The sequence below is a fragment of the Spirosoma aureum genome, assembly GCF_011604685.1.
Classification (GTDB): Bacteria; Bacteroidota; Bacteroidia; order Cytophagales; family Spirosomataceae; genus Spirosoma; species Spirosoma aureum.
In genome coordinates this window covers 6,343,358-6,401,028 of the sequence record NZ_CP050063.1, presented here as the reverse complement: position 1 = coordinate 6,401,028, position 57,671 = coordinate 6,343,358, and the positions used below count along the sequence as shown (strand labels likewise).

Genomic DNA, 57,671 nt, shown 5'->3' with positions numbered 1-57,671 from the left:
CAACGACAATGGGTTTTATTACCTCAATACGCCCATCATAACCGCTTCTGACGCAGAAGGCGCGGGCGAAATGTTTCGCGTTACAACGCTTGACGCCACCAAACCGCCCCTAACCGAAGAGGGAAAGGTTGATTACAGTCAGGACTTTTTTGGTCGTGAAACCAACTTAACGGTTTCGGGCCAGCTGGAGGGCGAACTGGGCGCCATGGCGTTGGGTAAGATTTATACGTTCGGTCCGACGTTCCGGGCTGAGAACTCCAACACCACGCGGCACCTGGCCGAATTCTGGATGATTGAGCCGGAGATGGCCTTCTACGAGCTGGAAGACAACATGAATCTGGCCGAAGATTTTGTTAAGACGGTTATTCGGTACGCCCTTCAACACTGCGCCGACGATCTGGCTTTTCTGGACAACCGCCTGAAAGAGGAAGAGAAAACCAAAAAGAAGGAAGAGCAAAGCGAACTGGGATTGCTGGAAAAACTCCAGTTCGTGATCAGCAATGAATTTGTCCGGCTTACCTATACGGAAGCTATTGAGATTCTGGTGAATTCAAAGCCTGCCAAAAAGGGCCAGTTCCAGTATGAAGTTAGCTGGGGTGTCGATCTACAGTCAGAACATGAACGGTATCTGGTGGAGAAGCATTTCAAAAAGCCGGTTATTCTGACGAATTATCCGCGTGAGATCAAGGCATTCTACATGAAGCAGGATGAGGATGGTAAGACGGTTCGGGCTATGGATGTGCTCTTTCCGGGCATTGGCGAAATAATCGGCGGTTCGCAGCGCGAAGATGATTTCGATAAGCTCGTTGCCCGGATGCATGAAGTAGGTATCGAGCCAGAAGCCTTATGGTGGTATCTGGATACGCGCCGGTTCGGTTCGGCACCACACGCGGGCTTTGGCCTTGGTTTCGAACGATTGGTGCTTTTCGTAACAGGCATGGGCAATATCCGTGATGTAATTCCATTTCCACGCGCTCCGAAAACTGCTGAGTTTTAATTAATCCTGAAGCGTGTCGAATAAGCTATTCGCCACGCTTCAGGATTAATTCCTTGACTTTCGCCCAAAGCTGTGCCACGGTTTGATTTATCCCGATAGGTAACCGTGGCACAGCTTTGGGCGAAAGTCATGAATTCTTTAATTCTTTATGCTGGCTCTCCCCATTTTTCTTGCCATAGCGTCCGGCTTTGTAGTTGTCGGCGTATACACAGAGCGGAAAGTATCCGCGTTCATGCAGGACCGTCTTGGCCCCATGGAAACGGGTAAGTGGGGTTTGCTCCAGTTGTTTGCCGATCTGCTGAAACTGCTACAGAAAGAAGATATCGTGCCAACAGCGGCCGATCGTCGGCTTTTTCTGCTGGCCCCGGCGGTCATCTTTGCCTCAGTGTTTGCCGGTTTTGCCGTACTGCCGCTTACGCCCGATTTACAAGGGTCCAATGCGGCCGTTGGAGTGTTTTATCTGATGGCCATCGTTTCGTTCGATGTTGTCGGTATCCTGATGGCTGGCTGGGGTTCCAATAACAAGTACTCGCTCTTTGGGGCCATGCGGTCGGTGGCACAGATTATCTCCTACGAAATTCCGCTGGGGCTAACGATTCTCAGTGTGGTGATGATCTGTCAGACGCTTAACCTACAGGAGATCAGTTTTCAGCAAGGCATATTCACGCACGAAACGAATTATCTCTTTGGTCTGAAATCAACGGGTATCGACGTAACGGGCTGGGGCGGTATTTTTTCCTGGAACATCGTCCGAAACCCGTTTTTACTGGTAGCTTATGTTGTGTTTTTTATCTGCACACTGGCCGAATCCAACCGGGCGCCCTTCGATTTGCCCGAAGGCGAATCAGAGATTGTTGGCGGCTTTCATACCGAATATTCGGGAATGCGTTTTGCGCTGCTCTATCTCTCCGAATATGCCATGATGTTGCTGGTATCATTCCTGGGCGCGGTATTGTTTCTGGGTAGCTGGAACACGCCCTTACCCAACATTGGGCCGGTTCGGCTGGCTGACTGGACAAGCGGTGCCCCCGGTACGGTTTGGGGAAATCTGACCGCTGCTTTCTGGTTGCTTTCTAAAGTATTTCTGGCTGTACTGTTGCAGATGTGGGTTCGCTGGACATTCCCGCGCGTTCGGGTCGATCAGATGATGTTTCTGTGCTGGAAAGTGTTGACGCCGGTTGGATTGTTGTTGCTCTTGATTTCAGGGATTTGGCGACTGCTGATGGTGTAAGGCGATGAACTACACGATGAACTGGCTGCTGGAGAAGTGCGAGCAATCAGCACGGCTTAAATACCTATTTTTCTGGGGGCATCAACCACGTAAAGACGGACGAATAGGAGAGGCCTGCTTTAGCCAGTGGTGGGTCGCTCCGTTTGACGTAAATGGAGTACAGTATCGTTCGGCTGAGCATTACATGATGGCTGAGAAAGCGAGATTATTCGATGATACCGACGTTCTGGAGCAAATTCTAAGCTGTCAGTCGCCAGCTGAGGCCAAAAAATTAGGCCGTCTGGTTCGAAATTTCGACCCGGCCGTTTGGGATTCGACATGCGTGGCAATCGTTGTTGCGGCCAATGAGTATAAATTTTCGCAACACCCAGACCTGAAGGCTTTTTTGTTAAATACGGGGGAGCGGGTTCTGGTCGAAGCCAGCCCTGTTGACCCAATCTGGGGAATTGGCTTAGCCAAAGACCACCCTGATTGCGAAACACCACAGAAATGGCCTGGGAAAAATCAGCTTGGATTTGCGTTAATGGAGGTTCGGGATCGATTAAGAACAGGGCATCTACAAGCTGAATACGTTTGATATAACCACGCAGAGCCGTTGGTCTGATCATCCATTTCACCCGAATGGTAATGGATACAATCCTGATTGAACGGTCCCTAAAAGGCCACTTGATCAGTAAAATACACTCATCCTGCAACTATTACGGCCTGATTCTGGTAGAAAGGAATAAGTAATCAGTTGTTACAGGAAACAAACCAATAGAATCATAGGGCTATTTGTAGATTTGCGCCCTTTTACAGTACTAATGTCGATACTTTCACCTAATCCGACCGGCGACCTGGTCTGGCAAGCGGCCTGGCGATCTTCCGTATTTCGTTGGAAATTTATAATTGGACTGATCTGCACGCTTGCCTTGCTGTTTACATTTCCAGTCTTTTTTCAGACCATCGAGCGGCACACAGGCCCCGTATTAAACGACTGGGTACTCAATCAGCTCCCTCCGCGCGATGTATCGCTGTGGATTTTTTTGATCATCTGGGCTACGGCTTTACTCTTACTCATTCGTGCCCGGTTTAGTCCGGCCGTATTCATGATGTTTGTGTATGGCTATATCGTTGTCAGTCTGTCACGGATGCTAAGCATAAACTTATTTCCGCTTAATCCGCCCATTGGCCTGATTCCGCTTATTGATCCGCTCAGCAATGCGTTTTACGGCAAGACATACATCACCAAAGACCTGTTTTATTCCGGACATACATCGTCCATCTTTCTGATGTTCCTATGCCTTCGTCGCTGGTGGGATCGGCTGTTTGCCTTTGTTGGGTCACTGCTTGTGGGTGCACTGTTATTGGTGCAGCATGTTCATTACACAATCGATGTGCTGGGTGCGTTTGTGTTCACATATCCATTGTATTGGCTGGGCAAACGGATCGCGCTAAGCGGGTGGAATAATGTAAGCGAGCCCGTGGATCAGAAGGCTTCGCCCAATTGAAAATAAAGACCATGAGAAGTGCTTTCGCCAAATCCCCAGCCATAGTCAACGCGTAAATTAAGCCGTTCTTTTCGGTTCAGAGCCACGCGAAGGCCACCTCCATAGGAAAATTTAAGCTCCTGAAAATTCAGATCACGCAGATGGTCGCCCACGTTGCCAAGACCCGCGAAACCGACGGCCCCCAGTCGCCAGATGATCGGTACGCGATATTCGGCCTGTAAAACAAGCTGGTTTTTACTCCGAAAGCGACCGTCATAAAAACCACGCATACTGTTGGAGCCGCCAAAACTGGCCAGACTGCGAAGCGGTACATCGCCCGCATTAAATTGCGCATAAGCCTGCACGGCCAGCACCTGATCGCGGTATAGGCGCATAAATCGACGCAGGTCGATGACATAGGCGGTATACCGGAAACTGGAGCCTAGCCAGGGTGTAAAATGATTGAAAAATACCTGCATCAGCGATCCCTGGTCGGGCGCGAAGGCATTGTTGCGCGTGTCGTAAGTGAGGCTAAGTCCGGCACCGGAAATATGATACGGATCACGCCCGGCTACGTGCTGCTGGTCGAACAGGCCACCGGCTATATGATCGACAGCCAGGAGCCGCTGGTATTCATAAAGAAAGCCACCAAAAAAACGTTCTTTTAGCTTGCGTTGTAAGTGCAGATACACATAATATTGCCGGAACGTGTACGGTTCTTCATTGTGATCAGGAGCGATTTTTCCCAGTCCCCAGAACTTATCGGGGAAGTAACTGTACGACAGCTGGTGATTTAAGATATAGCGTTCTCCCGGAAAATAAGTCGTTCCGTTTATGGCTGTAATAAATTGTTGACGAAGTGAGTATAAAACCAGCGCTTGTGTGTTAGAGGTTCGAGTGACCGTATCGAATCGATTGAATCGGAAGGTGAATGAACCAGCTACACCCACCGACCAATCTGTCTCGATTGATCGAGCGACTAATGGTAAAATTAGGGTATGGCGCGTTTTGGGGTCTTTTGATTTGAGAGCCTGAACCGGTAAAGTAAGGCTGTCTGATTGAGCCCAAACTTCACCTGAAAGGGTGGATAACGTGCTGATTAACAAAAGGATCAGGAGCCTGAAACAGAGTAAAGACACAAGGATTGAATGAACCGTTAATTAAAGCCTGATTAATTAAATGTCAGCAAAGTAATCTGAAAATTGTAAATTTAGTAGATTTGGGGCTTAATAAACCATTATGGTTATTCCTGATTGACAAGGCGTAGCCACCGGTTGGCACCTAAAGCGGAGACCCCGAATTGTAAACCACCGATATGAGCAAAATCGATTTACCGCCCTTTACGCTGGGCGAAACTATTACCCCAGAACAACGTCAGTTTTTCAATAAACACGGCGTTATCGTTTTTCGTAATTTTATTAATCCCGAAACGGTCAAAGTATTCATTAGTGAAGTTGAACGAATCGAGAAGGAGTGGCTTGCCGAAGGCCGTGACAAAGTAAACGGAGTGCCGTTGAAGTTTGGTCAGGACGAAGCCGGTAATCCGATGATTCAGCGGATGTGCTTTCTCTCTCAGCACAGCACGGCCTTACATGAGTTTTTGCAGGATCCTCGCCTGCAGGCCGCTGTTGATTTACTCCAGCCCTACGAAGGACGAATTGCTGAAATTGAAAAAGACGGACTTATTCTTAATCACTACATTCGGAACCCGAATAGTAAATTCTCGCAAATGGGCTGGCACACCGATAGCCCCCGCGATATTTTCCTCGGCCAGCGTATCATGCCGATGTTGAATGTAGGCATCCACCTGAATCCGACCCCCTACGAAAATGGTGGATTGCGCGTTATTCCCGGTACGCACAAGCAGGGCTTATTTAAAATGCTGTTCCGTAAGCGGTACTTTGTTGATAACGACCCCGATAAACATGAAATCGGATTCGATATCAATGCCGGTGACCTCAGCGTTCATGATGGTCGGCTTTGGCACCGGGCACAGCAGTCGCCCTTTACAGGTGAGGCTAGCCGCCGTCGTGTTATGTACGTGCCAGTCGTAACGGGCAAGTATATGCCCAAACACGAAAACAGCAAGACACCGTTCTACCACCGGTTTATTTCAAAAGTTAATATTTAAGTTTTCAGTCTCCAGTTTTCCGTGTAGCTCAGCTTGATGTAAAATCACCCGACACACCGAAAACTGGAGACTGAAAACCACAACCCATTTATGGCTTACGCGCTTATTACGGGAGCCAGCAAAGGCATCGGATTGGCGATTGCTGAAGAGCTGGCTCGCCGGAAGTTCGACCTGCTGCTGGTCGCTCGTTCGAAAGCATTGTTGCAGGAGGTATCTCAGCGATTGGCCGCGACTCACGGAGTCAAAACTGATTTTCTGGCTGCCGATCTGGCAGAAACTGGAGCTGCCCAACGGGTAGTTGACTGGTGTCAGACAAAGAATTACGCCATTCAGTTTCTGATCAATAATGCAGGATATGGCCTAAGCGGTCCGTTTGAAAAGCACTCGCTGGCCGAACATACCGATATGATGCGGGTCAACATGACCACCCTTGTTGAACTGACCTACCTGTTTTTACCACAGCTTCGCCAGCTATCCAAAGCTTATATTCTGAATATTGGCAGCTCCGCAGCCTATCAGGCAATACCGGGGCTGAGTTTATATTCTGCGTCTAAAGTATTCGTGCTTCAGTTTAGCAGGGGTCTGCGTCTGGAATTGAAACGGTCGTCGGTTTCGGTTACCTGTGTTTGCCCCGGTGCTACCGACACGGCCTTCGTTGATCGGGCGCAGATTGGCGAGAAAGGGCGTAAAGCCGCCGAGCGTGTTAATATGACGCCTACCGAAGTTGCCCGTCAGGCGGTTGAGGCAACACTGGCCGGAAAGGCCGAGGTTGTTACGGGCGTACTGAATAAACTCGGTAAACTGATGGCCTGGTTGTTGCCAAAAGGTATTGTCGAGACAGCCGCCGGGAGCATCTATGAATAAACACTACATCTTTTGTAGGCTAATCTTGGCGGCTCTCATCGAGTAGCCAAACATATCACCAACAGCAGAAAAGCGCAATCCATAACCGTTAAGCTTATGGGTTGCGCTTTTCTGCTGTTTGGTGATAATGGCACTTTATTTGCCTTATTGCAGTTGTACAACTAAATAACTTCAATTTAGACGTTGGCCGTTGGAAGCGGGACTATAAGTTTAGGCACCCTTGCTTACCGTCAAAAACATCCGGCATTCGACGTCCAGCCAACACATGCAATTTACCGATTTATTATTAATTGATCCGATCCTGAAGGCACTTGCCGAAGAAGGATACACTACCCCGACACCCATTCAGCAGCAAGCCATACCCATTTTGTTGAGCCGCCGGGATTTGCTGGGATGCGCCCAGACTGGTACCGGTAAAACGGCTGCTTTTGCGATTCCAATTCTGCAATTGCTTAACGAAGAGCGTAGCAAAAATCCAGCTGCCCCCCGTCGTATTAAAACACTGGTATTGACACCAACCCGCGAATTAGCCATTCAGATAGACGAGAGCTTTGCTGCCTATGGCCGCCATCTGAACCTTCGTCATACGGTTATTTTCGGCGGTGTTTCCCAACATTCGCAGGTAAATACCCTGAAAAGCGGTATCGATATTCTGATCGCTACGCCTGGTCGTTTGCTCGACCTGATGAGTCAGGGTATCATTTCGCTCCGTGATGTGCAGTTTTTTGTCCTTGATGAGGCCGACCGGATGCTCGATATGGGTTTCATCCATGACGTTAAAAAGATTATCGCCCGTTTACCTGAACGTCGTCAGTCGCTGTTTTTCTCGGCAACAATGCCGCCCGATGTGGCTAAACTGGCAGACACAATCCTGAACAAACCGGCTAAAGTTGAGGTCACACCCGTATCGTCTACGGCCGATACGATCCAGCAGGCCGTTTATTTTGTTGGGCGGGAAGACAAGCGGAAACTGCTTGTTCATGTGCTCAACGATAAGCAGATTGCATCAGCTCTGGTCTTTGCCCGCACCAAGCACGGAGCCGATAAAGTAGCCAAAGACTTGCTGAAAGCCGGAATTCAGGCCGAAGCCATTCACGGTAACAAATCGCAGAATGCCCGTCAGAGGGCTTTGTCAAATTTCAAAAGCCGCCAGACGAGAGTGTTGGTCGCTACGGATATTGCTGCTCGTGGTATCGACGTTGATGAGCTCTCTCACGTGATCAACTATGAACTGCCGAATATTCCTGAAACCTACGTTCACCGAATCGGTCGGACAGGTCGGGCTGGTAATGATGGTATCGCGTTGTCGTTCTGCGATCAGGAAGAAACTGATTTTCTGAAGGATATTCATAAGCTGATCGGTAAACGCGTTCCGGTTATTGAAGACCATCCGTATGTTCTTGATATATCGGTCTCTACTGTAACGCCCGCGCAACCCCGGCAGGGGCAAGGCCGGAATGGTGGCGGTAATCGCGGTGGTCAGGGTCGCGGTAATGGCTCATCGAATAACAATTCTTTCCGGCGCGGTACGAGCAGTGCTGATAGCACGAACAGTCGCAGTGGAAGCAATAACAACAGGCGGTTTGGTAACTCAGGTCGGAGTTAGGCCAATTGTTCGTGCAGATTGATCCGCAGACATTCATAAATACACTGGAATAACGCAAAAAGGGGCTCAAGAGCCCCTTTTTGCGTTATTCCAGTGATGAGTGCTATGCTAGTTACAGATAAGGTCTTCCTGGCCACCTGGTATTTCATTGGGCGTTACACTATGAAATGGACACTTATCAATGGGGGTGGGTAGGCAGGTTCCCCTGTTCGTCCGTAGGTATCAAATTGCTTTATTACGTGTTGCATCATGGCTTGATACCCAATCGAGAGACGAAATAGCTGCGGCCAGCGATAGCTCTCCGGCAGCGATGACCCCAGCTACAATTTCAGCAAACTTATTGACCTTTCCGGTTCCATAACAGCCCATCAGTTCCAGGCATTCACGCTGGGTGGGCAGTCCGGTTCCGCCCCCAACTGTCCCGACAACGAGCGAGGGTAAGGTGATCGAACCGTAAAGATCCCCTTCCGGGGTGATTTCGGAGTATGTAATCGCGGCAGACGATTCTGCCAGACAGGCTACATCCTGACCGGTAGCGATAAAGAGCGCAGCCAGCCCGTTGGCCGAATGAAGCCCGTTGTTATTCGTTCCGGCCAAACGGGCGCCAACGTCGCCGATGCGTGCATGATGGACCAATTGTTCGGGTTCTACCTGCAATTCCCGAATCAGTAATGCCCTTGGAATGCGAACTTCAGCCGTTACGCGCTTGCCTCGAGTACGCAGAATGTTCAGTTGGGAGGGTTTCTTGTCTGTAGCCATGTTCGACTCCAGAAAGAAATGTTCAATGCTACCTGGTGACAGAAGTCCGTATTCCTGTAAAATGTAATTACAGGCGGCCAGCGTGGCTTTACTCACCATGTTTTGCCCGGCAGCATCGCCGGTTTCGTAGCCAAATCGAAGAAAAGCCAGCTTACCGTTCAGGTAAGTGTCCACATAGCGAAGTTTGGCAAAGCACGAAGTCGCTTCGGCTTCAGCGGCCAATTCGCGTTGCTGACCTTCCAGCCAGTGTACAAAAGTACGGGCCTGCCGAGCGTCGGCAAACTCAAATACAGGCGCCCGTTGCATCGCGCCATCCTGAACAGTGCAGAGGACACCACCGCTTAGGTTGATGAGTTTTATTCCCCGATTATAGCTTGCTACCAGCGTTCCTTCCGTAGTGGCCAGTGGTATCAGGAAGTCGCCCTGGGCCTGTTCGCCATTTACGCGTAACGGGCCAGCTATACCAATAGGAACCTGTGCTACTCCCACAAAACTTTCGCAATTCTGCTGGACACGAGCCGGATCGAACGAGTTCTGAATGAGATGTTCAGGAAGCGTTTGAGAGAATTCAGTCAGGAACTGGCGTCGTTGGCTGATCGCATCTGTTGAATAATCATTGACCCGGTCACGCGGAATAGCGGGTTGCGACTGGTTGCCAGTGGTCGGTTCGTCGGGTTGTAATTCGTCCTCGACAAGCAGTGTAATGGTTCCAAACGGTTGTGTATGGAGCGTGATTTCGAGTGTATGTTTGCCGGGTTCCAGCGGTTGGGTAATCGCCCGAACCTGCACGGATTGCCGTAGCGGGAAAGCGAATGGGTTCTGTGCAGAAATACTAGTGAGTGCCACGGGTAGGGCACCATCAGGCTTTAACGTAAACGCTTCGGCTGGGTACTCGCGTCCGTCGATACGTGCTCGTTGCAGACCCGTAAATTGCTCATCAGCTAGACGATTTTTAAGCGAAAACGTAAAACCATCAGGGGTATTGCGGAGGCTATTACGGGTAAATAACTGTTTTAGAAGAATAGTAGGAATAAACCGGAACACGATAGGGAAGGATAGGGGATGAATGATAGATAGATGATTGATATTTCTTATGCCAATCGATAAACTGTATTGCTCAGGATTGGTTTAGTAAGCCTATGCCCAATGTCTCCATCATCATTCCAACCCTTAATGAAGAAAAGACGCTACCACGCACCTTGCGGCTGTTGCAGCGATTGTGTCCGGAGCCGCTCGAAATCATTGTCGTTGATGGAGGCAGTACGGATCGAACCCGCCAATTAGCGGAAGCCACGCGCCCCTGCTTCCGGGCGTTGCGTGTGCTCCAGAGTACGCAGGTAGGGCGGGCTCATCAGATGAATATCGGTGCTGCCAAAGCATCCGGCGATATCCTATGCTTCCTCCATGCCGATACAACCTTACCCGACGATGCGTTGCGAGTCATTCTGCATACACTAGCAGACCCAAAAACGGCTGCGGGTGGTTTTATTTCCATCATGCGTGGTCCGACGACAACCCGTTGGCTGACCTCGTTTCATAACTACATCAAGACTTACTACGCCCCGTTATTATTCCGCCCCTACCTCTTCTTTTTCAAGGGAGGACGGTTGCTTTTTGGCGATCAGGTTATTTTTTGCCGCCGTGAACAGTTTGCCACTGTAGGAGGCTATTCCGACACAATGCCCATTATGGAAGAAGCTGATCTGTTACTGAAACTGGTGCAGTTTGGGCGCGTTCGTCAGGTGAATCGAATCGTGGAATCGTCGGATCGGCGTGTAGCTAAATGGGGCTTCTGGAAGGCAAACAGTATTTTTCTGGCTATTGGGTTCCTATGGGGAATCGGGTATTCGCCTGACAGGCTTAAACGATGGTTTGATGACATTCGATAAGTTTACGTTTTGATGTAGCTTTGCTGAACTACTCCTGCTCCTACATGAAACGACTGCTTTTACCTCTTGGTGCACTGGCTGCACTTGCGTTTGGCTGGTCCCATTTTAAGCCGAACCTGACTGACGATAAGCCCAACGATAATACAAACTGGAGCGAATACCTTGGCGGACCTGATCGAAATCATTTCTCGGCTCTCAGCCAAATTACCCCCGACAACGTTTCTAAGCTGAAAGTAGCCTGGACCTATGCAGCCAGAGATAGTGGTCAGATTCAGACCAATCCGATTATTGTTGATGGGGTTTTATATGGCGTTACGCCTACTGTTCAGGTTTTTGCGCTTGATGCGGCAACCGGCAAAGAAATATGGAAAGCTGGTGACCCCCTCAAAACCTGGTATAGCACCTGTCGGGGGGTTACGTACTGGCAGTCGGGTGATGAGAAACGCATACTATATACGGTCGGACCGTTGTTGTATGCACTCGACGCCCGAACTGGAAAGATCATTCCGAGCTTTGGCGAGAATGGTCATGCCGACCTCCACGAAGGCCTGGGAGAAGCTGCCAAAGATAAGTTCGTGATCTCAAATACACCCGGTACACTTTTTGGCGATTTAATTGTGATGCCGGTTCGGGTTGCCGAAGAGGTTGGCGGTGCACCAGGTTATATTCGGGCCTTTAACGTTCGGACCGGCAAACTAACCTGGACGTTCCGCACCATTCCGTATCCTGGCGAATATGGCTACAATACGTGGCCTAAGGAAGCCTATAGAAACCCTGATATTGGTGCTGCAAACAACTGGTCGGGGATGGCCGTTGACCGTCGCCGGGGAATCCTGTACGTGCCAACCGGATCGGCTTCCTATGATTTTTATGGCGGAAACCGACTGGGCCAGAATCTGTTTGCCAACTGTTTGCTGGCACTTGACGCCAAAACAGGTAAACGACTCTGGCATTTCCAGGCCGTTCATCATGATGTTTGGGATCGCGATTTTCCGGCTCCGCCCAACTTGATTACGGTAACTCAGAATGGCAGGAAAATAGACGCTGTTGCACAGGTCACCAAGGCCGGTTTTGTTTACGTTTTTGACCGGGTTACGGGTAAGCCACTGTTTCCGATTAAGGAAGTTCCTGTACCTAAATCGGATATTCCCGGCGAAATGACCTGGCCAACCCAGCCCGTTCCGCAAAAGCCAGCCCCGTTTGCGCGGCAGACTATGACCGAAGCAGATATAAATCCGCATTCGGGCGACCGCGATTCGCTGTTGACCGTTTTTCGTTCGGTAGGTAAGCGCTTTTTTGAGCCGATTAGTAAACGAGGCAGTCTGATGTTTCCGGGCACCGATGGCGGTGCCGAATGGGGTGGGGCAGCCGCTGATCCGGATGGTATTCTGTACGTCAATGCCAACGACGTTCCGTGGATTTTTAAGATGATTGACGCGCCTAAGAACGATGAACTGGCGCACCTTAGTCCCGGCCAGCGGGTATATTCCCAGAACTGCATCAGTTGTCACGGTCCCGAACGGAAAGGCAACGCCCGTAGCGGCTATCCGTCGCTGATTGATATTGGCCAGCGACGCGACCGGCCTTATGTGACCCAGATTGTGAGCAATGGCAAAGGGATGATGCCTGGGTTTACGGCACTATCGGCGGAGGAAAAGCAGGCATTACTGGCGTTTTTGTTCGGTGATGAAAAGCAGGAGGTGGGTAGTTCGGCTGCTATGCTGAAAGTAAAGCAACCTTACCTGCCGTATAAAATCACAGGGTATAACAAGTTTCAGGATAGCAAGGGATATCCGGCTATTGCACCACCCTGGGGCACGCTTAATGCAATCAATCTTAATTCAGGAGAATACTTGTGGAAAATTCCGCTGGGGGAAGACAAAGACTTAAAAGCCAAAGGGATTCGCAATTCGGGTACGGAGAACTATGGGGGTCCGGTTATAACGGCAAGTGGCCTGTTGTTTATTGCGGCTACAAAAGACGAGAAATTCAGGGCTTTTGATAAGAAAACCGGCAAGCTACTCTGGGAAACTGATCTGCCAGCTGCTGGATTTGCTACGCCCGCTACGTATCAGGTGGCCGGAAAACAATTTGTAGTAATTGCCTGTGGAGGTGCAAAACTTGGGGCAAAAAAAGGAAACCAATATGTAGCGTTCGCTCTGCCATAGTTATAAAATACCTGAATGCATCACCACGGTCGGCCGTTGCCGTGCCACGATTTTATGCACATCATTAGTGACCGTGGCACGGCAACAGCCGACCGTGGCGATGCATTCATTCTGTTTTACTACTCGAGTTATGAAGATGATTTTGGTACTGTCTATTGATTGGGAAAAGATGTTTGTTCCCAGTTTGTCGCTCTGGGAGATCCTGTTGCGGGGCACACTCACATACTGGTTCTGTTTTCTGTACATCCGGTTTTTCAGGCGGGGTGCTGGTCAGCTGGGCATTAGCGATTTACTATTAATCACACTTATTTCAGATGCTGCGCAGAATGCGATGGCGGGGGAGTACAAGTCAGTAACTGAGGGGTTTGTACTGGTCGGTACGCTTGTTTTCTGGGATTATGCCATCAACTGGTTGGGATACAGGTCAATATTCTTCAGCAAGATCGGAGAACCTGATCCTGTTTTATTGATTAAAGATGGGGTTATGTTACGGCAAAACATGAAAAAAGAACTCATCTCAGCTGAAGAGTTAACGGGTATGCTGCGGGAACAGGGCATTGATGAAGTGTCAGCTGTGAAAGCATGTTACATTGAAGGCAGCGGCAATATCAGTGTGATTAAGAAATGACGATTGCTTTAAATACCTTCCATTCTTTATAAGGACCGATCATCATTAATTCTGCACATTTTTTTGTGATTAGATAGTTGGCTAAATAAATAATTAGATATTTGTCTAATTATTTAAGCTCTTGCTGATGAATAACCTCTTTAAAGCCCTAAATGATCCAACCCGCCGACAGATACTGGATCTGCTACGCGAAGGTGATCTTAACGCAGGTGAAATTGCCGAGCGATTCGATATGACTAAGCCAAGCATTTCGCATCACCTCGACTTGTTACGTCAGGCTGGCCTCGTCGAATCCGTAAAGCAGGGGCAGTTTATCACGTATTCGCTGAACACGACCGTACTCGATGATTTATTGGCCTGGCTCATGAGTTTTCAAAAAAATGAATCCCCGGCTTCCGCTACCAATGCAACTGAACAAGCACCTAAACAGATTCGTTAAACTCCCTTATCAATCATGAAACCAAATTCCACAGTAACTGAGCTTATTCTGATTCTATTGTTGATAACACCCTTTATCTATCTGGGCATCATCTGGAATCAATTACCTGCTGAAATAGCCATACATTATGACCTGCTCGGAAAGCCTGACGACTGGTTGCGAAAAGAAATGGCTGCTTTATTAATGGGCGGGATTTCTGTATTGCTATATCTTCTATTACGCTTTCTACCAGCGATCGACCCTAAAAGGCAACTTCAGTCGTCTAACTTTCAAAAAATACGCATTGTCATCACCCTGACAATGGCTGTCATTACGTGTTGGCTGTGGTATATGGCCGGTCACCAGACTAATCAGAAAATGCTGGTGAGTTTATTGCTCGCCCTGATTAGTCTGATGCTGGCTGGCATCGGAAACTACCTGACCACGATCAAACCCAACTGGTTTATTGGTATTCGTACACCCTGGACGCTTGGCAATGAAATTGTCTGGCGAAAAACGCACCAGATGGGTGGACGACTGATGGTTGCTGGTGGCTTGTTGAGTGCCGTGATGGTTATCGTTGTGCCAATGCCCTATACGGCAGGCGTAGTGGTTGGTATTATGATGATTACGCTGCTCATTCCTGTAGTGTATTCCTACATCTACTTTCGGCAGGAAAAGACCCGTCAGCTTAACTAATCAGTCCTACTAATTTCTGAATCCATGAATCGTTTAGTGCTTTCCACCATTTTTCTGATTCTTACGGCCCTGCGTGTACTGGCTCAATCCGAAGAACCCATTCAACTCAAAGCAGATTCATTCACACTTGGAGGTACACTAGCACTTCCGGCTAATCTCAAAATCCCAATACCAGTTGTCTTGATCATTGCTGGTTCGGGGCCAACAGATCGAGACGGTAACAGTCCAATGCCGATCGCCAATCTGGGGACGATAAAAGCAGGAACCTATAAACTGCTTAGTGATAGTCTGGTAAGAAAAGGAATTGCTGTAGCACGATATGATAAGCGTTTTTCGGGCAAGAGTATCCTCTTGACGGCAAAAGAAGAGGATTTGCGCTTTGATACATACATCACCGATGCGGTGGGTTTTCTACAGCAATTGAAGTCGGATAGACGATTCTCCAAAGTAGTCGTGCTGGGACATAGCGAAGGCTCCTTAATTGGTATGGTAGCCGCAAAAAGGGCCAATGCCGATGCGTTTATATCTGTAGCCGGATCAGGTGATAACATTGCATCCAAGCTGAAAACACAGCTTGGTCTGCAATTGGGTGCTGTTGATAAAGAGCAGACGTTTAAGGCACTTGATTCGCTAAAAGCGGGATTCACACTGTCGACGCTGCCAACCAATATTCCCGCAGTGAAGCAAATGTTCCGACCCAGCGTACAACCCTACATGATCGCCTGGATGAAATACGACCCCGTTGAGCAGCTCAAAGCATTGACGATACCCGTTCTGATTATTCAGGGTAAACGCGATATGCAGGTGAAAGTAGACGATGCCGAAAAGTTGAAAGCAGCCCGGCCAACGGATAAACTAGTACTATTTGATCAGATGACCCATACGTTAAAAGACATTTCAGGGAATGACCAGATGGCTAATCTGAAAACCTACACTGATCCCGATTTACCCCTCACTCCGGGTTTGGCTACGGCCATTGCTATGTTTGTGAAGCCGTAAGCTACAGGAGCTACTACAGCTTTAATTGGCCGAATAATGCTGTAAATAAGAAATCAGTCGCTCAAAGTGTAGTTGCTCATAGGGGTTCTGCGTCTGGCGGATGAGCAGATGACGGTAACTGTCAATAAGTCCGTCGAAGTGGGGATTATGATTGAGTTGAGCAGCAATCAGGCCTTTATAGCACCGGTGCGCCTGATTATAAACATAGTGGCAGGGCTGGCTGGGGTGTTCGTTCAGCAACCGATCAAGGGTAGAAAGCGTACAGGCATTGTCCAGAAAATTAAAGCCCTTTGTGGCAAAAAACTGCTCGATCTGATCACAGATGTCGACAAGTTCCTCATCGGAATGGACTTTGTAGCGGAAATACTGAAATCCGTTAAACTTACCAATAGAAACGATGAGCGTATTGGCATCGGGCCGATAGTCGGGCAGGTTATTGAGAAACTGCTGGGCTATCTGTTCAACCTGGTCATTTCGACACCCAAAATTAACCTCCAGCATGGTTTCTTCGCCATAAAACGATGGCGATAAAAGGACGTTCTGAAACCCAATGGCCGTTGTTCGGCGATACTGTTTTTTTTCAGGCAGCAACGCATATGCATGCTCCGCAAAAAACGGGGTCAGATGCTGATAGAGGTTCGTTTCGAAGGGCGTGGTAGTCATTAGAATTTGTACATACGGATAGGAAGAGGAAGTCGGGTAGCGGCATAACTAACTAAAGACGAATTAGTTTAATAAAGTTAGCATAAAAGCTATAGATTATTGTATCGGAGCCAGAACTAAATTGCCCACAGAGTAGTTTAATGATACACGCCCATAGCGGGAGTCATTTGGGGACGACCGGAATTGACAGCTTGCTGAGGTCGCGGGTAAGCATGCCGGGAGTTGTCGATAGTTCCCGACCCAAACAAATCGTCACAAGAATAACTGGCGAATATAACTACGCCATGGCTGCCTAATCCGGAGGATTAAGCAATAGCCATTGTCTCCCCGGCCTACGTGCTGCTGGCTGGATCAGGAGGCATCGACTCGCAGCGCTGGCTCGGTTTATGGTGTTAACGGCCGAGTAAGACACAAGCACCTACGGATGAGGCTTGGTCTGGTACACACCGGGTTGATTCCCGACAATCCTAAGAGTACCTAAGCATGTAGAAAGCACGTTGGTTTCCTTGACTGGACGAGAGTTCGAATCTCTCCGTCTCCACAGAACTAAAGCCCTGATAATCAGTATTTTATCAGGGCTTTTTTTGTGACTTGGTTCAATGTGACAACTATGCGACAGGTTTGTGACAACAAGTACAGAATGAAAATGGGCGTAAAATCAGCATATCCCTACAAGCTGGCCCGGCTGATGGATCACGATGACGACCTGACCAAACGCTGGTGGGTCGATTACTACGCCTGGTCTGAAGCCAAGGAAAAACTCGTCCGCAAGCGGGTCGAGGTAACCGGGCCAACCCTTAAACTTCGTCAGGAAAAGGCAACGGCCATCATCCGGGAAGTCAATCAGAAACTCAAGAAAGGCTTTATCATTAACGATGGTCCGGTTGACGAACCGGTACCGATCGCCAAAGTTGAATCTACAACCCATATCGAAGCCGCCATAGCCCTCTACTTGTCCGTTAAGGGCAATACGTTAAAGAAGAACTCGAGTAAGACCTATAAATCAGCCCTGAACCGGTTTAAGACCTATCTGAAACAGAACAACCTGCTGCGATTGAAGATCGAAAAGTTTACGCCTGCACAGGCCTTCGCTTACATTGATGGATTGACGGTCGAGCTGGCCAATAAAAGCGTTAATAATCACCTGGGCGCTGTCGAATCCCTGTTTAACTTTTATCTAGACCGTCAGCAGATCAAGGCAAACCCATTTATTGCGGTCAAACGCCTGCCCGAACGACCCGGCAAACACATGGCCTTTCGGCCGGAGCAGATCACCCGCATCAAGGAGGCTTGCGAACTGACCCAGGATCATCAGCTCTGGCTGTTTCTCAACTTTATGTACTTCACCCTGGCACGCCCCAATTCAGAGCTACGGTTGCTCAAAGTAGGCGATATCGGGGAGAAGGCCATTCGCATCGATGGCGAAAATGCCAAAGCCAACGGCACCGGCTTTGTGCTGATTGCACCTGGTCTGGAGCAGCTCCTGCAGAAACATAAGATCCGGGAGTATCCAGCCCATTATTATGTATTTGGCTCGGATGGCACACCGGGTGAGAAGGTGGTTTATGAAAAGTATTTTTATAACCAGCACAGGCGTATTCTGACATTACTCAAGCTGCACGATTTGAGCTATGACCTCTACGGTTGGAAGCATACCGGTGTGATCGCCTTATACCGAGCCACCAAAGATGTCAAGCTGATTCAGCGCCAGTGCCGACACAAGAACCTCGACCAAACGGATAAATATTTACGGGATCTGGGGCTGTTCCTGGATGAGAATCCGCTGAACGGATTAGCTGCACTTTAAATAATGATATTAAAAATGGACACACCATCTTTTCAGGAACGATTTGGATTACCTAAAAAGGGATTACAAATAAATTCCATTGATCTAAGGACGAAGACTAGAATATGGAATGAACTTAACCAAATATTATGGGCTGCGATAATACCCGGAGGCGATTATACTTCATTGCCTGAGACGGGTTCTGTTAAAAAATATATCTATTCCTTATGGTCTGATGTTTTAGGCTGGGACTACCGTATTATGCCTAACACTCGTGGTTCTCTAATTGATAGCTTTAAAAGCTATGCGTTATGGGAAAAGTTGAAATGGAGTAGTTTTTTGCTATTTATAGAAAGAGCATTAACAAATTATCTAAATATTCTTGACACGCAAGGTGGATATATAATACAAGGCACTGTATTTGAAGAATATATAGATCGAGTAAATGAAATATTTACTGAGGAGGCTTGTGGATATCGCTTTGTTGGTGTGTATATAACACCCATTATTGACGAAGTTGAGATAAGTGAAATTGAGCAAGCTTTTACTAATACAGAATCGTTAGTCACTGTAAAATTACATCTTAAAAAAGCATTGATATTACTGTCAGATCGAGAGAACCCTGATTATAATAACTCAGTAAAAGAATCGATTAGTGCGATGGAGGCTCTTTGTCGTTTAATCGTTAAGAAGCCTAGTGCAGTAATGTCACAAGCGTTAGATGAGGTGGAAAAGAAGTCTAAAATTCATCCTGTCTTAAAGTCGGGGCTGAAAAACTTATACAATTGGTCAAGTGATGCATCTGGTGTTCGGCATGCCAATAAGGGTGGTACAGGTGAAGATTTCAACAGTGCCAAACTTACCTTAGTACTTTGTAGCGGTCTCGTAAACTATTTAATAGCCAAAAGCGAAGACGAAGGTATTAATCTTCAATCCTAATGAACAAGTGTCTATAGCTGTATTTAACAGAATAAAAGGAAAATTCCCGTGTACAATTTAACAAACAACAAGTAAAAGAATATGAACAAAATATACGCCAACTGCCCTATCCACGGTCTTTTTGAATTTAAAGGATTTCACATTGTTAACAGCCGTGCGACATTTTCTGGAAATACAGTAAGTTGCCCAAAATGTGGTAGCCCTTCGAAAATGTTAGATGGCGAATTTGATTTTGATGGGACTGGAATTCCTGAATTTATTTCGGGTCCAGCTTTTACTCGGGCTGTTTATGATCAATTTAAAGGTTTAGTCGAAACAGCGCAGAAAGAGGAGTTAGATCAAGAAGAGTTTCTAAAAAGAGCAGAAGTTATCTCACCAATATTAGCTCAAGGGGCAAGTCAGATTATTCAGAGGGCTGGCTTAACTCACTCAGAAAGATCAAATTATTTAAGCGTGATTGTGGCTTTCTTAGCGGTGTTACAATCATTTGTACAGACCTTAAAAGAAGACGATAAAAAGCCCTCAGTTCAAATTACAAATAATAATACTTACCAAATGGTTCCTCCGGGAGCAAGGCCAATTCAAGGTTTTACCCCTCCTCACAAAGTAAAAGCTACAGTTCCCGAAAAGAAAGCTACAGTTGAAAAATCAGCCTTACCGAAGGCAAAAAAGAAAAAAAGAACTAAAAAGATAGAGGAGATAGTTGAGGAAACCATTGTTATCCAAACCGACAGTACCAAAAAAATAGTATATAGATTAATTCGAAAGCGATAGAATCTCTTAAATATAAATAGATCATTGGTTAACGGCTTTGTAATATATTTGTATTGTATATACTAAAGTTATATTATAGCGGCAGAATCTTATACGACACGCTATGATAGACACCATTGATCCGATTCCCCCCGGTAATATTTGGCTGGTTGACCCCGAAAAACGGTTGCCCATTCCCTTATATAGCTCCACCGTTCAGGCAGGCTTCCCAAATCCAGCCGAAACGCACATCGAGACGCGCCTGAACCTCCAGGACCTCTGCGTTCAGCATCCCGACGCTACCTATTTCGTGAGAGCTGCCGGAGAATCGATGATCGATGACGATATTTTTCCCGGCTCCATTCTGGTAGTAGACTCCGCCATTCCGATCCGCACCGGCTCCATTGTCGTCGCCTGGGTCAATGGTGACTGCTGCGTGAAGCGATTTGTCAGAGTTGGCAAAATGATTACCCTGTTTCCCAGCAATCCGGCCTTTACGCCCATTTACGTCCACATTGGTGTGGATCAGTTTGATACACTGGGCGTGGTAATTCACGTCGTATCGAAACCCAAAAAGTGGAATCAGGATCAACTTAACACCGCTGTCGAGCATGTTCGCACTCGTAGACGTAAACAGCATGTACGTGAGCTGTGAACGCAGCTTCAACCCTCGCCTGAAAGGTGTCCCTGTCGTTGCTCTTGGCAATAATGATCATTGCGTGATCGCCAGGTCCGACGAGGCTAAAAAATTAGGGATAAAAATGGGAGCCGCCCGCTTTCAGATTCAGGACCTAATTGACCAGCACAACGTACAGCTGTGCTCGTCAAATTTCGCTTTGTATGGTGATATGTCGGCACGATTTCAAAGCCTGATGTACAACTTTGTCGAGGACGTGGAGCCCTATTCGATCGATGAGGTGTTTCTGAAAGTTGATGGCAGTTACGATACGCTGTACCCCAGTTATCAGGGATTGGGGGAGAGTATCCGGAATACGGTGATGCAATGGTTGCGCTTACCGGTGTGCATTGGTTTCGCTCCGACGAAAACCCTTGCCAAAGTTGCCAACCGGATCGCCAAGAAAAACCCTGAATTGGAGGGGATCTGTGTACTAACCAATCAGGCTGAGGTGGATACAGCACTGGAGCAGTTTGAGATTGAGGATCTGTGGGGCGTCGGTTATCGGTACGCCAAATGGCTCAAGAATAATGGCATCACCAATGCACGCCAGCTGCGTAATGCTGAGATCGAATGGATCCGCAAGAAAATGACGGTTCAGGGTGTTCGCCTGGTCTATGAGCTGCGGGGCTATCCGGCCCGGCTCCTGGAGGATAACCCACTACCGAAACGGACTATTTCCGTTGCACCCAGTTTTGGCAAGCTGATTCCAGATCTGACGAACATTACCGATGCCCTGACTACGCACCTGGCTCGATGCTGCGAGAAGTTACGAAAACAAAATTCGATCGCCCGGCACCTGACCATTTATCTGCATACGAATCGCAACCGGAAAACACCGGGCCGACCGGATCTGGCTTCCAAACAGTATTCGGCCTCACGCACAGTCAAGTTGCCTTTTCACAGTAATAACCTGATCGATTTTCTCCCTTATGGTATTTCGGCGCTCCAGTCGATCTATCAGTTCGGCTATCCTTATCAAAAAGTGGGTATCATTCTGAATGATATCGTCCCGGAAGACAATCGCCAGGCAGGAGTCTTCGCCGATGCACCGACTCCGGAACAGTTGGAGCTGGGCCACGTCATCGATGGGCTCAATCGCCGGTTTGGTCGTGACGCGGTTTATGTAGCCTCACAGCGAAAGGACCGGGAGTGGGAGATGGTGCAGGGTCATTTATCTCAGCGCTACACAACTAACTGGAATGAGTTGTTAGTCGCTTACTAGTCGGTATATCAGCCGTGAAACTTAGCCGCTAGGTAAGACTATGGCGCTTCACTTTTGAAAACTTTTGAAAACCTTTGATTCTAAAGAATTCTAATGTGTAATTTGTGGTGTGTAAATTTGATATGCAAAAACTGCATATCAACGTTATTAAAACAAAAACCGGCACCTTTCAGTACCGGCTAATTGTTAGTAATGTAGCAGATTCAGGAGTTTGATCGCCAAATCTAGGGCTCCTTGAATCGCTACCTCTACGCTGATCAGTAGTCCCACTACCTCGGCAGCTCCGCGCAACCAGACTAACCACTGGTTGCGCTTTTGCTTTTGTTTCAGCACAATAGCGAAGTTCTATTGAAATAGACGGAAAAGCAACCCCGAAGGTTCGGGTGTTTTCGCAATTCATTGAAACGTGCAACTCTATCGGACAGGTTAAGAAATTGTTAAGCCGTAATGCTTAGCGACTTAACAATACCCGATAAGAGAGCTATGCTAAAAAAAATAAAAGAGCGATTTTACTGACCGGTTCACGCGTATAATACAATTCTGGCAACTCATTATTTATGAGTTATTTTTGCCTATCATATTGACTTACAAGATGTCGTGATCGCAAACAAGGTTTTGATACTTCTATCAATAGTATAATTGTCTTTTGAGAGTACTTGTATGGTGCACAACATTTATGAACAGTTGCATGTACTTAAACTGACATTAAAGAAAATACCAACCATTTGTGATGGAAATTACGCATGATCTGCTACTAAGTCTGGGATTTGTGAAAGATTCTCCAAATCGCTACCACTATAAAGCATTCGAGGGCACGCACGATGAGCAGGCCGGGGTATTTTTCTTCGATGGGTTTCGGTTCGGTGTCGCCTTCGAGCACGACATGCGGTTTCTGCTTAAACTGATCGACTATTAGTAGTAGGCAAATATGGTCCCTTTCCTGGCAAAAGGCTAACAAACAAGCCCGGATCACTCGATCCGGGCTTGTTCGCTTCTTCCACACCATATAAATATGATTCGTAGTAAAGAAAGTCAATAATTTGAATTGTATGAAAATGCTGCATCTCTTTTCAAACCATTATATCCTGAAATAGACGGCTGTCCATAGTAAATGGATAAAACTCCCGAACAAAAACTCGTCTAATGTCCGAATGTAAAGGGTTGATTAAGATGTTGCGCTCAAATGGATTGACCGCTGAGGGAACGCTAAAGGCAAGTTTATTGCCAGGCTCCAGAAAGGGTGCTAAAAATTGCTGACAACAATCAGATGCGGGTACTTCATTCCAGTCATCTGGTAAATCGGATGGGTAGAATTCATAAATGCACTCTTCAGGAAGTTCGATAACAACCATATTAAGTGGTGGATACTTTGTAGTGGGCAGGATACCAAGATGAACCCGTACCTCCAATATGGCCAGTGACGTTGAAGCAGCAGTGTAAATAAGTGGCGTACCACAGACATTCCACCGACCACCAGACAGTTTGGCACCAGTTCCTAATAGAGTTGTTGAATTATGTTTTGATTTTTGTAGTCGATAGACTTGGATTGTTCCCATGACCTTATGCTAGGGTCTAGGCTCAACTTAGCTGAATACACCGTAGTCAATTCTACCCAAAATGGTTTTAATGCGGGCAATTCCAGTGGCAGTATCCAGTAAGTTAAGCGGTGAATTATTGCTTAATTCTTGCAAAGGGAAACGTAACCACTCGTTGAAATTGCTTTGATCCTCAAAAACCTCTAAACCATATTCTGCCAAATCTTTCAGCATTAATAGTCGTTCGGAAGCAACAGGATTCAATAGCCCCTTCTGTTTTAAGCGGTGATACGTCCGTATTGATATGGTTAAGATTGTTGCCATTTCCTTGTCGGTAAGGTCAAGTACATCGGCTAAATCTTCGGCCATCGATAGCGGAAGCTGGTCACGCTTAATGTGATCGTCGTCAGGGGCTGGCATCTTATTATCCTTAACAAAGTTTGTGGGACTGGGAGGTTGGCAATTAGGTAGACGAAGCTTTACCAATGTGCCCAGCACTTTATTTAAGCCAAGTAATAATTCCTGAGCTGCCAAAATTTCTAATTTAAGGCGAAAGCATTCAGCTTCGGCAGCTGAGTTATGATCATGTGCCTTAATTGAAAAATCAGATAAATGTTTCGCATAGCCAAAAGCATTGCCAATATGGGTCAGTAGCTCATCATATTGATTTGGTTCAGCTGGTTGGCTTAAAGTATTCGGAGTTGATAAAGCAGACCATTTTATACCACTCAAATTGCTAAGCCCAGTTAAGTCAGGAGCCTTGACTGGTGACAAATCGAAATCAAGAATATCAAAATCACAGACTAATCTATGGATTGACCTAACAGATGAATAGGACTTAGCCGTTAAATTGAAACTGCTAAACTTGGTCAAACGACTTTGGCCAATGGTTATACATTTATCAATTTCAAACTTTGGCCACTGATAAATGGCAAAAGATTTATCAAAATCAACTTTTGGCCATTTATCAGGGTAAAGATTTATATTTAAAGCTTGAATTTTGGCTACTTGACTTTGAATTTGAGCCAAAAGTTTCGTATTAAGTACAGCAAGGGACTCAAGAGATTCCTGGATTTCCTTAGTTCTACTATTAAATTTAGACATAGCCTCCATATGTGCAGAAGCAACATCGAAGGGCTTGACGGCTGTTTTATCTAGCACTTGTTTTCCGTCCATTTTCTTACTTATTAGTTCATGACAAAGATAAGTGCCATTTGGCACTTATGCAACTGAATAATATATTTAATTGCGTAGTTAATAAATAGTGCCGATTAATTTGCATGGTATAGTGAAAATTAATTATGCGCTACATGATCGATGCCGGGTTGTGTGTCTAACAAAACGGCCGTTTTACCTGACACATTCTAGCTACGCTTGATTTGCGCTTTATGTGTGAAATCTGTCCAATATACCTGTCTAATATTGCGTGTCTAATTTAAAGCGTTATTTTAGACACTCTTGATCAAGACCCTTGTAAAATGGGTAACTTGGGCAAGGGAAGAGAAATTCGCTTTGCTAATACTATGAAGATCGGCTACGCTCGAGTGTCAACTATCGAACAGAATTTAGATCTCCAGTTGAATGCCCTAACGGCAGCTGGTTGCGAACAGATCTACCAGGACAAAATTAGTGGCAGTGGTACGGATCGTCCCCAGCTACAGCTCATGATCGATCGGCTCCGGGGTGGAGATGAGGTTGTAGTCTGGAAACTTGACCGACTAGGCAGATCGCTTCCACACCTGGTTGAATTGGTCAATGGTTTTTCGGATAAGGGCGTTGGCTTTACCAGCCTGAATGATCAGATCGATACCAGTACACCCTCCGGTAAGTTGATCTTTCATATTTTTTGCAGCCTGGCTGAATACGAACGATCGTTGATTCGGGAGCGGACAACGGCTGGATTAGCAGCTGCTAAGCTAAAAGGAAAAGTTGGTGGCAAACCAAAGGGATTGAGTGACGAAGCAAAGAAAACTGCACGTGTGGCAGAATCTTTATATAAAGAAGGGTATGCCATTAAGTTGATTGCAGATCAGCTGAGTCTATCACGCCAGACCGTCTATACATATCTGAAATTTCGTAGAGTTGACTTAAACAATTAAAAAAAGTTTTATACCTAGTTATAGCAATCTGTATGATTATTAAGACTATAGAACCATCCGCCGCTTTCGATATTCATTTTTCCAACCCTTCCAACAAACGAATATTATTTTCAGGTAAGTTTGGTTCAGGTAAGACTTATTTTTTAAAAGAATACTTCGAGGCAAAAAAAGATCAGTTAAATACATTTTGGCTATCTCCCGTAAAATATTCCGTTGGGCTAAATGAAGACATCTTTGAGTATATAAAATTTGATCTGGCTCTTAAATTAATTGGAATGCCAGAATTCGCGCCAAGTTTGAAAAGTAGGTTTGGCGAGGATTTGTATATGTATCAATTTTTGAGCAATCAGCCACAGGCTGCTATTGATACATTACTACTTCTGATAGAAACAATGGCTAAGGGCACAATTGACGGAGAGTCTATTGAGGCAAAAGGACTATCAATAGTAGCTGGAGCTAAAAGTGTAGCCATTGGTTTGATGGATTATTACCAGAAATACAAAAACTTTAAAAACAGTATAGACAAGGCTTCCGAAACACATTCAGATCTATTTAAAAGATATTTAGAAGATAGCGTATTAAAAAAAGGTTCAATATTTGAAAATGACCTGATTACTCAGACGATAAAGTCAGCAATAGAAATATGTAAACAGCAAGGCAAAAAAGAGAACGTACTGATTATCGATGATTTCGATCGACTTGATCCTGAACATGTCTTCAGAATTTTGAACATTCTGAGCGTTCACAATGATATGTTTGATGAGGATAATAAATTTGGTTTTGATAAGATTATTATTGTCTGCGACTACGACAATATTGCTAAAATCTATGCATATAAGTATGGAAGTGAAACAAGCTTTTCAGGATACATTAGTAAGTTCTTTTCAACGGAAGTATTTCATTTTAATAATAAGCTGGCTATTCAACAATTCTGTCGGCTAGATTTAGGCGGGGTAATTCCAGATAAGGACTCGCAAGATGTACTAGGAATGCTACTGGCCTACTTTGTTGAAAAAAATATATTAACAATGCGTGAAATCATTAAGGTTAAAATACCTACGAATCTCACCTCTTATCAATATGGCCCCTATAATATTTTGGAGAATTTTCCGACGGTATACAAGGACAGCCGACCACACTTTAGAGATAATAAATACTTTATTGGAGAAGGTGTTAAAACTTTTTTCGTAACTTCAGAAGACTACCCATTTATTCATGCTATAAGAGTTTTGTGTTTAATATTTGGAGACTACGATTTGCTAAAAAATAGAATCGAAAAAATTGACCATAGCAAAGATACTGGCTATGATAAAGAATATGTACCTAAATTAATAAAAACCTTAATGCTTTTACTTCATCACGCCTCTAATCAGTCTGAATTGAGTAGACTTTGTTTTACTATAGAATCGGATAATCATCGATATGTAGTGCTTAGCCGACCATCTACTGTTTTTTTACAGAAAAAATTCTTTATTGAAACTGGCTGGAGCGATGGAAACCAATATACTGGAGATGTTAGCTATTATAAAAATGTTAACAAATTTTTAAATCTAAAAGATGATATAGATATTACTGGAACAGCTTATGGTAACTTCAAATCGCTTTTTAATGAGTTAACGATAATACTTAATTTTCTCGACGGATCCGGCACTCTTCAGCATTTTGGTGTTACGAAGTCAAGTATTTGATATTTAACAAAAGAGCCCTACTGAATAGTAGGGCTCTTTTGTTAAGCGGCAGGTTGTTGATCGTGGATCGCTTCAAACATATCCTCCAGCCTGTGCAAATCCTGATAAAGATCGACCAGCGTACCCGGAGGTATTAAAGCCGGGTTGTGCTCTGAGAGATTCAGCGTCCGGATCGTGCGCCGGATTACATCGGTAGCTCCGCTGGCAAATGGGGCATCAGCGGGAGCATCGAAAGTACCAAGCGTGCTGAAAACAGGGGCAACGTCAACTTGAAGGTCAGGTCGTTCTGGGTGAGCAACCCAAATGGACGCGGATGGTGTATTCATTGAAAGAAGCTACTAGAATTAAAAAAAGAAAATGGCTACGAATATAGTAACATGTAGTAACATCTAATTGGAGGTTAAGCAATTTATATACAACAATTTAAATATATCGTTTGATACGTTTACCTATATACGAAACTATAAAAAATAACCTGTTAGTTTGGTGCTAACAGGTAAGTAAGTGTTACTCTATTTTTAAAATTATTCCATCTGTTCCAGTTTTTACTGGCGGGTAGGCTCGATATTCCTCCCCAGTGTTTTCGTCGACCATAATTCGCCCTTCATAAGGTAAAGATTTTAGAATCTCCTCCTGCTGTTTTCGTCGTTCAATAGCGACTAGAACCGTTCGGTTTAACTCCTGCCAGATTCGGTCGCCTGAATAGTCATAGCTTACACCTACTGGTTTAATGGTCATACTAACACCTAGCTTGCTAACACCCTCACGCCCGTAAAGGCTTACTTCGGTCAGGGCAACCTCTTTGGCTTTCTCTTTAATCCGAGCGGCCAACAGCTCCAGCTTGGCAGATTCTGCCAGCAGGCCCAGAACGTCATAGCCTTCTTCATGATAGCCAGCCACCAGTGTATCAGCATAGGCCAATAAACGGGCTTTCCCCGCTTCGGTGAGTGATTGAGTAGGCACGGTAATGGTAGCGGTAATCGTGTTCATAGTTGTTGTTTTCTGTTGTTTGATTACGTAACAAATATACAATCTGTTACGTAATCAAACAAATCTTTTCTCTGATATATTTTAGAAAAAATAATTAAAAATAATTGCCGTAATACTTGTTTGATAATCAAACAGGTATTATTTTTGTTACGTAATCAAACACAAAAAAAAGAACATGGTAGAAGGACACATCAAAAAATGGAAAGCGACCATCGCCCGGCTCGAATCCATCATCGAAAATGAAAACCTGACGGTTGAGCAAGCTAAACAGGTACGAGAGCAATACGAATTAGCCCACTGGATGCTCGACCAGCTAATCGGAAGTAAGGGCGACAAAAAAGAAGAGTAACACGGTGGGGGAAACCCCACCTTAATCCATATCTATATGACGGCACAAGAAGTAATTAAGCTCATTGAATCAGCCCAGACTCCAGAGCAGATCCGGGCTGCCAACCAGACTACGGCTGAGTTTCAAAAAACGGCAAGTCCTGAAGACAGTCAGGCAGTGCGGGATGCCTTCCATCGTTATGTCGACCAGTTGATTGATGACATCGATGTCGACGCTGAGGAGACAATGCGTTTTCTGGCATTAAATGGAAAACAGTACAAGCTGGAGGACTGGTTAACGCCAGCGGAATATGCCCGTAAGTATGAGTTGAAGACCCCCAACATCGTATCTAACTGGATTGTACGGGGTATTATACCGCAGGAGGATGTATTGACAGTACCTGAATTAAACGGGATGCGCCTGGTGCGCAATCGCAATTATAAAGAAACCTCTACCGAGGTGGGCAGCTAAGGCTGCTCAATGTGTTTGATTACAGAAAACCCCGACTGCGCTTGCGGTCGGGGTTTCTTATGTTTAAGAAAAGGAGGTGCTGCTCTGACCCGCTGCTCAGTTTTCCTGCACGAGGGAAACTACCTGAGCCATTACAGCCAAAGCAGGTACGGGGGAACAGCACCGCCTACTCGCTAGACCGAATAGTGCGGCACCGCTCCCTCGTGCATTTAAAGAAAACTGAGCGCCACAAAAATATGAAAAAGCCTGACCAATCTGGTCAGGCTTTTTCGGCTATAATTTATTTTCAATTCGAGCCGCTTGCAGATTATCTCGATATTGCTCAAACAGCCGGTAGTTGAGGGCGACGTTCTGATTATTTTTCGATTGAGTCGATGATCGGTTCAGTCTCAGTTCAGTCAGAATGGCCATACCCAACTCCTGACTCATACCCGTCGCCTCTTTGGTATCACTGCCGATGCCAAAGGCACCGGAACTGTAGTCACCGCCAGATCCTCCCAATTGCGAGTAATTACCCGTCTTCTGGGCGACGTCCATCATGCGCGTAAAATCTGCCACCACTGGGTTCTGGAGCGCACGATTCGAAATGACAAACTCCCGACCGGCTTCGCCAGCGATGTACCGACGTCTGCCCATGGTAAACAGGGTTGGGCTATTGACATAACCCGATGGGCCGTCACCGGATCCGGTGAAACCACCGTCTGCAAAGCCGGGTGTCGCCATGGTGACGCCCAGTACGGCCCCCGTTTGGACAGCAGCCTGACCGACCGCTTTGGCAATACCGATTACTGCAGTACCAATTCCTGAACCCGGAATTACGGAGTTCATGACCGATGAAGCGGTCAGGATCAGTGAAATCTGGCGAGCCAGGTTGATGGCAATTTCCGCAATGGCCCAGGCTTTCTGGGCAACCAGAGCCGCCTTTTGAATTAGCGATGCCTGTTTCCAGTAATCCTTATAACTGGCAATGGTTTGTGACCAGTTGTTGCTCATCAAGGCCAGTGCCTGGTTAGCCAGGTTCACCCGAAATTCTTTCTCTTCCTGCGCATGCTGCTTCTTTTTCTCGGTCAACGCCAGATCATTCTCCAGATCGGCCTGCCGAATATCCCGACGAGCCGTGGCCTGATCGCCTTCGTTTTTGGTTTTGCCCGAATCAATATCAGCCGACTCTTTAGCAGCATCCCGAGCCATATCGGCCATTAAATCTTTGTTGCCGACGGCCGCATTCGCGAGCGCTTCAAAGTGCTGTGAGTACAACAATTCGCGGGCTTTCAGATAGGTGGCCTCAACCTGTAATTCAGCCTGCTTGCCCTGCTCTTTGGTCAGACCACCGGCAGCAACGCGACTTTCAATTTCGGATTTCTTCAGATCACGCGTAACCCGCAGTTCTTCCTCGGCAGCGGCCTTAATATTTTTTAGTCGTTCAGCTTCTTCCTTCTGCCGCTTCTCTTCATATTTTTCATAAATCTTATGTTTCTCAACAGCGAGTGCATCTTCGATACCGGCAATCCATACCTTTTTCTTCTCCGCATTAGCGGCTGAGGTACGTACTTCCTCTTTCTCGCGGTCAGCTTTTAACTGGACTTGGGCCAGATCCCGTTTTTCTTCGTCCTTGATCGCATTGACCTGCATCTCTTCGATCGCCAGATCGGCCCGTTTATTGGCCGTTACCTTCGCGTCGGCCAGCCGCTTAGCTTTCTCCTTTTCTTTCGTTTCTTCTTCACTAGGGCCAGCCGGTTTGCCACCTCCCTTACCATCCGGGCCACCGGTACTAGTAGCTTTGGGTGTTCCGGATGGGGTGATGGTCGGCACTTTCAGGTTTTCGCCCGACAGATCCTTGAGCAGGGCCTTGCGTCCTTTGATCTTTTCCGCTAACTCCGCATTCTGGTTATCCAGCTCCCGGAGCTCATCCTGCGTCGCCTGAATAACGTCCCAGGCTCCTGTCGTTGCCTTTTTGCGGTAAGCCATGTTTTCAGCCAGTTGCTTTTCGTCATCTTTCAGGGCATCGGTTTGCGTGCGGATCGCTTCCTCATTTTTGACCTTCAGCATCGCCTGCTGCACACGAATGAACTCGCGTGCCTTCTCGGTATTGATGCCCAATGCGTTTCCGTATTTATCGAACTCGGTAACGGCAGACGGCACGATGTTGGCGACCTCACCGACGATCTTTTTCAGCTCAGCCTGTTCCTCTTTGGTCAGAATGGTTTTAGCGGTGAGTTGATCATGCCGGGTCAGGAGCGGGCTTAAGCTCTGATTCAACTCCATGACCTTCGTTTTTTGATCCTGAAAGGCCATAGCTGCCGCATCCGATGCGGGCGTAACGGCTGTGTTGAGGACATCGGTGAGGGTAGTTGCCCACTCGACCACTTTGGTAAATGCAGGAATCAGGGACGTGCCCAGCGAAACGGCCAACCCTTCTACTCGAGCCCAGAAAACTTCCAGCTGATGATCGAGCGATTTGTTGTTGGTCGCGGCCTGCGAAAAAGCCTCCTGCGAGCCGGTGACTTTCGTGGTTAACTCCGCGATTTCGTCCCGGTGAGCAATGATGTGCTGAGCGGCCGTGATATTCTCTTTGCCAAACAACTTGGTCATTTCGGCAGTCGAGAGGTTCTTTTTGCCCAGGTTCTCCAGTGCTTTCTCCAGTCCAACAACCCGTGGATTGGTATCATCGGAGCCAGCACCGAGCGTTAACAAGACGTTCCGCAGTTGCGTACCGGCTTCCCCACCTTTCAGGGCGATGGTGGACAGGCTTTGCAGGACCGCATTGGTCTGCTCAAAACTGACGCCCTGGGCAGCGGCTACCGTACCGGTGTTTTTCAACGCCACACCCATGTCGGCGATCTCGGCCGAGCCTTCTTTGGCTCCCGCTGCGATGACATTGATAAACCGATTGGCCTGATCCGCACTGGCCCCGAATTCATTGAGCGATTCAGCCGTCACACTAGTTGCTTCAGCCAGATCAATTTTACCCGCCTGCGCGAGGGTCAGTGCGGCCTGCGTTGTTTGAACGAGTAGCTCTTTTTGAGCCAGCAATTCTGGCTTTGCTGAGGCCATGAGCTTGTAAGCCTCCAGCATCTCAGCGCCCGATTTACCGACAGACGGCCCTGTCCGGGCAGCTTCCTGATTGAGGTAAGCGAGATCCTTGCCCGTGGCACCGGTGACAGCCGATAGCTCCTGACTGGCCGCATTAAATTCCCGGTAGCTGGTAATGGCTTTGCTGATGCCCCCAGTGACCGCTGAAAAAGCGGTGCTGACCAGGTCGCCCCCAATAACACCCGCCATCGTGGAGGCCGCATTGGTTTTAAACCGCGACCAGGCAGTTGAGGTCTCATTAATGCGGCCCGTCATCTCGCGCTGGGCCTTATTGAGCGCCTGATAATCGCGTAATTTTTGCTGGTAAGCAGCCGGATCGTCGGCCTCCTTCATTTTCAGGAGTGCTGATCGAGCACGGGTAGCCTCTAGGGTGACTTCCTTGAGGCTGGCCTTTGATTGTTGACCATTAATGACCAGGTCGATAACGGCGCGGTCGGTCTGTGTTTTTGCCATGGTCGGATTCGGGTTAGGTCTCCGCCAGGCACTGATGTAAGAGAGAGAAGAGGTTGTTAAACGTGAATCGTTACCGATCCATCCAGATAGCTTTCCAGGGCATCCAGGGTTGTGTTGACATAATGCCTGGCCAGCAACTCACGTAGCCGATGGGTTTCATACCCTTTCCGTTTACTGTACCAGCGTTTGGGTCTGCGCACCATGGGTTCCCCGTTTTTGCGCACCCGGTTGTATTTAGCTTCAGCCGCATCGATCCCATTGCCGACGCCCATATCGACAAACCGACCACGGATCAAAAAACTAATCTGTGAGCCGAGCAGGCCACCTTCGGAATCACCATAGACCCGGCTCCGCCAGTCACGCATCAAGGCACCGGTGATCCGACGGCGTTTGGCCCGACGACGGCTGGAGCGGATCGGGGTGGCATACACTTTCTCGGCCAGCTCGCCCTGAAACCGCTCGACGGTAATGCCATTCCAGCCCTGAAGGATGCCCTTCAGGTTAATCTTCTGATTGATATCCAGATCCCGATAGGTCAGCTCCGTATTCGTCATGTCAGTAGGTTATAGCCATCTCCCGGATCGAGCTGGAGCGTTTGGCGGAGCGAGTTCGGTTTGGAGCCTGTATCATTAATGACGGGTCTGACCTGCATAATGATGTAATTGGTTTCCAAAATCTGCGTGGTGCCATTGGCGGTATAGTGGAGCTGTCCTTCATCATACACTTCGCGGAACTGATTGGTCAGCGCATCGTAGCCAATCCATCGTTTCCGACGAATGGTCAGATCCAGATTATTGACGACAGCTGGCGTGGTTTTGGTCTGATCGGCCCAAAATTTGACCGTGTAGGTTTTCACCGTCGTCTCATCGCCAATACTGCCCGTACGCGTTTCAGCGCTGGCGATCCATTCGATCCACACGATTGGATCATCGACGTCCGCTGATTGATCGATGCCGGAGGGCAGACTGAGTACTTCGAGCCGAACCATCGATTTTCCATCCAGACCCGGCGAATCGGCCTGCAGTTTCGATACCAGATAAATTCGGCGGATCTGATCCTCCAGGCAGAGTGCCACAGCCCGGTGCAACTGGAGCTGAGCTAGTACCGCCACGGGCAGCAGGAGCGGTACCGACACTTTCTGGGTGTTATCCCGGAAATAATAATAAGCTCTCAGAAATTGCCGCCAGGCTCCATACCAGCCCGATATCGTCAGCGCCTGCGAACCGGTTATGATCTGTCGGCCGTCACGCACATCATTGGTGGCCAGTGGGTAGGCATGCCCGGCGCTGTCCTGGGTCATACCCCGGTAGGAGAGTAGTTTCAGCCCGATATCGTTTTGCCGTTTGCCCTGATCGTTCAATGAGCGCTCGGATACTTTGTAATTTAAATCGAGTGTATTGCCCGCCTGACGCAAGGTAGGAACCTGCCACTGCGCGGTCTGACCAGTCGGAGCCAGCGGTGATGGATCGATGATCATCTGGCAGGTACCGACTTTCAGACTAATCGGCTGTCCACCTTTACCCGAAACATAAGGAGCGGGCTGGATGAGATTGCCTTTCTGATCTTTATACAGGTCGTCTCCCGAATCGATAAACTCAGCGACCGAAAAACCTTTCAGATCGGGCTCGTCGATGTCGTAATTGCCGGACTGATATTCGGTCAGATCGATAGCCGCTCCCGCCCGGACCATATCCACAAAGCGTTCCATGTAGCAGGTGCGGGTATTGGAATTAAATCCAAACACCAGCCCGAATCGCCCTTTGATGGCTTTTAAAAAATCGCTTACACTCATATCGGGCAGGTGCATACCAGCGGTCACCCGGTGGCCCTGTAGAATCCCAGCCGGATCGGAAAAAATTGGCCCGATTTTACAGTTCATGGCTGTTTGGTTGACGATCACTAACCGCTGCACTTCTTCACTGGCCAGCCAGCTCGATTCGATCCGGTAGCCAGCCAGCGCCATGATACGCTCCAGCACCCACGATAAATAAAATTGGGGTACGACCGTAAAGCCTTTTTCATTCGGAACAAAGCCACCATCCTGATGAAAGCCTGGTTGACCAGTGGGGAGCCGCTGCCAGACATTCACATAGGTTTGTTTAGTGAAGCCAGGCAGCTTGACGTTATCGAGCGTGTCTTCCCAAAAGCCTTCGTTACGAATCGGAAAAAACGTGAGTGGAAACTGCCCCGGAGGCATGGCCGCAATCGCTTTCATCCGATCAGCCAGAATGGGCGTCACGGTATTAACCGCATCGATAATACCCGTTCCTAACCGAATCACGTCGGGCAGGGCTTCGAGCAGCGTAAGCCGCCGGAGTTTGTCATACACCTCGGCACTGTCGATTTTCAGATACCCATTGAGTTTGCCGTTTTGTACTTTGAAGGCAAAGATGCACCGGCGATACAGCACGCCCTCCATCTGTACTGTCACCGGCATGGTCTGGCGAGGCAGAGCCGCATCTACCCGGTAGCCATAGCCCACAAAGCGTTTGTTGGCATCGTTTAACGGCGCATCGATCGGATACGAAATCTCAGCTGGCAGCTCATCATCCGTCAGCCAGGCGACGGCCTGCTCGGTGATCAGATTCTGATCGCCGAACAGCTGAAGTGTTTCGCCCGCTTCGTTAGTGATGGCAATCATTAGAACGATGAATAAAAGGGTGTTGTCTTGATGATGGCGTAAAGTCCTTTTCCGATGAGCGTACTGCCAATGCCCGACGGATGTACGCGGTTGGTAGCGGTGCGATCGGCACTGGAAATATTCACGTCCGCTGTTGCGGTGGCATTCAGGCTATAGGCTGTACTGGCATCATAGTAATAGACTCGGTTGGCTGTCGAGACCAGCGCACTCATGGCCGACCGGTAGCCAGCTACGTTTGAGACATAGGGCGTCTTGTCCGTGACGGGCATTCCAATTAGTATGATCGATGGTTTGGGGACCGTTGGGTCATCGACTAAGCGGATATTCCATTGCCGGTTCCGCCAGCGAATGATCTCGTTGAGCTCATCGGTAAACTGCTGGTTGACCGCCGATGAGCCGGCATTGTTAAAGCCCACAAACACTGTCAGCAAATCAAAGGGAATGTCATCGAGTGTACCGTTCCGGATGGCTTCCACCAAATCGGTGGATGTTCCCGAGTCGAGGTGTCGATTGACCAGGCGGGTTATTTTTCCTTCAGCGATTAAACTGTCCACCCCCACGAACGAATAATGCCAACGGCCCATGTAACGTTTACCACCGGCATCATTACCCATCGCATTCGCCCCCGACATGCTATCGCCGATATTCAACCAAACCTTACGGGCATTCCAAACCTGGTGATTGGTGAATTCGGTGCCATTGACCATGGCCGTGACGGCCGCAGCCTTAATGGAATCACTGACGATACGTGGGGCTAAATATTGGCTGAAAACAGTGATCTGGGCACCTTCATAGAGGTATTTGGGCAGGGTAGCCCGGTATGTATTACCTGGTGCTGCAATGACATTCAGCGGGATCGAAGACCCGCCTACCGTATTGGAAGCCGAATAGTTTCCATGTTTGATGAAGCCCGCAATGGCCAGTGGTTGATCAGATTGGATAATCAGTTCGCCATCGGCCAGTACGCAGCCTGGCGTTACTATAAATGTTGTCGAGGGGCCAGAACTGCCGGGTGTTCGCACTGTACGACTAGCTCCCGTCTGCGTACTGGCAAACGACATATTAGGCAAATGGCCCTCCTTCAAAATGCGGTAGGCCCGATCATCCACAGAACGGATGTGCAGGTCATTATTGGTTACCTTAACCGGAGGCAATACGCCAATATCAACCTGACGGTTTGGAATGGATTGTGCCAGGGCAGTACTGGCCAAAAACAGGAGTGCGAGTATCGTTTTCATCTTAAAAAAGAGGGTATTGCAAGGGTTGATTGTCGCCGTCATAGATGTACTTATTGGTTCGATTGCCGTCTGATTCATCCGTGGTGACTGTAATGATTTTAGGCTGGGGGCCTGCTGCGGCTGCATTGGCCAGGGCTTTTGTAGCGACCGTTACGCGCAGGTAATAGCCCTGTAAAAGCGTAGTAACTTCAGCTTGCGTGTAGGTCTGACTTTTGGTGTACGCATCTGTAATACCATAGCCTGCCAGCGTTCCCGGATGGCTGATCAGATCGGCAAACATCAACTGGACAGCGCCCTGTCGACCGGCCACACTTTGCACCAGGTTGCTGGCTGGATCACCCGTGTCACCCTTGGGGCCAGCCGGACCGACGGGGCCTGTATCGCCCTTCAGGGTGATGTACTGGACCGCCGTTGGCGTTCGGGCAGACGTTGGCGTTTTGCTGGCCTGCAACCAGCCCGCATAGCGAATCAGGGGACCAATTTTTACCTCAACAAATGCCCGGACCAGGTTGCTGGCGGGAAAGGTGATTTTCAGGTTCAATCCGTCCCGACTCAGGACGGGCTGTGGACTCACTTTCCCGGCCTGCAGTAAATCACTCTCCAGCGCTCGAGCCGTGATCACCTGGCTTGTGTCGGAGGGAGCCAGGTTGATGGTTGCCTCAACAGGGTTGCCTAGATAGCCCGAATAGTTCAGCTCCAGTGGGCGGTTTGGAGTCTGGGCCAGTGCCGATACCGACACCAGCCACAGAAACAGCAGTTTTTTCATGGAATCGATTACGGAATTGAAGGGCCACCACTGGCGCGAACCCAGACGATTGCTTTGGTCACATAATTATCCTGACTATCGTAATAGTCATGTTCCCAAACCATTGTGTTTCCACCATTCTGGAAATACACTCTGTAATTTTTATCGACCATACCACGGCCAAAGCTGAAGGGCAACGAATCATCATTGCAATACCATTGCACCTGCTCACCGCTCATGTTGGTCATTGTCTCAAACTCGATTGAGTTAATGGCAGCAGCGGCATTGATAGAGCTGGTCGAAGTCGCTGCACACTGCGTGAGGTTGTTAAACGTCAGGGTGCCATGTCGAAGATCTGGCCACTGTTCGACATAGATCCAAGAGTTTGAAATGGGGCACGAAGGGTGAGCCACATTCCAGAAGTAAATGGAAAAATAGCCAGAACCATCGTTGTAGAAAGCATCCAGTTTCCACTGGCCAGCCATGGCTGCTAATTCACTTGTTGTCATTCTATAGGTAGTTGAAATGGTTGCAGTTAATAGATGTGATGGGCTGGCGTTACCGTGTGCCGGAACGCCTTGACCACCGCGATCAGGATGTCGAGAATGGGCCGCTCTGAATCCTCGGCAAACCGGAGCTCACTCTGATACTGATAGATCAGCAGTTGATCGGTTGTGGCCGAGGGGTTATTCAGCACATAGGACAGCTCCAACGCATAGGGAGGCAGATGGTGTCCCGCGCAGTGCTCCGATATTTCCTTCTGAAAGAAGGGCTCGTGCGGCAGCAGAATGCCGACCGCTGCATAAAACAGTTTAGCCAGGTTGATGTAGTCCGCATGCGTGCGGAACGGCTCTAGATTCGGAGTTGGATTAATTAACATGGCGAGTTGATTTAGTTGCCCAGGTGAGTGCCGAAAGACCAGTAATAGATTTCCCATTTCTCGTTGGTCACGTCCGGATAGGGAGAGCGGTGCGAAATGGCCACGCTGGCCACGTTGCCCGACCAGTTGGGATCACCTGACATGTCGATATCGACCACACCAACCTGACCCGTGATGTTGGGCAGGGTGAATTCTTTATAGAACTCCTGTCCGGTACCGGGGCCAGCTTTGCGGTAGCGGAGCCACATCGTGTTGGTGGTTGATGTGAAGGCTCCCTTGATGTAGATGTGCTTATTGTTGGTCGCATCCACCCACACTTCAGGCGGGCCGATGTTCATATCCTTACCGTTGTTCTCGTTGTTGAACATCGGGGTAATCACCAGCTTGTTTGTGATATTACTTTCCCGCTGATCCTGACAATTGTGATAGAGAAAACCACGACGTGAAGGCGTATTGAACACAAACTGCGGATGACCATCCCAGTGCGGCTGCGCATTCACCCAAGCCCGCGCATCGGATTCATTAGCAAATTCACCCACGGCACTGTCAAAGTCATAAACCCCGTTGGGATCGAGCGAAAGCTGCGGAGTTGCCGAGATGTAGTAGGAAGGAAATTGAACGCTCGTCGATGTCGTAAAGCCTTCGTTGTTGAACTTACCGGCGGTCCACCGGCTGGTGTACATCATCAGCACCAGACACCGACCATTCATTGGGTTTTTGGCCAATAGAAACGGTTCTGATGTCAAAACGGGCTGCTGAATCCCTTCCGAATTAATCGGGTAATTGGTCAGCGGTGCGTTCGTATAAGGCGTGCCGGCACAGTAATAGATATCGCGGTAATCGACTACCTGATAGAGACAGGGAGCCTCCTGCTGGCGGGGTGTTGGGAATTTAGAAGCCCACGGATCATCCCGGAACAGGCTCAAACGCGCATGAATCCGGAAGGCTCGATTGCTCGTCGGATCTTTACTGATCCAGTTTTCGGTGTAAGCCTTGGCGAAAATGCCCACCATGTCCCACTGGAGACCCTGCGATTTAATGTAAATCGTAGACCCATCGTTGTGATGTTTGTGGGTAATACCGTACGTCGGATTCTGACCCGCATCACCACCCATGACCGGGTTATAACCAATTGAACCCGAACCAGGCGGATGCATTTGGGCCGTCGACTGACCATTCTCCTCATAGTGTCCCTCGGTCTGATCCGGGTGAGCCGGATCATAGGCACCAGACGGGTTGGCATACCAGCTCCACATTAACTGGCGACCCGCATCGGTTTTGCCGTTGCCCCAAACCGGTGAGTTAACCAGGTTCTTGCCGGAGCTGGCATCAGGGAACGAGAGTAAGTCAACCACCGAACCCACCTGCGTATTGACCGCAATCTGGGCACCGATGCTGTTGGTTAAAAACGAACGCGGGAACTGATCAGCGGGGTTTGGCCGGGTGGTTTCCGATAGCTCGACATAGTTGGTATTGGCCCCCCAAATATTGCCATAGCCGCCATTGGTGGCAATCTGGCCACCGGTACCGCCACCAGGCTGTGTCGTACTGGTGGTTCCCGTTAATTGAGCCGCAATTCGGGCTGCTATTTCGGCATGACCCGCATCGTTCCAGTGCGACCGAATCCCCGCATCGGAATACGGAACACCTAAAGGGTCGGTCGTTGCCTGATAGGCTGGGTAATCAATGCGATCGCTAAAATTGACAAACTTGTAATTGTGCAGGCTCGCATACTCCTGCAGGGCGGCACTGGAGGTGGTATGACCACCCCAAAAGCTACTGCGTAAAACAACCGTATAGGTTGTCGATTTAGGAACGGTCGAGATAACCTGGTCGAGCCCCGCGAAAAACTCCGTTTTGTTAAACGTTGCTTCGTTAATGTTCTCGCCAATACTTAATACGAGCAGATCAAACTGGGGCGGACTGTTGTTAAAATTGTAATTCAGATTCCCGGTTATATAGTTGCTGTAGGGATACTGATTGCCCAGATACGAGCCTTCGAAAACGCTGCCTCCCGCTGTGACATACGCCGAAAAGTTGGGGTTCGCTGTCTTCAGCGCTGTCTCCAGCACATGGCAGTAATCGTGAGCCAGATCTGAAGCGGCCATACCCCGCTCAGCTGTCCACTGCGAATTGGGAATAACACCAACCCGGTTGAAGCTATTGCCCCAAAAATAGCCGTGCTGAAACGCTAAGAGACCAGTAGTGGAGCCAGGGTTGGTGGACGTGCCTGATCCCGGATTGGTAACGGTGGTCGAGCCCGCCCGACTGACCACGATCTTGTCAGAGGCAAAGTAGCCGTTCGGGGTAATTTTTACACTGTTGGTACCTGCCGTAAAGCCAGGTACCGTCGCTGAAACCGTACTTAAAACGCCCCCCGTGGCGTTCAGAGGAATCGAGGTGGGTGAGCCGTTATTGACACTGACCACCGCCGTGGGGGGCGAGCTGTTCGATTGATAGGTTAAGGTGATGGTATAACTCCCAGGGGCCGGAATGCTGGACACCGAATAGGTCAGCTCACCGTCTTTAATTTGCCCACCTTCAGCACCGGGTTTGTCGTACACCGCTCCGGAGCCGGCAGCCGCTTCGGCCTGAAACGTCTGGTTGTAGGCCACAGAAATAACAGTGGCACAGGTCGGTTTGGTTAAAGGAGCCCGGACGCCGATTGGGATGGGGCAACCATCCTCAGTATAGCGAACGACCAGTCCATTGGAAACGGCCTGACGAAAGGACTCATACCCCTGATCGTTACTCGGATAGGTCGAGACGTCGCGGGTGGCGGAGACCTTATAGAGGTCAATCGTCGAATTCTTTTTTCGGATGATGAAGTACTCAGTTTCCTGAGCAAACCCAGCCAGGGCCAGGCTCAACAGAGCCAATAAGGAGAGTAACTTTTTCATGGAGAAGTACTGTACGGGTTAGGGGCAATCAGGCACTAATTGGTTAGAGCAGCGGGGATGGTCTCGCTATTGCTGGCTGTGAACCGATAATCACCGGTCCAGGTGAAGGTCTCGGGTGTTTGAAGCAGTGGGGTGGTGAAGCGAAAGCGCAGGTGCTGGGGCAGGATGGTCGTCCCGTTCGGCACGTCGGGAATCTGCCAGGCATCGAGATAGGTATTCTGGCCGGTGATGTTAAAATGGGTCGAGCCCGACTTCCAGGTACCCGTATCAACCCAGACATCAACCCGAACCACATCACTGGGATCGAGCATGGGCCAGCAGGCAAAGAGCTGCACGTGATTGCCTGTTTCGGAAAGCCGCCCTCTTATGGCTGGCTCCTTCCATTTATCGGCATTTACATCGATACCCCGGTGGGGCCGGATCCAATACCAATTGCCCCAGGGACGGCCTTCAAATTCACTGTACCGATGCAAGCCCTTGACGATGTATTCGAACTGGCCTAGATTCGTTTTATAGCCGCCATTATTGACGGTTACGCCGGGCAATTGCACGGCCTGAGAGTCAAAATTGGTGGGGCCTCGCTGGAGATATTCCCCATGCCAGAGGAATTCAGCATCATGCATCAAGGCCCTAAAAATGGTGCCTCGCTCCTGAGCCGCCGGATCGATCGGCCGGGGATCGCCCTGGCCCGGCGCGTTAGCTTCCTCGGTGTTGGTCCTATACCAGTCACCGAGCATTACCCCCGTAAAGTCTGAACTCCGATCATTCTTGCGTAGCGCATACGTCCGGCCATTCATCCAGAAACGGTTGGCTTCTTCGCCAGCCATTTCCTCATAGATCCAGTTCGTATGATACTCGTATTCATTCTGATTGAAGTAATTCGGATCAGACCCATACACCGTAAAGGTTTTACCGAAGAGGGTTGTGGTTGAGTTATCCGTGCGCAGAACGCGTCGACCGGCAACCATTACATAGCCACCCTGGGGATCCTTCTTGTAGATGGTGGACATCGCACCAATGGTGGTGCGCCAGTAATGATCACCAGCCGCCACACCACCGCCGTTGGCTCGTAAAGCCACAGCCAGCGGGTTATTGACATCTAAGGGGGCGCTAGTGTTGCCTGTGCTCCACCAGAAATTTGGTCCATAAATGGGGTGCTCGGTGAATAAATACCCACCAATGCTTCGCCCCATGTCGGCATAGCCATTGTAGCCTGGTGCATGGATCGGCTTGGGGCCGTAACTAAACACTTTGCTGGTCGTGCAGACCTCCAGAATCCCCTGGTAGAGATAGCCCACAAATAGGCGAAGTGAGCCTTCGCCACCGGCATCCCAGTAGTGGGCGCTTTCCTCATCGATCGTCACCCATTTTGGGATTTTACCCCCACAGATGGAATTCTTAATCAAATCACCCATCCAGTGGCCCATTAGTTTGGCGGCGGTGGGGTCGGTGACGGGTATCAACGAGTTGATATACTGGCCGATTTTGTCCTTTAAATCACCGGCGGGTAAAGCGTTATACGGATTTTTTAAATAATCCGGCATCTGGCTAGCCGTGCCTGGCATGAGCACATAGCCCATGTAAGCACTGCCTGCATTGTTGAGAATGTCCTGATTATTGACGGCATCATTGCCGGTTCCGGAATAGTTCAGGTTGGGCACTAACTGCCGAAAACCATGCGTCAGAAAATCATCGTCCCACTGGCCGATGTCTCCGCTCCGCTTGACAAAACGTGGGCCCCAGTAGATCCAATCCTTATTAATGGAGAATCTGGGGAACCGCTTCCAGTTGACGACTGCCTTCGCTTCCTGAGGAGCGTAGGTATAGTCGTTGCCGTTTTCGCGCAGGGTCGGTCGGTAGGTCTGAGCCTGAAGGCTACTGCTGATCAGCAACCAGAGTAAAAGCAGCTTTTTCATGTTAGGGTTGTATTTGATCGATCAGGATAACCGGGTTGGAGAACGTGACTTTCGTGTTCAGATCGTCGTGATCATTGGGGTCGCCATTCGGCCAGGCCGAACCATCGGTCGGTAATGGATTATTGGTTCCGTTGCCATGTGGGTGCGCCGGATCGTAGATGGCCTCCGTTTCATTGGGATCGCCACAATCGCGGGTTTTTAACTGAAAGCCAGCGGGCGCATCAGGCACCACGTCCACCAGCACAAAGCCCGGTGGCAGGTTGCCCGATACTACCGCGCAGCCAGCGCCAAAGGCTACCTGGAGAAATTTGCTCATGCCGTTCACCGTGATCGGCACATAGTCGAAGTCAGTTACTGCCATAGTCAGGGTGCGGTATAGATGGTTTGGCGGGCCTGGCTACTGCTTGGCCGGTTGATGGTGAGCTGGAGTTCCACCGATGGATTATCCACTGTGCGCAGGTAGAGCTTGAACTGAGCGGGGGTGTCCCGGATCAGGGCACACACTTTCTGATAGCCTGCCGGATCGTTGTCAAAGTCAGCGCCATTGAGCCAGCCCCCGTTGGCTTTAATCTGAGCCGCATAGGAGCCCTGAGCTGGCCACTCGACCGTATACTGGACTCCAGCGGCTATATCGGTTTTGACATACCAGTGGAAGGTGGCCGATACATCGTGGAAGTAGCGGAAATCGACCGCCATGATTTTACTGGGCTGGGCCGGTGAGGCCACATTAACCAGCTGCACGGTCTTGGTAATGGTGCTATTACCGGGGAAGGTGAATCGCAGGGTAATATTCACATCCCCCGTGATGCTGTTAGCCGGCAGCGTCACGGTTCCGGTACCCGCGGAGCCAGTCGCATAGCTTAGTCCATTCGGATAGGCCGGATCCACCGAGTAAGCACCTCCGCCTGTGTAAAGTCTGGTGCTGTTATCGTCGTAGCGTTCAATAACCTGGTAGTTGCCGGTGACAGTCGCCGTGGCACTTTCATTCAGGGTCAGATCACCTGTTATGTCGTAGCCCGTGAAGCTTGGACCGGTGTCGGCTACATTGACCAGGGCAATCGTTTTTTCGATAAACCCACCGCCGGCCGGGAAGGTGAAGCGCAGCACACTGTTGAGATTCGCGGTGATCGAACCGGCTGGCAGGGTCACCGTGCCGATCGCATTGGCACCCGTAGTGGCCGTCATGCCATCGGGATAGGGAGCAATGATGCCGTAAGCGCCCGCCTGGGTGTATTGCTGGGTAGATCCATCCGACATTTCAGCGGTGATCTTGAAGGTACCAGCGGCTCCGCCCTCGGTGATAGTGGTTGAATCTTCGATCCGATCAATGCGGTAGCTCACGATATAGACCGTAATCGAGGCATCATAGACGTTGACGTCCTTGGTCGCTGACAGACCCAGATAACTGGCCTTCGGCGTCACCGTCCGGGTATCGCCTGCGGTGCTGTTGGTAGCCGCCGTCAACCGGGCCTGATTACCGACCAAGGCAAAACCCACATCCGTGCCGGTGATCGAGAGCGTGGCCAGCGTCGTGACATCTTCGGAATCCCCGTTCGTGTAGAACAAAAAGACCTGGTAGTCTTTGTTGGTCCCCTCGTTCATCCCCGAATCACCAAACAACACCAGCTTTTGGGGCTGACGGTTTTGTGCCGGGCCATCCAACGGTGTGAAGGTGGGAGCCAGCACACGAATTTCACCAAAGCGAACGTAGCCGCATCCGGAGCCGCCTGCCTCCAGAGCATTCCGACTGGTGACTAGTTTGACGTAGCGAACGGTTCGGTAATTGTTCGACAGATCCTTTTCCACCGGCAGTACGATTTCTGCCGATGTTCGGGACTGATTCAAGACCGTACACATCACAAACCAGCTGGTTCCGTCGAGCGATCCCCAAATCACATAATCGAAGGGTAGCCAGGTAGCGCCATCCCCGGCTGGATGCGGCATAATTGAGATCGTCTGGGGAGCCGCTGTCCCATTGAGATCAATCTGAATGGTAGACGGTGTCGTTTCAGCGATACAGGACGAAGTCCAGCCGGTTGCGTTATTGTCATCGGTCAGGTGGGCTGGTAGCCAGTCATCACTCCAGCCCACAAACTCAGCCGTGACGGTTTTGCTTTGAGCCACATTGAGCAGGTTCGATAGATCCAGACAAGCCTCAGCGGAGGTTTTTGGCGAGAATCGGAAGGCGTTGTTCCCGGATACCGGCTTCAGCTCGACGGTAATGGCGGTGCCATTCCGGAACGAACTCGGCACATTATACGAGAACCCATAAATATGGCCCGTCGTATTGGTTAGGTTGTTAGCCTGGCTGACATCGGAACGCGATTGAGTGGCCGTGATTGTCGTGGCCAGAATGCCATTAATGTAGATTCTTGCCTGCGCGGGAATGTTGGGGTGGTTGAGATCGGCCACCCAGCCCGTGATCTGAAAGCAGTTGACCACATCCAACGAGCCGTCATAATTGGGGCCTAAAAGACCGACTGGCTCGAAGTATTTCGGTGCACCCGCCACCGTAAAGGCGATAATTGGATCGGTCAGCGTGGTGCCTTTTGAGTGCGTTTTGCCGTTAAACGTGGCGGTAACGGTATAAGCTCCACCGACCTCGGCGTTGGGGCCGGGCGTCATCAAACCACTGGCAAAGTTGATGGTCGCATCAACCCCCTGTACGGTGAAGACTGCGCCAATAGCGGGTTTGCTGGTGCCATCGGTATAGTAGGCCGTGGCCACAAACTGACCCGTCTGATTTTTGGGAAACGCATTGGGGCCAGTCACCCGGATGTAGTCGAGGATTTTGCCTCCTCTGCGCCACATTTTACCCAGATCGTCAATCACCACCGTTGCATAATCCGCATCAGTCGTTGTCGGCAAATCCGAAATAATGCCGCCCATCAAACGCAGGATCTGATCGGTCCAGCCGCGTTTAGCGGGTGTGCCCCGCTTAGCGATCGTATCAAAGATGGCCTCGGAGGAGTCCTCTCCGAAGATGATGGTCACATCCTTGATGATGTTCTGCTCCTGATGTCGGCAATGGACTGTGTACAGCGTTCCGACCACGAAAGCAGAGCCATCGGGCTTGGTTGAAAATTTGGGTGAGCTCTGCCAGGTTTGCGAATCCAGCGAGTAGTCCCAGCCGTCCCCGATCGGGGTATCAATGCGAATGCCTGGCATAGCTTATTGGGGTTCGTCATCGCCAGTCCAGCTGCGGGCAACTGGGCGAAAGCCGACAAGTTTTTTGATTTGTGTAAACGCGTTCAGTAGAGCCAGATCGCCCGTTTCGTCTATGGTCAGCACGTCCGTCAGACCCGCCGAATCACGGCTGAAAGGCTTGTTGATCAGATCAGCCTGGTAGTCGATTTTGGAATCTTTTCTGTAGAAAAGCTGGGAGGCTGTATCCTGCTTCAGGTAGCCTTGAAGGGCATGATTCCCCCACGCATACGCCTGATTCCAGTTGCCCACTTTCTGATCAGTTATCCCACGCACCACATCCGGCACCGTATGGTCGACCGAATCGATCACCGTCGGTTGCTCGATGGTCACTGGCCCGGTTGGCGTATTTAAAGGGGGAGCCGGTTCACCGATCAGCTCAGGATCCTGCTCTTCAGAGAAAAACGATTCCTGCCAGCGGTAGACAAACTGAAACGTGTGCGCGTAGAGGTTATCCTGATCCTTCCCCTGCTTAATGCTTTTGGAAACAATGGCGATGGGCAGCGCTTTGGTCGCCTGCATGTGAAACAGGTAGGCTGATCGGTACACATCGTTCCAGCCCATCAATTCGGTGAATGTGCGGTAGCCGGTGGCCACCTCGATCTGCTGCTGCAGGGAGACATCGTACTGGACAAACTGGCCCAGTTCCGCATTATAATGAGCCGGTAAATACTGATTGGCCTGCTCGTAAAAACGGGTTAGCTCATAAGAGCCTTTGCCGAACGTCGTAACCGTATCGACGGCCCCCAGGCTATTGAGATAGGCAAAGTAGCGCGTGAACGGCTCATAACTGGATACCAGAATGAACCGGTACTTCTGCGAATAGTACGCCGTTGAGTCGGTATTGGCCAGCCAGACGGAGTACTCGACCACGGTATCGCCATCGTTCAGCTGATCAGCGATGTTAAGTTGAGCAGGCCCAACGGCATACGTAATTTTTGATCCTTTGGGCCAGGTTTGGGGGGCGTAGCGGGTGTTGTAGTAGAATTTACTGTTGTCAGCAAAGGTGAGCTCCACCAGCAGGTGCACATCGGCCCGATCAGCACGCGTATTGAGAAACGTCAGGAATTGCGGTTCATTCGATCGGACATACCGGGTAAAGGAACCCAGCCGCAAGGCCCGATCGGAACCGGCATCCGGCTGACGCACCACATAACTGGCCAGCTCAAAACCCTGTCCAGCTTGGTGTTGATAATCAACCCCGCCAAAATAAGCCTGGCGCACATCGTCTTTCTGGATCTTACCGACCTGCTGGGGTTGCCCAAACGATTCGGCATAGGTGACGTAGTAGCTGAGCTGCGAACGGGTGGAGCCGGTGGGTTGGTTATAGCTCCAGGTAGGCCAGTCAGGGCCTAACTGACCATGCAGTATTTTGCCCACGTCCATGGTCGCAATGCCCTCGGCATCACAGGCGATCGTCGGCGCAAATATTCGGGTGTAACTACTTTCGCCCGGTCGCTTGACCCAGATCTCGGCATAGACGCCATACTGCTCGCGAACAATCGGGTCAGCTCCCGGCGTACCGACCACCACTTCAATGGCATTACTGACGGCTGGTGCCGAGATATTGAACTGGGGGCCGGGCTGCTTGGCTGCCAGCAGGATCTGATGCAGGTTGATAAAATCAAGCCGCTCGGCGATAAAATCCTCGTAAAAGGGGAAATAGCTCTGAAAGAACTCCAGCAGGGAGTCTACATAAGCCGAAGAACCATCCCCAGCCGGAAATTCATTGGCTTCCGTGGGATTGGTGCGGGCAACAATGGGATGCTCGGTGCCATTCCATTTCAGCCGAATGACGGTGCCCGCCGGTACTGGTCCGGAAAAATTGATAAAGCTCTGGGCCGGTGTTCCGAGCGTAGCCTGCTGACCCGTTCCCTGGAACTGGTAGACCATGCGCCCTCCACGGGTGAGGGCGAAGAGGTCGGGAGTGCTGAGGAGGGTGACGGCCATGCCCGCGAAATACTCCGATCAGCAGGGAGCCAGCCGCGACACCCGCTAAGACGCGCACGAATGACGCGGACTATAAATCGTTCCAGTCATCGGTGTTGACCGCTACTGAAATGGGAAACTGCCACTCAAATGGATACGCCCATCCTGTTGCCGTATCAGCGACGACGGGTGCTTTTTCACCCGGATACTGCTGGGAGCTAACCAGTTTTTTACTGGCTAGAAAGCCACCCGGCAAACTATCCTTGCGGATCCGATTCAGAATGCTGCGGGCAATCTGACGAGCCTGATGACGAGCTTCCCGAATGCTAACGTCATTGCCCTTTTCTAGTTTGCACAAAATGGAAAAGCCACCATTGAGCTGCATGCGAAAATTATCCTGCTTGTAATCCTGATCGTCGAGGTACTCATCGAGCAGCAGGGCCGGAAATTTCAGTTTTTTGCGAACGACATTGTCCAGTTCCGTCATGTTGTCGTCGCGAACCGCATAGAAGGCAGGCTCGGCCTCCGAATGATTAATCTGCTTGTGACGGCGAGCCAGATTTTCAAAATAGTCGATGTATTCCTGTTCGTCCATGGCTTAGCGGCTTTTGTTTTTGGCTTTCTCCAGCTGTTTTTCCAACTCATCTGCCTGACGCATCTGTTCATTGAGCACTTTCAGGGCCAGGTACAGATTGAGCTGCTCGATTAAGCCCACTTTGGTGGCATCGAGCTTAGCCATGTTGATGGCCACATCGAGCCAGTTGCCAGCGGGTTTGTTCGTTTTGGGGACTTCGGCGCCCTCGATTACCTGTTTTTTGGGGAAAACGTACCGAAAACAGCTCTGTAAATACTGCAGGCTGGCATCAAACTGGCTGGCGATGAGCTGCAACAGCGCCGGATCCAGATCCGCAAACAAGGCGGTTCGCTCGGCGAGGGTTTTGCTGGAAAAGGCTTCCCGCTCACCCTGGCGCTGAGGTCGGTAAAGAACAGTCGCTAATTCGGCCAGTTTATCGGTTCTGTAGGCTTTTTCGGCGCAGATAAACTCCTCAAACGTGCAATCCCCCAGGGCTTCAGCCGGAGCGAAATACTGTTTCCGATACCATAACCGGCGGAGTAGCACACCCGGTGTACCATACCGAAAATCGAAGCGCCTGAATTTCTTAACAAGGAAATCCGCCCCCGGTTCGGTCTCTCCAGCCCAGCGAATCAGATCGATCACCGACTGGCCGTACTCTAAAAAGGTCGCCCGATCATCATCATCCAGACCCTGCTGGCGCAGAAACCGCTCATCGAAGAGCCAGCGTTGCTGTTTGGGTTTCATTTGATACAGCATTTGCAAAACGGCAAACTGGGTAGCCGGTTGACTATTGGCCACCGCCCGCCAGCGCATGATGGCCACCGCCTGTTTTACGCTCACTTCATCCCAACTGGAGGGGCCGGTAAACGGGAGCCGGAAACCAGCCCCACGCTGAGTTGAGATATAGAGTTCAAACGTGTTCATTAGGCCGCAGCTTTAGGGATTTCTACCGAAGCCGGTGTCCGACGGACAGGGCTACCATTACGGGGCAGGGTGCTTTTTACCTCGTCCAGTTTGTCGCTCAGATGATCTTTCAGATCGCCGATCGCGCTGGCCAGCTGCCGGTTGGCATCCGCTGAATTATTCTGAGCCATGATGTGCTTTTCCTGCATCTGCAATCCTTGCGCCTGATTTTCTTTCATGGAGGTAAACAAGGCATCCTGGGTCGCTCGCATGGTGTTCCAGACCGTCATTAGAAAATACAGTAGGGCCGCAACGAAAGGCGATAATTTCAATACGTCAGTGAACAACGCTGTCCATTCCATAGGGTTTAGGGGTTTAAAAGGGTGATTGTAGGCATTGCAGCAAACCGCTCGTAAGCAGCTGCCAGTTTCGTATCGTATTGGTTTCGCTTATACTGTTTGCCGTTATACAAGCGGGCTAGATCCTCCCAGCGGTGTTCGCGCAGTTCATCATCGAGGCCGGTTGTCAACAGGTAAATGACTGTCCGCTCCAGTTGTGAATCTTCGGATTTCTCCATCAGGGTGACAAACTGCTTGAGGTTATTACACCCGCAACTGGCGAAATTGAAGCCCATCACCTGAAACATGCCCCATGAGCTGCTCAGCACCGCTGCCGTCGCGTTGAGCGTACAGGCCTGGTTAAAGAGTTGATAGGAGTGCTCCGTATTCTTGGGAATCTTTGGATTCCACTCTTTGTAACTCAGATGCGGATACGTGACGTCGTAACGCCCAGCGGTACGCAGGTGAAAAATGTGCGGCTCAAAGCGGATCGTCACTCGGCCATCGTCCAGAAAGCCTTGCCCGTTCGATTCGACTGCAGCCAGTGTGCGTACTTCCGCAATACCCGTCCGCAGCGAGTGGGCTGCCAGCTGCAGGCCAGCTCCCGTGAGTGACTTACCCATGTTAAAAGAAACCGGTTAAGAGTCCGAGTACAAACCCACCACCCACACTCCAGCCCGCCCATTTCCATTTCCGCTTTTGCAGCACATGAATGTAGTCCACGGTTGCCGCAGCAATCTGATCGGGTGTGGCCTGCTCCAGTAGCTTACGAACCTTTCGGGGCAGCTCCTTCACGACGGCATCTCGGGCCAGCTGTGCCTGACGCAGCCAATCCTGTGCCTGGACGAGTTGCCCCTGCAGGATATTGAGCTGAGCCAGCAAGGTTTGTGCTTTGGCTTTGTCATATTGACCGAGTCGAAACTGATCATCGATGGCTTTGCGCGTAGCCAAAAGTTCAGACTGGAGTGTTTTAATCGCCTTCTCGGCAGCTGCTCGCAGCGAATCGGCAGCGATCAGCCTGGTCTTCACCCGGACATAGAGCACCGTGTCCATGGCTACTCCGGAATGGTACGGAAACGGCTGATTCCGTACCATGGCCTGCACCGATGGCGCGGACTGGGTCTGGCCATAGGAACATTTGCTGAGTAGCAGGCCGATCACCAGGCTAAGGAAGAGTAACCCGGCTCGTATCAAAGTATTGTTTAGCTTTTTCATAGTCAATGATTGCGGATTGAGACTGTTGCTTGCTGGTGGCCATGCCATTACCCGATGACCACTGGGCCTCCTGTTCAAGTTTTAGGCGCACCGAATCAATCGGGGGCATTGTGGGGATCGATTGAGCAGGAGCTTGCGGTTTGGATTTACAGCTGGAGATGACACCAAACGCCATCAGGAAGACGAAGATGATCAGCCAGTTTTCCAATAAAATGAGCAGAATCAGCACCAGTTTGTCGACGACGAACTCGAGCCAGGCGGGTATTTGCGGTTTGTTGGATTGAGTTGCCATGGGAAGCAGATGATCAGTGATTAAATCATGACAAAAGGGCCTTCGCTATCGATCAGGCCCAGGGCGTCGTCGGACAAATCAGGATCCGTCGACGGCTCCAGTACAGCGATGGCATTCTCGAAATTTTCCCAGAACACAGCGACCTGTCCTTTCAGATTGCCCAGCACCCAGTCGAGCAGCTCACGGCCAGGTGGCGTGTAGTAGCTTTCCTTACCCCCGTACTGGCTGGCATAATTCAGTTGCACGTTGGCACCCACCACTTCGATGCTCAGACCGGGCACGGCCTGAATCATCACCTCGTAGGCCAGTGCCCGTAGCAAACTGCGCTTCAGCTTGCCGCGAACCGTTTCATTGACGGTATTGGGCAGTGCCTCGATTCGAGCCAGTGCCGGTTCACCCATGCGATCGGCCACATCGGCCATGAAGGGGATCAGCGCCCAGTAGGTCAGCCAGCGGTCCTGAATCGGGTAGTATTTGCTGAACTCGACCGGATTGCCAAACAGAGCGTTTTGGTATTGGGTGTAGTAGGGGGAATCCTCCCAGCCGGGAAACAGAGCCGGGTTTTTGCTGATCAGCTTCAGCAACTCATCCAGTGCCTGCCAGCCCTGCTCCTGCAGGGTTCGCTTGAGCTCTTTGGTCTGGTAATCGAAAGCAGCCCGCCGACCTTCATTGGCCGATACGGTGATGCCATCGTTATCAATTTGTAGCTCACTGAAAATGAGATTCGTGGCAAATCCCAGCTTGGCAACGATCGATCGCGTCCAGAATAAGGCTTTATTCAGGATCAGATCATCGGCCGTGGGGTTTTCGGGTAACGGATTATCCGCCCGACTGGTAATCTGATCGGCCAGCTCGTCGCCTAAAAAGCGGGGCAACAACGTTTCAGCCGTCGCCTGGAGCGAGGGCAGTACGTCGGCCATGGTAAAGTTGCGGTTGACCGAAACGAACTGGCGAAACAGCCCTGTATCTCCGGTGAAGAGTGTCGTCATTAGCTTACCTTTTTAGCGGTACCGGCTCCGGTATCCAGGGTGGTCAGAATCGTATCACGCCAGCGAAAGCCCAGTTTGGGAATGGCCGCTTTCCAGCCGTTGTATTTGGCTGTGAACAGAACTGGCTGCAGGACCATATCCCGGAAGGGCTTGATCATCTGCAGGGCGATGAGGTAGGCTTCGCGTTTGTCGGATCCACCGGAGCGGGAGCCGCCTTTGCCACCACCCTGATAGCCTGAAATCGTGGGATCCCAGTTGAGGGCGTAGTAAATGTTGGCGGCAGCCTCCATGTTGTCATCGAGGAACTTGCCGTCTTTCATCGTATCGGTGATGGCTGTCACCGTGATGTGATCTTTAAAGAGCTTATTGACCGGATCCCAGGTGACGTCGGTAATGATCGAGTTACCCGCTTTACTGACATCAGTGAGCTGCTTGTTCATCTGATTCAGCCACTTCTGTTTGATGGCCCGCTTCTGGTCTGGAGAACCTTTGGTGTATTTTTCCCCATACATCGACCCCCAGTAATCCTTATCGACCTTCCAGTGATACTTGATGGTCATCTGATTTTTCATCAGAAATTTCTTGAAGGCGGGGATGGCTAAATGCACATCGAGCCAGCCTGATTCGACCAGGCTGTAGTGGTGGGGAAGCGAGTAAAACCGTTTGCCGGGTGTGGGGATCGATATCGGATAGACGCAGTTGTAAAAACTGCTTTCCCGGAGCCAGTCGACTGCGTCCCAGCGGTAGGGGTCGATGGCATTGATTTTGACCGTACTGGCGCTCTCGCTGTTATTGCGGGGATAGTTGGCGTTCAGATAAACGTGGGGCAAACTGCCATCGGGCCGCATCCGACACCAGCGAACCTCCTCCGCACTCAAGGGGTGCAATTGCACAATTTTCGTGCGATCCTTGCTGACCAGCATTTCAGGCCAGCCATTGAAGAACCAGGCGGCATCGGCGGCCATTTCCCGCAGATAAAGCTGGAACAGCTCATTGCTGATAAACTCCTGTATTTCGGCGACAATGTTGGCTGGACCGACCAGTGGCCGCACGACTTCTTTGCCATCGTCGCCGATATCCTCCAGCACAGCAATCAGGCCCTGACCCTGAATCATGGCCGATAGTTTACCCAGCGTGGCCGGGATGATCGGATCCTGATTGTAGAGGTCGACCATGCGCTGAGGGAAATCATTGCCATCTCCCCAGGACAGAATATCACCACCAATAGACGGGAACTGGGATTCATCCGGAACCGCGGCTGAGGGCTTGCCTTTGGGCTGAGAGGAGGGTTCAAAGGCCGATTTTTTATTGGCGGGACGGTCATGTTCCAGCGCTACTTCGACGCCAGCACTGGACAGGATGGCTACGTCGTGGTAGGCTCCCTCAAAATATTCGACAGTTTTGCTGTTCTTAGCCATCAGACTACCTCCTGATTGTTGAAATACAGTATCAGATCGAGGTGCAGCTTGACGACATCTTTCGTGCCCAGTGGCTGTACTTGCAGATAGCGTTCGGATTGACGCTTTTTGGTGAGCAGTCTGACCTTGGGCAGATCCAGTATTCGCCCGCCCGTCTTTTTTTGCCGGTTTGCCGTACAGACCAGCAGAGAAAATGCCCTGGGTTTCCCCCTGGCATCGGTTAGCCGCATCTGACGAACCATCTCCTGCACCTTGATCATAGGCGCGAAGGTGAACGGACCGCCACTGGCTAGCCGCGACACCCGCTAAGACGCGGGAGGCCTGTTTTTTGTAGATTTACAGAAAATAACGCCTGAAAAACGATGCCATTAACCACGGACGAAGCTTTCGAGACGCTGGTCAACAGCGAATACTACTGGTCACGGACGGGCCTGAGCCATCAGGACAAGCGCAACAACCGCTTCAAAGTCAATAAGGGGAAGTTTATTTCAACCGAAAAGAAGGAAGAGCTACTGGCCAGAGCCGGGTTTGCCGTCAATACGGTCACGACCTGGCAACTACCCAAGGCTACCTGATTCTGGAGAGCCTATTTGAGAAAAGAATAGGAAGTAGGGTCGTTTTACCGTTTCGTAAGGCAACGGCTGACCACCAGGCGGCCTTGCGTAAAACTGTCACTTGGGTTATATTTTATCCAATCAGGGCTTTAGCTTAAGATATAACAGATTATACAACAGGAAAACACTGAATAATGGAGTATAGAATAAAAGCTTATTTTCGTCAAGGCTCTACAAATGCTGGTGAACTGACCTTTAGAGGCCACTTTAATGAACTAGCCTATACTTTTGGCAATAAGGATGAGCTAGAAAAACTAGGACTTATTGTCGAAGGCATTGAAAAATACACTCCAGTAGCTAATCATGACCATATGCGAGAGAGAGGTTATACCCCAGAGGATACACCCAAATTCTTTCAAGCATATGAGAGTATCGATATACCAGCTTGGATAAACTTCTACACAAAGGTAAAATCATCCTTAAGGACATATGAGGGGAAACTAGCCAATTTCTATAATCAGGACAGCCGGGATTTTAGTACTGCATTGATTGATGAAATGTTAGCTGTCTTTCAAATGGCTGAAAGCAACAGATATGATATTGTCTGCACTATGGTTGTGTCTTAAATAATCTCAGCTTTACATAATGCCACTTATACAACAGAAAATCGTCTATTTTTCGAAAAGAAACACATGATTAATGGCCTCTAAAATTAAGATTATATTAACGCGAATCGGATATTTTCCAGCTACGTTTTTTTTGTTCTCATTGATAGGGTTAGTTTACGCTTTTACTTGGACAAATTACGAATATACTGTCTATCAGATGCCTAATTGTTCAAGCACTTTCTTTACTAAAATCGAATACACCAGAGTGTTTTATCGTGGGTTTGCTTTCACTTATGGAATTCGCAAACAAGGTGGGCTACCTGAATCAGAGTGTTTTGTGAGTGGTAAAATGACAGGAATGGATGCGATCTTGGAATTATGGGTAAGGTGCGAGAGCAAGAAAGTTGTACTATATTGTAATGATCTACGTAGCGTAGGGGTCAAAAACTCTAAAATTTTTGTAAAGGAAACAGACGCGGAACAAATAGACACTCTATCCAAAAGTCCCCAAACTCTGCATCTTCTAATAGAATGAGGGCATTTTATTTTCCCTAAAAAAATTAAACTTACCCAAGCTATTCATAAAGTCTAGTAAACACTTCAAATTAGTTTATTCCCTTTACATAAAATGAGTTATTCAACTTGACTAAAAATTGGTCAATTTTTACAGAAGTAAATCGAGTATCAAATTTTAGACTTTTCTAATGGAGCATCTGTCACTTATAGTATTCTGTGCTTTCATTGGCGTTATGCCATTTCTTACATTAGCCCAGCCAGTTCAGGTAATCAAAATACCAACCAAGTATCTTCAAGAAGGAGTGATTTTTGATGCCTCAACTGACAATGCTCCCATTCCCTTGGGCTCAGTTAGCCGATTTACTCCTTCTTTAGTCGAAATTACTGTTGCTGAAGACATTATTAACGCAGGTTATACGAATCAGCATATCAAGCTTGAGAACTGCTATAGACAGTATTTCGGCTACTTGGATGAACAGGGTAATAGAGTTGTGGTCGTGCAGTTAATCAACAGTCATGTAAAGAAAAAAGAGAGAGCAATTATTGAGGATTGGAAGACTGAAAGTATGAGTGGGTTCGGAGCATTTTTTGAAAAAAATGTAAGGAAATATTTTGTCGAAGTAGTACATAAAAAGCTTTTGTAGAATCTTGGTTAAATACTAACTAATTGTTCTTCCGCTTATTGCACTTATTTTAGGCGAGTTTATAACTAATTTTATGTAAAGAAAAAATTCAAAGAAAAGTTGGAAGGCTCCTTATTAGACAATATTGGAATAACACATTTATGAGCTTAGCTCCTTAGTCCAATACTTCACGTAATTATCGTGCGTAGTATACTTTAAAAAACTGCGAGTTAGATTAGGCATGAATGAATAGCTACGACCATCTTGTAGATTTATTCGCATTGGTCCAATGGCTGGTTGGCTAATGCTGACAAACTCATCTTTTTTGTACCGTTTGGTTCCATAATAAAGATGGGTTATCATAATGTCTTGCTCATTTATTCTAATCTCGTATAGTAAAGCTATATAAATTAAATACGCACAACCCACTAAGGGAATACTGATGAAGAGAAGGCTATTTAAATAAAATCCTAAGATTGAGATAAATGATAAGATAATAGAGACTATTATACACAGGTAGCTAAGGTTTATGGAGTTTAATGATATTAGCCTTGTCATCCTTTTGTTATATAAGTGCGTTTATGTTAGCTGCCACCATTTTCTAGGTCTGTCTATCCAGCTTTTTCCTGCCCAGAGGGGTAGGTCAAAAGCGTTCTCGGATATGCCGCCAGACTGTTTAAGTAAGTAGAGTAGAGTCACTTCTAAATAGTCGGTATTATCCAGTTCCCTGAATACACGAATGCACTGATTTTTATCCGGAAAAGGATACTCGTATGTATCACCAAGTATATCTTTAATGCTTTCATCATAACCCCGGCGCTTATTGATCCACTCAACTACAATGTCTACTTTTTGATTTTCTATACTAATAGATAGGCCGTTTTCCCCTAAGTACTCAACTGTTAATTCTTTCCCTGCTATCTTACTCAAAGTAGATAGAACCTCTGTTTGGGTAGGGTTAAAATCAAAATATACTGTACTTATCCGTGCACCCATTTCTGTTGTATAATCTGCTATATGTAAAGTGACTGTAATGATAAAGCATTACATGGATACGAACTAACTATTCTGGTGGTCAGATCTAAGTTAGATGACGCTCGATAGCGTAAACCGACCACCTGAGGGAACCGTGAGATAAGACTATGTCTTTCGAGAAGAAACGTTTATACTTACGCAGCCTTGTTTAAGCACTTATATAACAGGAAATTAGAATTGGTTTTACACGCTTCCATATACCGTGAAAAAAAACTGGAAATGGTTTATAGCTATCTCAATCGCCTTCTGCGTTATTTCTTACGCATCTTACTATATTCTTTGGGGAATCGGTATGGGGACGATACATAGCCCCAACCTAACTGCTAAGGAGCAAACTTTTATCAATGAGTTTGAGCGATTGCACCCTCAAATTGATTTCTATTTTAGTCATCATTTTGATATAAAACGCCTTCCTGAAAAAAATGCATCTGCTGAAATAATTCTTGAGCCTTTAAGTTTAGCGGGTGAGTTTAAGAAATGGCCAAAGGATAGTTTGTTAGCCTTTAGTGATCAAATCAATGACAATTTTCAAAGAGCGCTGAATTATAAACAGGCTTATGATTCGTTGCATATATTTCTTCTAAATTATGAAA

Annotated in this window: 56 protein-coding genes and 1 other RNA gene (2 of these 57 running past the window's edge); 28 read left to right on the top strand and 29 right to left on the bottom strand. The window is 48.8% G+C overall.

Annotation, left to right across the window (positions count from 1 at the left end):
- From asnS to G8759_RS25415, 4 genes are all read left to right on the top strand, one after another.
- Positions 1-997: the 3' portion of an asparagine--tRNA ligase gene (gene asnS, locus G8759_RS25430; protein ID WP_167214558.1), read on the top strand. The gene continues 443 nt to the left of window position 1, outside the view; only the last 997 of its 1,440 coding nucleotides appear in the window; the start codon falls outside the window, past its left edge; it ends in the stop codon at positions 995-997.
- Positions 998-1,145: 148 nt separating this feature from the next.
- Positions 1,146-2,228, top strand: a complete 1,083-nt coding sequence (locus G8759_RS25425; protein WP_167214555.1) for a complex I subunit 1/NuoH family protein — start codon at positions 1,146-1,148, stop codon at positions 2,226-2,228.
- A 16-nt stretch (positions 2,229-2,244) separates the two neighbouring features.
- On the top strand, positions 2,245-2,805 hold the full coding sequence (locus tag G8759_RS25420) for an NADAR family protein (protein ID WP_232073938.1): 561 nt from the start codon (positions 2,245-2,247) through the stop codon (positions 2,803-2,805).
- Positions 2,806-3,031: 226 nt separating this feature from the next.
- Complete coding sequence (locus G8759_RS25415; RefSeq protein ID WP_167214548.1) at positions 3,032-3,718, top strand: phosphatase PAP2-related protein; 687 nt, start codon at positions 3,032-3,034, stop codon at positions 3,716-3,718.
- Here G8759_RS25415 and G8759_RS25410 read toward each other — a convergent pair.
- Entirely contained in the window at positions 3,697-4,836 is a 1,140-nt protein-coding gene (locus G8759_RS25410; RefSeq protein WP_232073937.1) for a BamA/TamA family outer membrane protein, read from the bottom strand. The genes G8759_RS25415 and G8759_RS25410 overlap by 22 nt on opposite strands.
- Positions 4,837-5,012: 176 nt before the next feature.
- Here G8759_RS25410 and G8759_RS25405 point away from each other — a divergent pair, with 176 nt between their 5' ends.
- From G8759_RS25405 to G8759_RS25395, 3 genes are all read left to right on the top strand, one after another.
- Positions 5,013-5,828: a phytanoyl-CoA dioxygenase family protein gene (locus G8759_RS25405; protein ID WP_162388333.1), complete on the top strand. Its 816-nt coding sequence runs from the start codon at positions 5,013-5,015 to the stop codon at positions 5,826-5,828.
- Between the two features lie 90 nt (positions 5,829-5,918).
- Positions 5,919-6,692 carry an SDR family NAD(P)-dependent oxidoreductase gene (locus G8759_RS25400; RefSeq protein ID WP_167214545.1) on the top strand — a complete coding sequence of 258 codons (774 nt, stop codon included), beginning with the start codon at positions 5,919-5,921 and terminating at the stop codon, positions 6,690-6,692.
- A gap of 265 nt (positions 6,693-6,957) precedes the next feature.
- Positions 6,958-8,298 (top strand): DEAD/DEAH box helicase, encoded by a 1,341-nt coding sequence (locus G8759_RS25395; protein WP_167214542.1) that lies wholly within the window; start codon positions 6,958-6,960, stop codon positions 8,296-8,298.
- Positions 8,299-8,520: 222 nt separating this feature from the next.
- Here G8759_RS25395 and G8759_RS25390 read toward each other — a convergent pair whose 3' ends face one another.
- Positions 8,521-10,101 (bottom strand): hydroxymethylglutaryl-CoA reductase, encoded by a 1,581-nt coding sequence (locus tag G8759_RS25390; protein WP_167214537.1) that lies wholly within the window; start codon positions 10,099-10,101, stop codon positions 8,521-8,523.
- Positions 10,102-10,196: 95 nt separating this feature from the next.
- Here G8759_RS25390 and G8759_RS25385 point away from each other — a divergent pair, with 95 nt between their 5' ends.
- The 6 genes from G8759_RS25385 (at position 10,197) to G8759_RS25360 (ending at position 15,858) form a co-directional block, all read left to right on the top strand.
- Positions 10,197-10,946 carry a TIGR04283 family arsenosugar biosynthesis glycosyltransferase gene (locus tag G8759_RS25385; RefSeq protein WP_167214534.1) on the top strand — a complete coding sequence of 250 codons (750 nt, stop codon included), beginning with the start codon at positions 10,197-10,199 and terminating at the stop codon, positions 10,944-10,946.
- Positions 10,947-10,990: 44 nt separating this feature from the next.
- Positions 10,991-13,114 carry an outer membrane protein assembly factor BamB family protein gene (locus tag G8759_RS25380; protein ID WP_167214530.1) on the top strand — a complete coding sequence of 708 codons (2,124 nt, stop codon included), beginning with the start codon at positions 10,991-10,993 and terminating at the stop codon, positions 13,112-13,114.
- Positions 13,115-13,244: 130 nt separating this feature from the next.
- Complete coding sequence (locus tag G8759_RS25375; protein WP_167214527.1) at positions 13,245-13,742, top strand: DUF421 domain-containing protein; 498 nt, start codon at positions 13,245-13,247, stop codon at positions 13,740-13,742.
- 127 nt (positions 13,743-13,869) lie between these two features.
- Entirely contained in the window at positions 13,870-14,181 is a 312-nt protein-coding gene (locus tag G8759_RS25370) for an autorepressor SdpR family transcription factor (protein ID WP_167214523.1), read from the top strand.
- A 15-nt stretch (positions 14,182-14,196) separates the two neighbouring features.
- On the top strand, positions 14,197-14,859 hold the full coding sequence (locus G8759_RS25365; protein ID WP_167214520.1) for an SdpI family protein: 663 nt from the start codon (positions 14,197-14,199) through the stop codon (positions 14,857-14,859).
- A 24-nt stretch (positions 14,860-14,883) separates the two neighbouring features.
- Entirely contained in the window at positions 14,884-15,858 is a 975-nt protein-coding gene (locus G8759_RS25360) for an alpha/beta hydrolase (protein ID WP_167214517.1), read from the top strand.
- Between the two features lie 21 nt (positions 15,859-15,879).
- On the opposite strand, the gene G8759_RS25355 is transcribed toward G8759_RS25360, so the two are convergent.
- On the bottom strand, positions 15,880-16,521 hold the full coding sequence (locus G8759_RS25355; RefSeq protein WP_167214514.1) for a hypothetical protein: 642 nt from the start codon (positions 16,519-16,521) through the stop codon (positions 15,880-15,882).
- Between the two features lie 169 nt (positions 16,522-16,690).
- On the opposite strand from G8759_RS25355, the gene ssrA reads away from it, so the two are divergent.
- The 7 genes from ssrA to G8759_RS25320 all read left to right on the top strand — a co-directional run bounded on the left by ssrA (position 16,691) and on the right by G8759_RS25320 (position 22,816).
- Positions 16,691-17,065: a transfer-messenger RNA gene (ssrA, locus tag G8759_RS25350) on the top strand.
- 66 nt (positions 17,066-17,131) lie between these two features.
- Positions 17,132-18,328, top strand: coding sequence for a tyrosine-type recombinase/integrase (locus G8759_RS25345; protein WP_167214511.1), 1,197 nt, complete (start codon positions 17,132-17,134; stop codon positions 18,326-18,328).
- Between the two features lie 15 nt (positions 18,329-18,343).
- Positions 18,344-19,246, top strand: a complete 903-nt coding sequence (locus tag G8759_RS25340; protein WP_167214507.1) for an AbiJ-NTD4 domain-containing protein — start codon at positions 18,344-18,346, stop codon at positions 19,244-19,246.
- Between the two features lie 81 nt (positions 19,247-19,327).
- The gene (locus G8759_RS25335; RefSeq protein ID WP_167214504.1) at positions 19,328-20,020 is read left to right on the top strand and encodes a hypothetical protein; all 693 of its coding nucleotides are present in this window, start codon (positions 19,328-19,330) and stop codon (positions 20,018-20,020) included.
- 103 nt (positions 20,021-20,123) lie between these two features.
- Positions 20,124-20,654, top strand: coding sequence for a LexA family protein (locus G8759_RS25330; RefSeq protein ID WP_167214501.1), 531 nt, complete (start codon positions 20,124-20,126; stop codon positions 20,652-20,654).
- Positions 20,611-21,900, top strand: coding sequence for a Y-family DNA polymerase (locus tag G8759_RS25325; protein ID WP_167214498.1), 1,290 nt, complete (start codon positions 20,611-20,613; stop codon positions 21,898-21,900). Before G8759_RS25330 ends, G8759_RS25325 begins: the two co-directional genes overlap by 44 nt.
- A gap of 730 nt (positions 21,901-22,630) precedes the next feature.
- A complete protein-coding gene (locus G8759_RS25320) occupies positions 22,631-22,816 on the top strand; it encodes a hypothetical protein (protein ID WP_167214495.1) in 186 nt (61 codons plus the stop codon).
- A gap of 154 nt (positions 22,817-22,970) precedes the next feature.
- On the opposite strand, the gene G8759_RS25315 is transcribed toward G8759_RS25320, so the two are convergent.
- Positions 22,971-23,456, bottom strand: a complete 486-nt coding sequence (locus tag G8759_RS25315; RefSeq protein ID WP_167214491.1) for an RES family NAD+ phosphorylase — start codon at positions 23,454-23,456, stop codon at positions 22,971-22,973.
- Positions 23,457-23,483: 27 nt separating this feature from the next.
- On the bottom strand, positions 23,484-24,611 hold the full coding sequence (parS, locus tag G8759_RS36025; RefSeq protein WP_232073936.1) for a type II RES/Xre toxin-antitoxin system antitoxin: 1,128 nt from the start codon (positions 24,609-24,611) through the stop codon (positions 23,484-23,486).
- Between the two features lie 347 nt (positions 24,612-24,958).
- On the opposite strand from parS, the gene G8759_RS25305 reads away from it, so the two are divergent.
- Both G8759_RS25305 and G8759_RS25300 read left to right on the top strand, forming a co-directional pair.
- Positions 24,959-25,534: a recombinase family protein gene (locus tag G8759_RS25305; RefSeq protein ID WP_167214488.1), complete on the top strand. Its 576-nt coding sequence runs from the start codon at positions 24,959-24,961 to the stop codon at positions 25,532-25,534.
- A 32-nt stretch (positions 25,535-25,566) separates the two neighbouring features.
- Positions 25,567-27,222 carry a P-loop NTPase fold protein gene (locus G8759_RS25300; RefSeq protein ID WP_167214486.1) on the top strand — a complete coding sequence of 552 codons (1,656 nt, stop codon included), beginning with the start codon at positions 25,567-25,569 and terminating at the stop codon, positions 27,220-27,222.
- A gap of 41 nt (positions 27,223-27,263) precedes the next feature.
- On the opposite strand, the gene G8759_RS25295 is transcribed toward G8759_RS25300, so the two are convergent.
- Positions 27,264-27,548: a hypothetical protein gene (locus G8759_RS25295; RefSeq protein WP_167214483.1), complete on the bottom strand. Its 285-nt coding sequence runs from the start codon at positions 27,546-27,548 to the stop codon at positions 27,264-27,266.
- A 181-nt stretch (positions 27,549-27,729) separates the two neighbouring features.
- On the bottom strand, positions 27,730-28,212 hold the full coding sequence (locus tag G8759_RS25290) for a hypothetical protein (protein WP_167214480.1): 483 nt from the start codon (positions 28,210-28,212) through the stop codon (positions 27,730-27,732).
- 175 nt (positions 28,213-28,387) lie between these two features.
- Between G8759_RS25290 and G8759_RS25285 the strand changes: the two genes are divergently transcribed.
- Both G8759_RS25285 and G8759_RS25280 read left to right on the top strand, forming a co-directional pair.
- On the top strand, positions 28,388-28,561 hold the full coding sequence (locus tag G8759_RS25285) for a hypothetical protein (protein ID WP_167214477.1): 174 nt from the start codon (positions 28,388-28,390) through the stop codon (positions 28,559-28,561).
- Between the two features lie 36 nt (positions 28,562-28,597).
- Positions 28,598-29,011: a hypothetical protein gene (locus G8759_RS25280; RefSeq protein WP_167214472.1), complete on the top strand. Its 414-nt coding sequence runs from the start codon at positions 28,598-28,600 to the stop codon at positions 29,009-29,011.
- 273 nt (positions 29,012-29,284) lie between these two features.
- Here G8759_RS25280 and G8759_RS25275 read toward each other — a convergent pair whose 3' ends face one another.
- The 21 genes from G8759_RS25275 to G8759_RS25175 all read right to left on the bottom strand — a co-directional run bounded on the left by G8759_RS25275 (position 29,285) and on the right by G8759_RS25175 (position 54,002).
- Positions 29,285-32,557, bottom strand: a complete 3,273-nt coding sequence (locus G8759_RS25275; protein WP_167214467.1) for a phage tail tape measure protein — start codon at positions 32,555-32,557, stop codon at positions 29,285-29,287.
- Positions 32,558-32,613: 56 nt separating this feature from the next.
- On the bottom strand, positions 32,614-33,111 hold the full coding sequence (locus tag G8759_RS25270) for a hypothetical protein (RefSeq protein ID WP_167214463.1): 498 nt from the start codon (positions 33,109-33,111) through the stop codon (positions 32,614-32,616).
- Complete coding sequence (locus G8759_RS25265) at positions 33,108-35,198, bottom strand: hypothetical protein (protein WP_167214460.1); 2,091 nt, start codon at positions 35,196-35,198, stop codon at positions 33,108-33,110. Before G8759_RS25265 ends, G8759_RS25270 begins: the two co-directional genes overlap by 4 nt.
- Positions 35,198-36,436 (bottom strand): SGNH/GDSL hydrolase family protein, encoded by a 1,239-nt coding sequence (locus tag G8759_RS25260; RefSeq protein ID WP_167214457.1) that lies wholly within the window; start codon positions 36,434-36,436, stop codon positions 35,198-35,200. Before G8759_RS25260 ends, G8759_RS25265 begins: the two co-directional genes overlap by 1 nt.
- Before the next feature lies 1 nt (position 36,437).
- On the bottom strand, positions 36,438-37,202 hold the full coding sequence (locus tag G8759_RS35715; RefSeq protein ID WP_197933049.1) for a hypothetical protein: 765 nt from the start codon (positions 37,200-37,202) through the stop codon (positions 36,438-36,440).
- Between the two features lie 8 nt (positions 37,203-37,210).
- Positions 37,211-37,690, bottom strand: coding sequence for a hypothetical protein (locus G8759_RS25250; RefSeq protein ID WP_167214454.1), 480 nt, complete (start codon positions 37,688-37,690; stop codon positions 37,211-37,213).
- A 26-nt stretch (positions 37,691-37,716) separates the two neighbouring features.
- Positions 37,717-38,061 (bottom strand): hypothetical protein, encoded by a 345-nt coding sequence (locus G8759_RS25245; protein ID WP_167214451.1) that lies wholly within the window; start codon positions 38,059-38,061, stop codon positions 37,717-37,719.
- Positions 38,062-38,072: 11 nt separating this feature from the next.
- Positions 38,073-40,961, bottom strand: a complete 2,889-nt coding sequence (locus tag G8759_RS25240; protein WP_167214448.1) for a hypothetical protein — start codon at positions 40,959-40,961, stop codon at positions 38,073-38,075.
- A gap of 35 nt (positions 40,962-40,996) precedes the next feature.
- Positions 40,997-42,877 (bottom strand): hypothetical protein, encoded by a 1,881-nt coding sequence (locus tag G8759_RS25235; protein WP_167214444.1) that lies wholly within the window; start codon positions 42,875-42,877, stop codon positions 40,997-40,999.
- 1 nt (position 42,878) lies between these two features.
- Positions 42,879-43,238, bottom strand: a complete 360-nt coding sequence (locus tag G8759_RS25230) for a hypothetical protein (protein WP_167214441.1) — start codon at positions 43,236-43,238, stop codon at positions 42,879-42,881.
- Positions 43,239-43,240: 2 nt separating this feature from the next.
- Positions 43,241-46,045 (bottom strand): discoidin domain-containing protein, encoded by a 2,805-nt coding sequence (locus G8759_RS25225; protein ID WP_167214438.1) that lies wholly within the window; start codon positions 46,043-46,045, stop codon positions 43,241-43,243.
- A 3-nt stretch (positions 46,046-46,048) separates the two neighbouring features.
- On the bottom strand, positions 46,049-48,031 hold the full coding sequence (locus tag G8759_RS25220) for a hypothetical protein (RefSeq protein ID WP_167214433.1): 1,983 nt from the start codon (positions 48,029-48,031) through the stop codon (positions 46,049-46,051).
- 70 nt (positions 48,032-48,101) lie between these two features.
- A complete protein-coding gene (locus G8759_RS25215) occupies positions 48,102-48,605 on the bottom strand; it encodes a hypothetical protein (protein ID WP_167214430.1) in 504 nt (167 codons plus the stop codon).
- Between the two features lie 3 nt (positions 48,606-48,608).
- Positions 48,609-49,511, bottom strand: a complete 903-nt coding sequence (locus G8759_RS25210; protein ID WP_167214427.1) for a hypothetical protein — start codon at positions 49,509-49,511, stop codon at positions 48,609-48,611.
- Positions 49,511-49,852 carry a hypothetical protein gene (locus G8759_RS25205; RefSeq protein WP_167214423.1) on the bottom strand — a complete coding sequence of 114 codons (342 nt, stop codon included), beginning with the start codon at positions 49,850-49,852 and terminating at the stop codon, positions 49,511-49,513. Before G8759_RS25205 ends, G8759_RS25210 begins: the two co-directional genes overlap by 1 nt.
- Before the next feature lie 5 nt (positions 49,853-49,857).
- The gene (locus tag G8759_RS25200) at positions 49,858-50,451 is read right to left on the bottom strand and encodes an N-acetylmuramidase family protein (protein WP_167214420.1); all 594 of its coding nucleotides are present in this window, start codon (positions 50,449-50,451) and stop codon (positions 49,858-49,860) included.
- 1 nt (position 50,452) lies between these two features.
- A complete protein-coding gene (locus tag G8759_RS25195) occupies positions 50,453-51,043 on the bottom strand; it encodes a hypothetical protein (protein WP_167214417.1) in 591 nt (196 codons plus the stop codon).
- The gene (locus G8759_RS25190; protein ID WP_167214414.1) at positions 50,994-51,335 is read right to left on the bottom strand and encodes a hypothetical protein; all 342 of its coding nucleotides are present in this window, start codon (positions 51,333-51,335) and stop codon (positions 50,994-50,996) included. The genes G8759_RS25195 and G8759_RS25190 overlap by 50 nt, the downstream gene beginning before the upstream one ends.
- Positions 51,336-51,355: 20 nt before the next feature.
- Entirely contained in the window at positions 51,356-52,324 is a 969-nt protein-coding gene (locus G8759_RS25185; protein ID WP_167214411.1) for a DUF6712 family protein, read from the bottom strand.
- The gene (locus tag G8759_RS25180; RefSeq protein ID WP_167214408.1) at positions 52,324-53,742 is read right to left on the bottom strand and encodes a hypothetical protein; all 1,419 of its coding nucleotides are present in this window, start codon (positions 53,740-53,742) and stop codon (positions 52,324-52,326) included. The genes G8759_RS25185 and G8759_RS25180 overlap by 1 nt, the downstream gene beginning before the upstream one ends.
- Positions 53,742-54,002: a hypothetical protein gene (locus tag G8759_RS25175; protein WP_167214405.1), complete on the bottom strand. Its 261-nt coding sequence runs from the start codon at positions 54,000-54,002 to the stop codon at positions 53,742-53,744. The genes G8759_RS25180 and G8759_RS25175 overlap by 1 nt, the downstream gene beginning before the upstream one ends.
- Positions 54,003-54,104: 102 nt before the next feature.
- Here G8759_RS25175 and G8759_RS25170 point away from each other — a divergent pair, with 102 nt between their 5' ends.
- The 3 genes from G8759_RS25170 (at position 54,105) to G8759_RS25160 (ending at position 56,064) form a co-directional block, all read left to right on the top strand.
- Positions 54,105-54,317 carry a hypothetical protein gene (locus G8759_RS25170; RefSeq protein ID WP_167214401.1) on the top strand — a complete coding sequence of 71 codons (213 nt, stop codon included), beginning with the start codon at positions 54,105-54,107 and terminating at the stop codon, positions 54,315-54,317.
- A gap of 173 nt (positions 54,318-54,490) precedes the next feature.
- On the top strand, positions 54,491-54,922 hold the full coding sequence (locus G8759_RS25165) for a hypothetical protein (protein ID WP_167214397.1): 432 nt from the start codon (positions 54,491-54,493) through the stop codon (positions 54,920-54,922).
- Positions 54,923-55,608: 686 nt separating this feature from the next.
- On the top strand, positions 55,609-56,064 hold the full coding sequence (locus tag G8759_RS25160; RefSeq protein ID WP_167214394.1) for a hypothetical protein: 456 nt from the start codon (positions 55,609-55,611) through the stop codon (positions 56,062-56,064).
- Positions 56,065-56,622: 558 nt separating this feature from the next.
- Here the strand turns inward: G8759_RS25160 and G8759_RS25155 are convergent.
- The gene (locus G8759_RS25155) at positions 56,623-56,973 is read right to left on the bottom strand and encodes a hypothetical protein (protein WP_167214391.1); all 351 of its coding nucleotides are present in this window, start codon (positions 56,971-56,973) and stop codon (positions 56,623-56,625) included.
- Between the two features lie 307 nt (positions 56,974-57,280).
- Here G8759_RS25155 and G8759_RS25150 point away from each other — a divergent pair, with 307 nt between their 5' ends.
- Positions 57,281-57,671, top strand: partial view of a hypothetical protein gene (locus tag G8759_RS25150; RefSeq protein ID WP_167214387.1) — the 5' portion only. The gene runs 47 nt beyond the window's last position; 391 of the gene's 438 nt are visible here — the first part of the coding sequence; it begins with the start codon at positions 57,281-57,283; its stop codon lies beyond the right edge, outside the window.

What these genes read in the sequence shown, in the direction of transcription:
- G8759_RS25425 (WP_167214555.1), top strand. Translation starts at nt 1,146, where the DNA reads ATGCTGGCTCTCCCCATTTTTCTTGCCATAGCGTCCGGCTTTGTAGTT.
- G8759_RS25420 (WP_232073938.1), top strand. Translation starts at nt 2,245, where the DNA reads ATGAACTGGCTGCTGGAGAAGTGCGAGCAATCAGCACGGCTTAAATAC.
- G8759_RS25415 (WP_167214548.1), top strand. Translation starts at nt 3,032, where the DNA reads ATGTCGATACTTTCACCTAATCCGACCGGCGACCTGGTCTGGCAAGCG.
- G8759_RS25405 (WP_162388333.1), top strand. Translation starts at nt 5,013, where the DNA reads ATGAGCAAAATCGATTTACCGCCCTTTACGCTGGGCGAAACTATTACC.
- G8759_RS25400 (WP_167214545.1), top strand. Translation starts at nt 5,919, where the DNA reads ATGGCTTACGCGCTTATTACGGGAGCCAGCAAAGGCATCGGATTGGCG.
- G8759_RS25395 (WP_167214542.1), top strand. Translation starts at nt 6,958, where the DNA reads ATGCAATTTACCGATTTATTATTAATTGATCCGATCCTGAAGGCACTT.
- G8759_RS25385 (WP_167214534.1), top strand. Translation starts at nt 10,197, where the DNA reads ATGCCCAATGTCTCCATCATCATTCCAACCCTTAATGAAGAAAAGACG.
- G8759_RS25380 (WP_167214530.1), top strand. Translation starts at nt 10,991, where the DNA reads ATGAAACGACTGCTTTTACCTCTTGGTGCACTGGCTGCACTTGCGTTT.
- G8759_RS25375 (WP_167214527.1), top strand. Translation starts at nt 13,245, where the DNA reads ATGAAGATGATTTTGGTACTGTCTATTGATTGGGAAAAGATGTTTGTT.
- G8759_RS25370 (WP_167214523.1), top strand. Translation starts at nt 13,870, where the DNA reads ATGAATAACCTCTTTAAAGCCCTAAATGATCCAACCCGCCGACAGATA.
- G8759_RS25365 (WP_167214520.1), top strand. Translation starts at nt 14,197, where the DNA reads ATGAAACCAAATTCCACAGTAACTGAGCTTATTCTGATTCTATTGTTG.
- G8759_RS25360 (WP_167214517.1), top strand. Translation starts at nt 14,884, where the DNA reads ATGAATCGTTTAGTGCTTTCCACCATTTTTCTGATTCTTACGGCCCTG.
- G8759_RS25355 (WP_167214514.1), bottom strand. Translation starts at nt 16,521, where the DNA reads ATGACTACCACGCCCTTCGAAACGAACCTCTATCAGCATCTGACCCCG.
- G8759_RS25345 (WP_167214511.1), top strand. Translation starts at nt 17,132, where the DNA reads ATGCGACAGGTTTGTGACAACAAGTACAGAATGAAAATGGGCGTAAAA.
- G8759_RS25340 (WP_167214507.1), top strand. Translation starts at nt 18,344, where the DNA reads ATGGACACACCATCTTTTCAGGAACGATTTGGATTACCTAAAAAGGGA.
- G8759_RS25335 (WP_167214504.1), top strand. Translation starts at nt 19,328, where the DNA reads ATGAACAAAATATACGCCAACTGCCCTATCCACGGTCTTTTTGAATTT.
- G8759_RS25330 (WP_167214501.1), top strand. Translation starts at nt 20,124, where the DNA reads ATGATAGACACCATTGATCCGATTCCCCCCGGTAATATTTGGCTGGTT.
- G8759_RS25325 (WP_167214498.1), top strand. Translation starts at nt 20,611, where the DNA reads ATGTTCGCACTCGTAGACGTAAACAGCATGTACGTGAGCTGTGAACGC.
- G8759_RS25320 (WP_167214495.1), top strand. Translation starts at nt 22,631, where the DNA reads ATGGAAATTACGCATGATCTGCTACTAAGTCTGGGATTTGTGAAAGAT.
- G8759_RS25315 (WP_167214491.1), bottom strand. Translation starts at nt 23,456, where the DNA reads ATGGGAACAATCCAAGTCTATCGACTACAAAAATCAAAACATAATTCA.
- parS (WP_232073936.1), bottom strand. Translation starts at nt 24,611, where the DNA reads ATGGACGGAAAACAAGTGCTAGATAAAACAGCCGTCAAGCCCTTCGAT.
- G8759_RS25305 (WP_167214488.1), top strand. Translation starts at nt 24,959, where the DNA reads ATGAAGATCGGCTACGCTCGAGTGTCAACTATCGAACAGAATTTAGAT.
- G8759_RS25300 (WP_167214486.1), top strand. Translation starts at nt 25,567, where the DNA reads ATGATTATTAAGACTATAGAACCATCCGCCGCTTTCGATATTCATTTT.
- G8759_RS25295 (WP_167214483.1), bottom strand. Translation starts at nt 27,548, where the DNA reads ATGAATACACCATCCGCGTCCATTTGGGTTGCTCACCCAGAACGACCT.
- G8759_RS25290 (WP_167214480.1), bottom strand. Translation starts at nt 28,212, where the DNA reads ATGAACACGATTACCGCTACCATTACCGTGCCTACTCAATCACTCACC.
- G8759_RS25285 (WP_167214477.1), top strand. Translation starts at nt 28,388, where the DNA reads ATGGTAGAAGGACACATCAAAAAATGGAAAGCGACCATCGCCCGGCTC.
- G8759_RS25280 (WP_167214472.1), top strand. Translation starts at nt 28,598, where the DNA reads ATGACGGCACAAGAAGTAATTAAGCTCATTGAATCAGCCCAGACTCCA.
- G8759_RS25275 (WP_167214467.1), bottom strand. Translation starts at nt 32,557, where the DNA reads ATGGCAAAAACACAGACCGACCGCGCCGTTATCGACCTGGTCATTAAT.
- G8759_RS25270 (WP_167214463.1), bottom strand. Translation starts at nt 33,111, where the DNA reads ATGACGAATACGGAGCTGACCTATCGGGATCTGGATATCAATCAGAAG.
- G8759_RS25265 (WP_167214460.1), bottom strand. Translation starts at nt 35,198, where the DNA reads ATGATTGCCATCACTAACGAAGCGGGCGAAACACTTCAGCTGTTCGGC.
- G8759_RS25260 (WP_167214457.1), bottom strand. Translation starts at nt 36,436, where the DNA reads ATGAAAACGATACTCGCACTCCTGTTTTTGGCCAGTACTGCCCTGGCA.
- G8759_RS35715 (WP_197933049.1), bottom strand. Translation starts at nt 37,202, where the DNA reads ATGAAAAAACTGCTGTTTCTGTGGCTGGTGTCGGTATCGGCACTGGCC.
- G8759_RS25250 (WP_167214454.1), bottom strand. Translation starts at nt 37,690, where the DNA reads ATGACAACAAGTGAATTAGCAGCCATGGCTGGCCAGTGGAAACTGGAT.
- G8759_RS25245 (WP_167214451.1), bottom strand. Translation starts at nt 38,061, where the DNA reads ATGTTAATTAATCCAACTCCGAATCTAGAGCCGTTCCGCACGCATGCG.
- G8759_RS25240 (WP_167214448.1), bottom strand. Translation starts at nt 40,961, where the DNA reads ATGAAAAAGTTACTCTCCTTATTGGCTCTGTTGAGCCTGGCCCTGGCT.
- G8759_RS25235 (WP_167214444.1), bottom strand. Translation starts at nt 42,877, where the DNA reads ATGAAAAAGCTGCTTTTACTCTGGTTGCTGATCAGCAGTAGCCTTCAG.
- G8759_RS25230 (WP_167214441.1), bottom strand. Translation starts at nt 43,238, where the DNA reads ATGGCAGTAACTGACTTCGACTATGTGCCGATCACGGTGAACGGCATG.
- G8759_RS25225 (WP_167214438.1), bottom strand. Translation starts at nt 46,045, where the DNA reads ATGCCAGGCATTCGCATTGATACCCCGATCGGGGACGGCTGGGACTAC.
- G8759_RS25220 (WP_167214433.1), bottom strand. Translation starts at nt 48,031, where the DNA reads ATGGCCGTCACCCTCCTCAGCACTCCCGACCTCTTCGCCCTCACCCGT.
- G8759_RS25215 (WP_167214430.1), bottom strand. Translation starts at nt 48,605, where the DNA reads ATGGACGAACAGGAATACATCGACTATTTTGAAAATCTGGCTCGCCGT.
- G8759_RS25210 (WP_167214427.1), bottom strand. Translation starts at nt 49,511, where the DNA reads ATGAACACGTTTGAACTCTATATCTCAACTCAGCGTGGGGCTGGTTTC.
- G8759_RS25205 (WP_167214423.1), bottom strand. Translation starts at nt 49,852, where the DNA reads ATGGAATGGACAGCGTTGTTCACTGACGTATTGAAATTATCGCCTTTC.
- G8759_RS25200 (WP_167214420.1), bottom strand. Translation starts at nt 50,451, where the DNA reads ATGGGTAAGTCACTCACGGGAGCTGGCCTGCAGCTGGCAGCCCACTCG.
- G8759_RS25195 (WP_167214417.1), bottom strand. Translation starts at nt 51,043, where the DNA reads ATGAAAAAGCTAAACAATACTTTGATACGAGCCGGGTTACTCTTCCTT.
- G8759_RS25190 (WP_167214414.1), bottom strand. Translation starts at nt 51,335, where the DNA reads ATGGCAACTCAATCCAACAAACCGCAAATACCCGCCTGGCTCGAGTTC.
- G8759_RS25185 (WP_167214411.1), bottom strand. Translation starts at nt 52,324, where the DNA reads ATGACGACACTCTTCACCGGAGATACAGGGCTGTTTCGCCAGTTCGTT.
- G8759_RS25180 (WP_167214408.1), bottom strand. Translation starts at nt 53,742, where the DNA reads ATGGCTAAGAACAGCAAAACTGTCGAATATTTTGAGGGAGCCTACCAC.
- G8759_RS25175 (WP_167214405.1), bottom strand. Translation starts at nt 54,002, where the DNA reads ATGATCAAGGTGCAGGAGATGGTTCGTCAGATGCGGCTAACCGATGCC.
- G8759_RS25170 (WP_167214401.1), top strand. Translation starts at nt 54,105, where the DNA reads ATGCCATTAACCACGGACGAAGCTTTCGAGACGCTGGTCAACAGCGAA.
- G8759_RS25165 (WP_167214397.1), top strand. Translation starts at nt 54,491, where the DNA reads ATGGAGTATAGAATAAAAGCTTATTTTCGTCAAGGCTCTACAAATGCT.
- G8759_RS25160 (WP_167214394.1), top strand. Translation starts at nt 55,609, where the DNA reads ATGGAGCATCTGTCACTTATAGTATTCTGTGCTTTCATTGGCGTTATG.